49 protein-coding genes, 2 tRNA genes and 5 pseudogenes are annotated in these 57,671 nt (G+C 60.2%); 21 read left to right on the top strand and 35 right to left on the bottom strand.

Going from position 1 to position 57,671, the window contains the following annotated elements; translation table 11 throughout:
• Positions 1 to 366: 366 nt before the first annotated feature.
• The 3 genes and pseudogenes from GGR20_RS00285 to GGR20_RS00275 all read right to left on the bottom strand — a co-directional run.
• Positions 367 to 456: transfer RNA gene (locus GGR20_RS00285), tRNA-Ser, on the bottom strand.
• Between the two features lie 65 nt (positions 457 to 521).
• Positions 522 to 1,493, bottom strand: coding sequence for a quinone oxidoreductase family protein (locus tag GGR20_RS00280; RefSeq protein WP_183309260.1), 972 nt, complete (start codon positions 1,491 to 1,493; stop codon positions 522 to 524).
• A gap of 215 nt (positions 1,494 to 1,708) precedes the next feature.
• Positions 1,709 to 2,434: pseudogene (locus tag GGR20_RS00275) on the bottom strand (TerC family protein); the annotation flags it as partial.
• Between the two features lie 188 nt (positions 2,435 to 2,622).
• Between GGR20_RS00275 and GGR20_RS00270 the strand changes: the two are divergent.
• A complete protein-coding gene (locus tag GGR20_RS00270; protein WP_183309258.1) occupies positions 2,623 to 3,783 on the top strand; it encodes an FAD-dependent monooxygenase in 1,161 nt (386 codons plus the stop codon).
• A gap of 55 nt (positions 3,784 to 3,838) precedes the next feature.
• Here the strand turns inward: GGR20_RS00270 and GGR20_RS00265 are convergent, their stop codons facing one another.
• From GGR20_RS00265 to GGR20_RS00250, 4 genes are all read right to left on the bottom strand, one after another.
• Positions 3,839 to 4,567, bottom strand: coding sequence for an invasion associated locus B family protein (locus GGR20_RS00265; protein ID WP_183309257.1), 729 nt, complete (start codon positions 4,565 to 4,567; stop codon positions 3,839 to 3,841).
• A gap of 145 nt (positions 4,568 to 4,712) precedes the next feature.
• Positions 4,713 to 8,201, bottom strand: a complete 3,489-nt coding sequence (mfd, locus tag GGR20_RS00260; RefSeq protein WP_183309256.1) for a transcription-repair coupling factor — start codon at positions 8,199 to 8,201, stop codon at positions 4,713 to 4,715.
• Entirely contained in the window at positions 8,198 to 8,476 is a 279-nt protein-coding gene (locus GGR20_RS00255; RefSeq protein WP_183309255.1) for an FAD assembly factor SdhE, read from the bottom strand. Before GGR20_RS00255 ends, mfd begins: the two co-directional genes overlap by 4 nt.
• Before the next feature lie 67 nt (positions 8,477 to 8,543).
• Entirely contained in the window at positions 8,544 to 8,702 is a 159-nt protein-coding gene (locus GGR20_RS00250) for a hypothetical protein (RefSeq protein WP_183309254.1), read from the bottom strand.
• A 153-nt stretch (positions 8,703 to 8,855) separates the two neighbouring features.
• Here GGR20_RS00250 and recG point away from each other — a divergent pair, with 153 nt between their 5' ends.
• Entirely contained in the window at positions 8,856 to 10,964 is a 2,109-nt protein-coding gene (gene recG / locus GGR20_RS00245; protein WP_183309253.1) for an ATP-dependent DNA helicase RecG, read from the top strand.
• 6 nt (positions 10,965 to 10,970) lie between these two features.
• Here the strand turns inward: recG and glmS are convergent, their stop codons facing one another.
• On the bottom strand, positions 10,971 to 12,797 hold the full coding sequence (glmS, locus tag GGR20_RS00240) for a glutamine--fructose-6-phosphate transaminase (isomerizing) (RefSeq protein WP_183309252.1): 1,827 nt from the start codon (positions 12,795 to 12,797) through the stop codon (positions 10,971 to 10,973).
• A 1-nt stretch (position 12,798) separates the two neighbouring features.
• On the bottom strand, positions 12,799 to 14,148 hold the full coding sequence (glmU, locus tag GGR20_RS00235; protein ID WP_183309251.1) for a bifunctional UDP-N-acetylglucosamine diphosphorylase/glucosamine-1-phosphate N-acetyltransferase GlmU: 1,350 nt from the start codon (positions 14,146 to 14,148) through the stop codon (positions 12,799 to 12,801).
• Positions 14,149 to 14,285: 137 nt separating this feature from the next.
• Between glmU and GGR20_RS00230 the strand changes: the two genes are divergently transcribed.
• The 4 genes from GGR20_RS00230 to GGR20_RS00215 all read left to right on the top strand — a co-directional run bounded on the left by GGR20_RS00230 (position 14,286) and on the right by GGR20_RS00215 (position 16,129).
• Positions 14,286 to 15,086, top strand: coding sequence for a coiled-coil domain-containing protein (locus GGR20_RS00230; protein ID WP_183309250.1), 801 nt, complete (start codon positions 14,286 to 14,288; stop codon positions 15,084 to 15,086).
• 128 nt (positions 15,087 to 15,214) lie between these two features.
• Positions 15,215 to 15,289: transfer RNA gene (locus GGR20_RS00225), tRNA-Lys, on the top strand.
• An 84-nt stretch (positions 15,290 to 15,373) separates the two neighbouring features.
• Positions 15,374 to 15,547 (top strand): hypothetical protein, encoded by a 174-nt coding sequence (locus GGR20_RS00220; protein ID WP_183309249.1) that lies wholly within the window; start codon positions 15,374 to 15,376, stop codon positions 15,545 to 15,547.
• Positions 15,548 to 15,601: 54 nt separating this feature from the next.
• Positions 15,602 to 16,129: a hypothetical protein gene (locus tag GGR20_RS00215; protein ID WP_183309248.1), complete on the top strand. Its 528-nt coding sequence runs from the start codon at positions 15,602 to 15,604 to the stop codon at positions 16,127 to 16,129.
• Positions 16,130 to 16,187: 58 nt separating this feature from the next.
• Here GGR20_RS00215 and map read toward each other — a convergent pair whose 3' ends face one another.
• The 11 genes from map to GGR20_RS00160 form a co-directional block, all read right to left on the bottom strand.
• Positions 16,188 to 16,943 (bottom strand): type I methionyl aminopeptidase, encoded by a 756-nt coding sequence (map, locus tag GGR20_RS00210; protein WP_183309247.1) that lies wholly within the window; start codon positions 16,941 to 16,943, stop codon positions 16,188 to 16,190.
• 3 nt (positions 16,944 to 16,946) lie between these two features.
• Positions 16,947 to 18,578, bottom strand: coding sequence for a glucose-6-phosphate isomerase (gene pgi, locus GGR20_RS00205; protein ID WP_183309246.1), 1,632 nt, complete (start codon positions 18,576 to 18,578; stop codon positions 16,947 to 16,949).
• Positions 18,579 to 18,589: 11 nt separating this feature from the next.
• Positions 18,590 to 19,717 carry a tRNA guanosine(34) transglycosylase Tgt gene (gene tgt, locus GGR20_RS00200; protein WP_183309245.1) on the bottom strand — a complete coding sequence of 376 codons (1,128 nt, stop codon included), beginning with the start codon at positions 19,715 to 19,717 and terminating at the stop codon, positions 18,590 to 18,592.
• 45 nt (positions 19,718 to 19,762) lie between these two features.
• Positions 19,763 to 20,392 (bottom strand): exopolysaccharide biosynthesis protein, encoded by a 630-nt coding sequence (locus GGR20_RS00195; protein ID WP_183309244.1) that lies wholly within the window; start codon positions 20,390 to 20,392, stop codon positions 19,763 to 19,765.
• Positions 20,389 to 21,468: a tRNA preQ1(34) S-adenosylmethionine ribosyltransferase-isomerase QueA gene (gene queA, locus GGR20_RS00190; RefSeq protein ID WP_183309243.1), complete on the bottom strand. Its 1,080-nt coding sequence runs from the start codon at positions 21,466 to 21,468 to the stop codon at positions 20,389 to 20,391. The genes GGR20_RS00195 and queA overlap by 4 nt, the downstream gene beginning before the upstream one ends.
• Positions 21,469 to 21,559: 91 nt before the next feature.
• Positions 21,560 to 22,009: a DMT family transporter gene (locus GGR20_RS00185; protein ID WP_183309242.1), complete on the bottom strand. Its 450-nt coding sequence runs from the start codon at positions 22,007 to 22,009 to the stop codon at positions 21,560 to 21,562.
• Between the two features lie 129 nt (positions 22,010 to 22,138).
• Entirely contained in the window at positions 22,139 to 22,651 is a 513-nt protein-coding gene (locus GGR20_RS00180) for a peptidylprolyl isomerase (RefSeq protein ID WP_183309241.1), read from the bottom strand.
• Between the two features lie 96 nt (positions 22,652 to 22,747).
• A complete protein-coding gene (locus tag GGR20_RS00175; protein WP_420827419.1) occupies positions 22,748 to 23,329 on the bottom strand; it encodes a peptidylprolyl isomerase in 582 nt (193 codons plus the stop codon).
• On the bottom strand, positions 23,329 to 23,823 hold the full coding sequence (gene coaD / locus GGR20_RS00170; RefSeq protein WP_183309239.1) for a pantetheine-phosphate adenylyltransferase: 495 nt from the start codon (positions 23,821 to 23,823) through the stop codon (positions 23,329 to 23,331). The genes GGR20_RS00175 and coaD overlap by 1 nt, the downstream gene beginning before the upstream one ends.
• A gap of 309 nt (positions 23,824 to 24,132) precedes the next feature.
• Entirely contained in the window at positions 24,133 to 26,937 is a 2,805-nt protein-coding gene (gyrA, locus tag GGR20_RS00165) for a DNA gyrase subunit A (protein WP_338084714.1), read from the bottom strand.
• Positions 26,938 to 27,131: 194 nt separating this feature from the next.
• Positions 27,132 to 27,515 carry an MFS transporter gene (locus GGR20_RS00160; RefSeq protein ID WP_183309238.1) on the bottom strand — a complete coding sequence of 128 codons (384 nt, stop codon included), beginning with the start codon at positions 27,513 to 27,515 and terminating at the stop codon, positions 27,132 to 27,134.
• Positions 27,516 to 27,935: 420 nt separating this feature from the next.
• On the opposite strand from GGR20_RS00160, the gene GGR20_RS00155 reads away from it, so the two are divergent.
• The 9 genes from GGR20_RS00155 to GGR20_RS00115 all read left to right on the top strand — a co-directional run bounded on the left by GGR20_RS00155 (position 27,936) and on the right by GGR20_RS00115 (position 35,866).
• The gene (locus GGR20_RS00155) at positions 27,936 to 30,314 is read left to right on the top strand and encodes an efflux RND transporter permease subunit (RefSeq protein ID WP_183309237.1); all 2,379 of its coding nucleotides are present in this window, start codon (positions 27,936 to 27,938) and stop codon (positions 30,312 to 30,314) included.
• A gap of 181 nt (positions 30,315 to 30,495) precedes the next feature.
• The gene (locus tag GGR20_RS00150; RefSeq protein WP_183309236.1) at positions 30,496 to 31,023 is read left to right on the top strand and encodes a hypothetical protein; all 528 of its coding nucleotides are present in this window, start codon (positions 30,496 to 30,498) and stop codon (positions 31,021 to 31,023) included.
• Positions 31,024 to 31,284: 261 nt separating this feature from the next.
• A complete protein-coding gene (locus GGR20_RS00145; protein ID WP_183309235.1) occupies positions 31,285 to 31,551 on the top strand; it encodes a hypothetical protein in 267 nt (88 codons plus the stop codon).
• Between the two features lie 241 nt (positions 31,552 to 31,792).
• On the top strand, positions 31,793 to 32,497 hold the full coding sequence (locus GGR20_RS00140) for a zinc-binding dehydrogenase (protein WP_338084715.1): 705 nt from the start codon (positions 31,793 to 31,795) through the stop codon (positions 32,495 to 32,497).
• 243 nt (positions 32,498 to 32,740) lie between these two features.
• A complete protein-coding gene (locus GGR20_RS00135) occupies positions 32,741 to 33,634 on the top strand; it encodes an SDR family oxidoreductase (RefSeq protein WP_183309234.1) in 894 nt (297 codons plus the stop codon).
• 10 nt (positions 33,635 to 33,644) lie between these two features.
• On the top strand, positions 33,645 to 33,911 hold the full coding sequence (locus GGR20_RS00130) for a hypothetical protein (protein WP_183310079.1): 267 nt from the start codon (positions 33,645 to 33,647) through the stop codon (positions 33,909 to 33,911).
• Positions 33,912 to 34,076: 165 nt separating this feature from the next.
• Positions 34,077 to 34,274: a hypothetical protein gene (locus GGR20_RS00125; protein ID WP_183309233.1), complete on the top strand. Its 198-nt coding sequence runs from the start codon at positions 34,077 to 34,079 to the stop codon at positions 34,272 to 34,274.
• Between the two features lie 28 nt (positions 34,275 to 34,302).
• Positions 34,303 to 34,890: a cysteine hydrolase family protein gene (locus GGR20_RS00120; RefSeq protein WP_183309232.1), complete on the top strand. Its 588-nt coding sequence runs from the start codon at positions 34,303 to 34,305 to the stop codon at positions 34,888 to 34,890.
• Between the two features lie 121 nt (positions 34,891 to 35,011).
• Positions 35,012 to 35,866, top strand: coding sequence for a Crp/Fnr family transcriptional regulator (locus GGR20_RS00115; protein WP_210283018.1), 855 nt, complete (start codon positions 35,012 to 35,014; stop codon positions 35,864 to 35,866).
• A 328-nt stretch (positions 35,867 to 36,194) separates the two neighbouring features.
• Here GGR20_RS00115 and GGR20_RS00110 read toward each other — a convergent pair.
• From GGR20_RS00110 to GGR20_RS00065, 9 genes and pseudogenes are all read right to left on the bottom strand, one after another.
• Positions 36,195 to 36,627 (bottom strand): annotated as a pseudogene (locus GGR20_RS00110) (tyrosine-type recombinase/integrase); the annotation flags it as partial.
• Between the two features lie 175 nt (positions 36,628 to 36,802).
• Positions 36,803 to 37,852: a sensor histidine kinase gene (locus GGR20_RS00105; protein ID WP_183309230.1), complete on the bottom strand. Its 1,050-nt coding sequence runs from the start codon at positions 37,850 to 37,852 to the stop codon at positions 36,803 to 36,805.
• Positions 37,849 to 39,287, bottom strand: a pseudogene (locus GGR20_RS00100) (DUF7125 family protein). Before GGR20_RS00100 ends, GGR20_RS00105 begins: the two are co-directional and overlap by 4 nt.
• A gap of 204 nt (positions 39,288 to 39,491) precedes the next feature.
• Positions 39,492 to 42,737, bottom strand: a pseudogene (locus tag GGR20_RS00095) (response regulator); the annotation flags it as partial.
• Between the two features lie 50 nt (positions 42,738 to 42,787).
• Positions 42,788 to 43,081, bottom strand: a pseudogene (locus GGR20_RS19190) (IS3 family transposase); the annotation flags it as partial.
• A gap of 255 nt (positions 43,082 to 43,336) precedes the next feature.
• A complete protein-coding gene (locus tag GGR20_RS00080) occupies positions 43,337 to 44,572 on the bottom strand; it encodes an MFS transporter (protein ID WP_246349344.1) in 1,236 nt (411 codons plus the stop codon).
• A gap of 89 nt (positions 44,573 to 44,661) precedes the next feature.
• Complete coding sequence (locus GGR20_RS00075) at positions 44,662 to 46,869, bottom strand: TRAP transporter permease (protein ID WP_183309227.1); 2,208 nt, start codon at positions 46,867 to 46,869, stop codon at positions 44,662 to 44,664.
• A gap of 87 nt (positions 46,870 to 46,956) precedes the next feature.
• Positions 46,957 to 47,925 (bottom strand): TAXI family TRAP transporter solute-binding subunit, encoded by a 969-nt coding sequence (locus GGR20_RS00070; protein ID WP_183309226.1) that lies wholly within the window; start codon positions 47,923 to 47,925, stop codon positions 46,957 to 46,959.
• 122 nt (positions 47,926 to 48,047) lie between these two features.
• Positions 48,048 to 48,962, bottom strand: coding sequence for a LysR substrate-binding domain-containing protein (locus tag GGR20_RS00065; protein ID WP_183309225.1), 915 nt, complete (start codon positions 48,960 to 48,962; stop codon positions 48,048 to 48,050).
• A gap of 130 nt (positions 48,963 to 49,092) precedes the next feature.
• On the opposite strand from GGR20_RS00065, the gene GGR20_RS00060 reads away from it, so the two are divergent.
• Complete coding sequence (locus tag GGR20_RS00060) at positions 49,093 to 50,172, top strand: tartrate dehydrogenase (protein ID WP_183309224.1); 1,080 nt, start codon at positions 49,093 to 49,095, stop codon at positions 50,170 to 50,172.
• 3 nt (positions 50,173 to 50,175) lie between these two features.
• Positions 50,176 to 51,465, top strand: a complete 1,290-nt coding sequence (locus GGR20_RS00055) for a DUF4147 domain-containing protein (protein ID WP_183309223.1) — start codon at positions 50,176 to 50,178, stop codon at positions 51,463 to 51,465.
• Between the two features lie 556 nt (positions 51,466 to 52,021).
• Here the strand turns inward: GGR20_RS00055 and GGR20_RS00050 are convergent.
• The 3 genes from GGR20_RS00050 to GGR20_RS19185 all read right to left on the bottom strand — a co-directional run bounded on the left by GGR20_RS00050 (position 52,022) and on the right by GGR20_RS19185 (position 54,319).
• Complete coding sequence (locus GGR20_RS00050; RefSeq protein ID WP_183309222.1) at positions 52,022 to 52,522, bottom strand: ferritin-like domain-containing protein; 501 nt, start codon at positions 52,520 to 52,522, stop codon at positions 52,022 to 52,024.
• A 250-nt stretch (positions 52,523 to 52,772) separates the two neighbouring features.
• Positions 52,773 to 53,117 (bottom strand): ATP-binding cassette domain-containing protein, encoded by a 345-nt coding sequence (locus tag GGR20_RS00045; RefSeq protein ID WP_253560443.1) that lies wholly within the window; start codon positions 53,115 to 53,117, stop codon positions 52,773 to 52,775.
• Positions 53,118 to 54,055: 938 nt separating this feature from the next.
• Positions 54,056 to 54,319 carry a helix-turn-helix domain-containing protein gene (locus GGR20_RS19185; RefSeq protein WP_420827418.1) on the bottom strand — a complete coding sequence of 88 codons (264 nt, stop codon included), beginning with the start codon at positions 54,317 to 54,319 and terminating at the stop codon, positions 54,056 to 54,058.
• Positions 54,320 to 54,499: 180 nt separating this feature from the next.
• On the opposite strand from GGR20_RS19185, the gene GGR20_RS00035 reads away from it, so the two are divergent.
• The 3 genes from GGR20_RS00035 to GGR20_RS00025 are packed head-to-tail and all read left to right on the top strand — an operon-like array spanning position 54,500 to position 55,946.
• Positions 54,500 to 54,832: a hypothetical protein gene (locus GGR20_RS00035; protein ID WP_183309220.1), complete on the top strand. Its 333-nt coding sequence runs from the start codon at positions 54,500 to 54,502 to the stop codon at positions 54,830 to 54,832.
• A 42-nt stretch (positions 54,833 to 54,874) separates the two neighbouring features.
• The gene (locus GGR20_RS00030) at positions 54,875 to 55,180 is read left to right on the top strand and encodes a hypothetical protein (RefSeq protein ID WP_183309219.1); all 306 of its coding nucleotides are present in this window, start codon (positions 54,875 to 54,877) and stop codon (positions 55,178 to 55,180) included.
• Between the two features lie 10 nt (positions 55,181 to 55,190).
• On the top strand, positions 55,191 to 55,946 hold the full coding sequence (locus tag GGR20_RS00025; protein ID WP_183309218.1) for a metallophosphoesterase: 756 nt from the start codon (positions 55,191 to 55,193) through the stop codon (positions 55,944 to 55,946).
• A 301-nt stretch (positions 55,947 to 56,247) separates the two neighbouring features.
• Here GGR20_RS00025 and GGR20_RS00020 read toward each other — a convergent pair whose 3' ends face one another.
• Both GGR20_RS00020 and GGR20_RS00015 read right to left on the bottom strand, forming a co-directional pair.
• Positions 56,248 to 56,445 (bottom strand): hypothetical protein, encoded by a 198-nt coding sequence (locus GGR20_RS00020; RefSeq protein WP_183309217.1) that lies wholly within the window; start codon positions 56,443 to 56,445, stop codon positions 56,248 to 56,250.
• Positions 56,446 to 56,487: 42 nt separating this feature from the next.
• Entirely contained in the window at positions 56,488 to 56,754 is a 267-nt protein-coding gene (locus GGR20_RS00015) for an EAL domain-containing protein (RefSeq protein WP_183309216.1), read from the bottom strand.
• Positions 56,755 to 56,793: 39 nt separating this feature from the next.
• On the opposite strand from GGR20_RS00015, the gene GGR20_RS19180 reads away from it, so the two are divergent.
• Positions 56,794 to 57,228 (top strand): CBS domain-containing protein, encoded by a 435-nt coding sequence (locus tag GGR20_RS19180; RefSeq protein WP_183309215.1) that lies wholly within the window; start codon positions 56,794 to 56,796, stop codon positions 57,226 to 57,228.
• Positions 57,229 to 57,422: 194 nt separating this feature from the next.
• On the opposite strand, the gene GGR20_RS18420 is transcribed toward GGR20_RS19180, so the two are convergent.
• The coding region (locus tag GGR20_RS18420; RefSeq protein WP_210283017.1) for a c-type cytochrome at positions 57,423 to 57,671 on the bottom strand (249 nt) is incomplete at its 5' end.

The following is a 57,671-nucleotide window of genomic DNA, read 5'->3' as shown; positions in this document are numbered from 1 at the left end:
CAACCTCTGTGATCCGCCATGCATCTGAACCATGACCATCAATCTCGGCCCGAGTCGCGAGGGGGAATAGCCCGAGGCTCAGGAGTGCGAACCACAATCCCGACCGCGCAACGCATAACTGAGTGTCTTCTGATGACCATTGATCCTCCATAGGGCCGCGGCCGGAGATTATGCACCTCTGGTCTCTACCGTCAGGTTCACTGTTATAGACTGCCAGATATCGGGCGCGCACCGTCCGTTTGAAGGGGAGCAAATAGAAGCCGCAAGGGCACCCAGCATTACACGCTGTACATAGTGCGTGGAGCGCTCAAGGGCGGACAGGGGTGGAAAGCGGGACACCGGCTTATTGTCGTAAGCGACTGCGGTTGGCGGGCAGGGAGGGATTCGAACCCCCGGAAGGCTTGCACCCTCGCCGGTTTTCAAGACCGGAGCAATCGACCACTCTGCCACCTGCCCATGGCCTGTGCGTTTAGCGGCGGCGGCGCGGCCTGTCTAGAGGCTTGCGCCGCCCTTTTATCGTCTTATGGCAGCAACACCACCGAACCAGTGGTTTCCCGCCCCTCCAGAGCCCGGTGCGCCTGGGCCACATCGGCCAGTTGATAGGTCCGGCCAATATCCACTTTGATGTGCCCGGCCAGCACCGCATCGAACAGCGTCTGGGCGCCCTCGAGCAGGTTCTCGCGTTGCGGGAAATAGTGCGTACCAGTCGGACGAGTCACGAACAGCGAGCCCTTGCGCGCCAGAATGCCCAGATCAGGCACGCTGACCACGCCTGAAGCATTGCCGAAACTTGCCAACAGGCCACGCGGCCTCAGGCAATCGAGCGATCCTTCGAAGGTCGCCTTTCCAACGCCGTCATAGACGACATCGACGCCCCTGCCCCCGGTGAATTCCTTCACCAAACGCGGAAAGTCCTCGATGCTATAATCGATCACGTGATGACAGCCGTGATCGAGGGCCTTTTGCACCTTGTCCGGTCCACCCGCGGTGCCGATAACGGTTGCCCCCAGGGCCCGCGCCCACTGGGTCGCGATCAGCCCGGTGCCGCCTGCCGCCGCATGCCAGAGGATGGTTTCCCCTGCCTGCACCGGCCAGGTCTTGAACAGCAGGTAGTAGGCCGTCAGTCCCTTGAGCAGAACCGCTGCCGCCGTCTGGTCGTCGACACCATCGGGAATGGGCACAAGCTTTTCCACCGGCATCAGTCGCTCATCAGCATACGCGCCGGGCGAGCCCTGATAGCAGACGCGGTCACCAACTTTGACCTCCGTCACGTCGTCACCGACCGCCACCACCTCGCCAGCCGCTTCATTGCCGGCCACGAACGGCAACGGCAGTGGATACAGACCGGAACGCTGATAGGTGTCGATGAAATTGAGGCCAATAGCCGTCTGGCGCAGACGCACCTGACCCGGTCCCGGTGCTCCTACATCCCAGTCTTCAATGGACAGCATCTCGGGTCCACCGACTGTGTTGACGGCGACTACTCTGGTCATTTCGGCGTCCTTGGCTTGCGCGGTGCCGATTTCGGCCGCGACTTCGATCGATTGCTACTGCTGGATTTGCTCCGCGGTCGGGCTGTCGCGGTTTGCACACTTGGCGTTACCGTCACGGGCGCGGCGCCGTCAATCGCCGCAATGGCGACTTGAGCCGAGACCGATCCGGTATCGCCGGTAAATGGCGTGAATTCCACCTTGCCAACCGCGTCACCGCCCGCCCGAAGCTTGCGCCCCTTGGCAAAGATATTGATAGCCTCGACCAGCACCGAGAACGCCATGGCCGAATAGATGTAGCCCTTGGGAATATGGAATCCGAGCCCGTCAGCCACCAGCGTCACGCCAATCAGCAGCAGGAAGGCCAGGGCCAGCATTTTGGTGGTTGGATGGTCGGCCACGAATTTGGCGATTGGTCCGGAAGCGAAGAACATCACTGCCACGGCCACGAGCACCGCCGCAATCATCACGATCACCTGGTCGGCCGGGACCATGCCCACAGCGGTAATGATGGAGTCGATGGAAAACACCATGTCGATGACGACAATTTGCACCAGGATCGCCTGCAGGCTCGCCTTTGCGGCATCGGCCAGTCCCACCTCATGGGGCTCTTCAATGGCCGCATGCATTTCGTGGGTTGCCTTGTAAATCAGGAAGCCACCACCCGCGATCAGGATGATGTCCTTCCAGGAAAAGCCATGGCCGAACGCTTCGAAAACCGGCTCCTTGAGCTGCACAATCAGGGTGATCAGGAAGAGCAGGATGATCCGGAACACCAGCGCCAGCCCGATGCCGAGCTTGCGGGCGAATTCCGCCTGCTCGCGCGGCAGGCGCGATACCAAAACCGAGATAAACACGATATTGTCGATGCCCAGCACGATCTCCATCACGGTGAGCGTGGCAAAGGCAATCCAGACATTTGGGTCAGCAAGCAGTTCAAGCATCATGGGCTCCGCAATTACGAGTCGTCGCGCTACATCAATCTATGGACCGCGTGGCTTGCAGTGAAGGGCGCAAATGCAGATTGTAGCGGCCTGCGGAATGAAACCGAGTGCCCCTTTCGCCTACCCCTGCTATGGCGATACGCATCCAGCCCTGGACAGATGGCATGCCGCAAGGTTTGGAGACGAGTTTGAAACAGGACGCAGACATCATCGTGGTGGGCGGTGGCCTCACCGGCTCCGCTGCGGCAATTGCACTGGCTCGAAACGGCCTGCAGGTCATCCACCTCGCGCCAACGGCGCCACCGGATCGCCGCACGTCTGCCCTGATGATGCCCAGCGTGGATTTCATGCGCGAGTCCGGCCTCATCGATGACCCGGAAGAAATCGGGCACCCGCTGACAGCGATCCGGATCATCGATGCAACGCCCCGCCTGATCCGCGCTCCCGAAATTCTGTTCAAGGCCAGTGAAGCCGGGTTTTCTGCCTTCGGCTGGAATTTTTCTAATGCCGCCTTGCTCACCCGCTTTCAGGCAGCGGTGCCAGAGAACGGCCCCGACATCCGCAACGCCACCGTTACCAGTTATCGCCGCGACGGCGACCTCGGCGTCGTCACGCTGACGGACGAGACGGAGCTCAAGGCCCCACTTGTCGTGGGGGCCGATGGCAAGAACTCACTGCTCCGCGCCGCCGCAAAAATTGCCACCCGCGAACGCCGCTTTGCCGAGGCCGCCCTGGTTTGCGACCTGGAGTTGGGCCGTCCCATCGGTGGAACCTCCATTGAGTTTCACCGTCCCCACGGCCCCTTCACACTGGTTCCCGCCGGTGGGTCGAAGGCCAATTTGGTCTGGATCGATGAAGAACCCCTCCTGCGACAAGTTCAATCGAAAGGGCCCGATGCGCTGCTGTCTGCAATATCTCAGCGCGCTCAAAATCTGTTCGGCGCGATGAAGCTCTCGTCCCCCAGCTTCGTCTTTCCGCTCTCGACATTGACCGTCGAATTCGCCGGCAGCGACGGCCTCGTCCTCGTCGGGGAATCGGCCCACGCCTTCCCGCCGATTGGCGCCCAGGGGCTCAATCTCGGCTTGCGAGATGTCACCGACCTGCTCGCATCCGTCCACGCCGCCGATCGCACCCGGTCCAGTTGGGGCTTGGAAGCAAGCCAGGACTATGCCTGCAGGCGTGCACCCGATCTGGCCCGCACCGGGGGCCTGGTCGACACGCTCTTCCGCTCGCTGCTGGCCGACATGCTACCCAGCCAGGCCATGCGCGCCAGCGGACTCTGGGCACTGAAACTGCTACCGGCGCTACGGCGGCAAGCCTTCGCGCTGGGCATGGGCGCGCGAAACTGAGCCCAACAAAAAAGGCGCGGTCACCCGCGCCCTCTCGAAACTGATCCCGGCTGGCTTATTGCGCCGGGGTTTCTTCGGCGGCGGCGTCCTCGCCGGCGGGGGTTTCGGCACCCTCGCCCGACAACTGCTGACGAAGCTGCTCGGCACGATCCTGCAGCACCTGCTCTAGCGCGTTCTGACCCGATTCCTGCTGCTGCAGCTGCTCGAAGGTCAGCGCGGCATCGCCATCATAGGTGGCGGTGAAACCGGACAGGTCGATCTCCACGGAAAGGTCCTGGTTCTGTCGGTTCTTCGCGGTCAGCGTCAGAGTGGCCCCGCGCTTGAGCGAATTAACGTACTGTTCATTGATAACGAGCTGGGTTGAGCACGACTGCACGTCGCACAGCATATAGGGCACGCGAACCGGCTTGGCATTGTCGATCTGCCAGGTCAGGCCAAAGGGCAGCAGCACGCCAAGCGGCACTGCAGCCACGGCCAGCAGGCGGCTTTCCTGGCCGGGATCGTCGCGCAGCAGGAACGAGCCGAGGAACTGGCCATTTGCCAGCACCACCTGGCGCATCAGACAGGCCTTCTGCCCGTCGGGCAGCGGATCACAGACCTTGAGCCAGTTCTGCGAGGCCAGGTCATCAACGGCGGCGGCAACATCTTCGGTAGCGGAGCCTTCGGCGGGCGCTGCTTCGGCGGCCGGCGCCTCGGTCGTCGTCTCCTGTGCTGTCGAAGCAATCGGGGAGAGCATCAGTGCAGCTACCGCAACACTGGCGACGAGGGGTTTCCTGAAAGTCATAGAATGTCCTTGCCTTCCTTGGCGGTCCCGGCGGCGCAAAACCGCCCGTAAATTCGAACTGCCCTTCAAGGGCTCAAATCGGGCAATAACATGACCGATCACCCTTGCCAAAACATTATGAGTTATATCGTTGGCACCGTGGCCCTCAAGCCTCGGTTTCCGCCAGTTTTGCGAGCTTTGACAAGATTGCCGCAGCCCCCTTTAGTCGCTGCTCGGCACTGGGCCAATTGCGCGCGAACACGAGTTTCTGATCGGGCTTGATCCGAACCTGATTACCCGGATCGCTGACCAGCTTCACCAGACCGGCGGGATTGGGGAACTCATTATTGCGCAAGCTGATGACCGCGCCTTTCGGCCCTGCATCGACCTTTTCAACATTAGCCTGGCGGCACAGCGACTTCACCAGGATCACTTTGAGCAAGGCCTCGACTTCCTCTGGAAGTGGACCGAAACGGTCGATCAGTTCTGCGCCGGCCGCATCGATATCGCGCATCTCGTTCAGGTCGCCCAGCTTGCGATAAAGCTGCATGCGCAATTGCAGGTCTGGAACGTAGCTCTCCGGAATCATGACCGGCATGCCCAGCGAGATTTGCGGGCTCCATTCGTTGCGGTCCTCGTATTCATCCTCGCCGCTCTTGAGATTGGCGACGGCCTCTTCCAGCATCGCCTGGTAGAGTTCGAAACCGACCTCCCGGATATGACCGGACTGCTCGTCACCAAGCAGGTTCCCTGCCCCGCGAATATCCAGATCGTGGCTGGCAAGCTGGAAACCGGCGCCAAGGCTTTCGAGCGACTGCAACACGCCCAGCCGGCGCTCTGCCGTATCGGTCAGTTTTCGGTCGGGCGGCACGGTGAACAGTGCATAGGCGCGCTGCTTGGCCCGGCCGATGCGGCCCCGAATTTGATAGAGCTGCGCCAACCCGAACTGGTCGGCACGATGTACAATCAGCGTATTGGCATTGGGAATATCGAGCCCCGACTCTACGATCGTCGTCGCCAGCAGCACATCGAATTTGTTGTCGTAGAACGCATTCATGATGTCGTCGAGTTCACCCGGCGGCATCTGACCGTTGGCCACCACGAAGCTAACTTCCGGCACCTGTTGGCGCAGGAACTCGGCAATGTCGGGTTGGTCCTTGATCCGGGGCACGACGTAGAAGCTCTGCCCCCCGCGATACTTTTCGCGCAGCAGTGCTTCCCGGATCGACAGTGGATCGAACGGCGAAATGAAGGTGCGGATCGCGAGCCGATCCACCGGCGGCGTGGCCAACAGGCTCAAATCGCGCACGCCGGTCAATGCAAGCTGTAGAGTACGCGGAATCGGCGTCGCGGTGAGTGTCAGCACATGCACATTGGCCTTGAGCTCTTTCAGGCGCTCCTTGTGGCCCACACCGAAATGCTGCTCCTCATCGATAATGAGAAGCCCCAGATCGTTGAACTTGATCGATTTCGACAAAAGCGCATGCGTACCCACCACGATATCGACCTGGCCGTCCGCCAATCCCTCCCTGGTGGCCTTCAACTCGGCAGAAGGCACCATGCGCGAGGCCTGGCGCACCCGCACCGGCAGGCCGTTGAACCGTTCCGAGAAGGTCTTGAAATGTTGTCGCGCCAACAATGTCGTTGGCACCACCACGGCCACCTGCTTGCCGCTCAGGGCCACTGCAAAGGCTGCCCGAAGCGCCACCTCGGTCTTGCCGAAGCCCACATCGCCGCACACCAGCCGGTCCATGACCTTGCCCGAGGAAATGTCGTCAAACACCGCCTCGATGGCATTGAGCTGGTCTTCGGTTTCCTCATAAGGGAAACGCGCCGCAAACTCGTCATAGGCGCCAGTGTTGAGATCGACCACATCGGCCTTGGTGAGTAGCCGCTGCGCCGCCAGCTTGATCAGTTGCTCCGCCATTTCGCGGATGCGTTTCTTGAGTTTGCCCTTCTTGGCCTGCCAGGCGACGCCGCCCAGCTTGTCAAGAGTTACCGAAGCATCATCGGAGCCATAGCGGGTCAGCAGCTCAATATTCTCGACCGGCAGGTATAGCTTGGTATCACCGGCATATTGTAGTTCGACGCATTCATGCGGCGCCCCACCTGCCTCAATCACCTTGAGCCCCAGGAACCGCCCGATACCATGGTCCACATGCACTACGAGATCGCCTGCGCTCAGGCTCGCCGCCTCGGTCAGGGCATCCGACGCCTTCTTCCGCCGCTGCGGCCGGAGAATGCGTTCGCCCAGGATGTCCTGCTCGGAAAGGACCAGCAGATCCCGGGTCTCGAATCCTGTTTCAAGCGGCAGCACTACCAGCGACGTAGTCGCTGCGCTCGTGGTCTCTGCATCACGCCAGTTTTCGGCCAGCCGTGGATTGGTCAGCCCGTGATCCTTGAGCACCTGGGCCATGCGATCACGGGTGCCCGCACTCCAGCACGCGATGACCGCCCTGCGCCCTTCGCGCCGTTCGGCCAGCAACCGGTCAACAACCGCCTGGAACAGATTGACGTCGGATGCCGCCCGTTCCGCCGCAAAGCTCGGCGCAATATGCCCGCCAGCATCGTCGCCCCGTGCCGTGTCCGGTGAAAGGAACGGCGAGAGCCGCACCACCGAAGCGCCTGCCAACTGGGTCGGCACAGCATCAAGATCATAGAGCAGCTCTGGCTTGATCGGTTTATAGGGTGCGCCACCCCCGGCGACCTTGGGTTCCTGCCGAGCGGTTTCACGCGCATCGTAATAGTCGCGGATCTGCTCGGCGCGTTCGACAAAGGCCTCGGCCACCTGATCGTCGAACACAAATGGCGCATCTCCGACATAGTCTGCGAGGCGATCCATGTGGTCGTAGAAGAATGGCAACCAATGCTCGGTGCCCGAATAGCGCGCGCCGCCACTAACTGACGCATAGAGCGCATCATCCACGGTATTGCCGCCAAAGGCTGCGGTATAGTTCTGCCGGAAACGCCGAATAGTCTCTTCATTGAGCACAACTTCACTCATCGGCGTCAGGTCGATGCGCTTGAGTGTGCCTGTCGTGCGTTGGCTGTCGGGATCGAATGTCCGGATCGATTCAAGCTGGCTGCCGAAGAAATCGAAGCGCAAAGGCGCGTTTGACCCGGCCGGAAAAAGGTCAACCAGTCCACCCCGCACGGCGAACTCACCACTTTCGCGCACGGTAGGCACGCGCAGATATCCATTGTTGGCGGCCCAGGCGATCAGCTTGTCGCTGTCGACCATACGGCCGACTGCGGCCGAAAAGCTCATCGTTTCGACCAGATCGCGCGGCGGCAATTTCTGAATCAACGCATTGACTGCGGTGAGCACAATTGCCCCGCTTGCACCGCTGGTGAGGGCCGCGAGCGCGTTCATGCGCGCCGCAATGGTCACCGTATTGGGCGAGACACGGTCATAGGGTAGACAGTCCCAGGCCGGCAGCGTGAGAATGGTGTGCCCCGGCAATATGGCGCTCAGAATTTCCGCCATGCGCAGCATGCGCCGGCCATCGCGCGCCACAAAGACCAAGCTCGCAGCATCCTGCGGCGCATCCTTCAGGCGCTGTTCGACCAGTTGCGCCAGCACCATTGGCTGCATGCCGTCAGGCACATTGGAGATGGTGCGCACTAGTGGTGCCACCCCGGTCAGTTCATTCATTTTTCGATCCGGGACTGGTGGTCGGCAATCACCAGATTGAGAAAGTCTGTGTCGATATGGGCGGGCGGGTCCTCCTGCCGCATCACCCATTTGAGCAGCGGCGGGTCTTCCTCATTCATCAGCGTTTCGAGCCGGTCCAGGGCCGGGCCGTCGAAGGCCTCGACATTGGCATCGGCAAACGGCCCCAGAATCAGGTCCATTTCCTTGGTGCCACGATGCCACGCCCTGTAACGTAGGCGTTTGCGGCGGATAGCAATGTCCTCACCGGCTGTCATCTGGACACCCATGATTGAAAAATGTTCGCGATTTGGACAGGTTCTTTACGCGCAAAGTACCAGCTTGTCAGCCCAGCAAGCGCAGGAACAGCCAGACCAGCACGATCACGGGCACCCAGGCCAGAGCGCCAATCAACACGATCGCCAGAAGGGGGCGTCGGCGCAGCCCGTCTACCAGGCGGCGTGGCATACCAATGTTAAGCAAGAAGGATAATACGCGATCCATGCGGCCTCCTGACCGGCATTGACCATGCATCACACTAACTGACCCTTGTCTGGATAGGGGCAATCTTATTTTTCCCCCTTTCCTCCACACTATTCTTGATCCCACAACGCCGACGACTGCCCCATTGCCCGGAATCGAGGCAAGATAAGCGCCATGTCCCGCCCACAGAACCTTCTGCCGCTATTCCGGTCGCTGCACACCATCAAAGGTGTCGGCGACAAGCTGGCTGCGCTATTGACCCGCTATTTCGGCGCGCCGGATGGACAGGAGGCCATCGTTCTCGACGTGCTCATGCACATGCCGTCCGGCGTGGTCGACCGCCGGCGGCAGGTTGGAATTGCTGAAGCCTATCTCAACCAGATCGTCACCTTGCGTCTTCATATCGACCGGCACCAGCCACCCCCACGCGGTAAGCCGCATGTCCCGCATCGGGTTTTCGCCCATGACAACACCGGGGACGTGCAGCTGGTCTTTTTCCGCGCCCAGGGCGGGTGGGTTGAGCGCTCATTGCCTGTCGGCGAGGAGCGCTATGTCTCCGGCCAGATTGGGTTCTTCAACGGCGAAAAGCAGATCACGCACCCCGATTACGTGGTCGAGCCGGACAAATTGGAAACCCTCCCGCTCGTCGAGCCCGTCTATCCGCTGACCAATGGTCTCAGTTCGAAAGCCCTGGCCAAGCTGGTGCGGCAGGCCGTTGACACCGTGCCCGACCTGCCCGAATGGATTGCGCCTGAAACCATGGCAAAGCGGAACTGGCCAGGCTTTGTCCAGGCCATCCGCATGGTGCACCTGCCCGAAAACCCCGAACAGGCCGAGCTCTGGTCCCCTGCCCGTCAACGCCTGGCCTATGACGAATATCTGGCCGGCCAGATCACACTGCAATTGGTACGCTCGAGCATGGTCTCGGCCCGCGGCGTCGCTCGCAGCTTCACCGGCGCAATCTCGGAGAAGATCGCCGCCGCCCTGCCCTTCTCCCTCACGGATGGCCAGCAACAAGCCTTGGTGGAAATCCGTACCGACCTCGCCGCGCCTGATCGCATGTCGCGCCTCTTGCAGGGTGATGTCGGCTCCGGCAAGACTGTCGTCGCTCTCATGGCCATGGCCGCGATGGCCGAGAGCGGCGCACAGTCCGCCCTCATGGCCCCTACTGAACTCCTGGCCTCACAGCACTTCCGGACCATCCAGCCACTTTGCGAAGCCGCAGGCCTCACCTGCGCCTTGCTGACCGGCAAGATGCCAGCAGCCGAACGGCGCGCCATCCTGGCCGGGCTCGCGGATGGCACAATATCCATTGCCGTTGGCACCCACGCCCTGTTCCAGTCCGATATTGCCTTTCACGATCTGGGCCTGACAGTCGTCGATGAACAGCATCGCTTCGGCGTGCACCAACGTCTGGCTTTGTCCGACAAGGGCCGCCACACCGATCTGCTGGTGATGACGGCCACGCCCATTCCCCGCACGCTGGTGCTGACCCATTTCGGCGACATGGCTGTCAGCGTGCTGCGCGAAAAACCGCGCGGCCGCCAGCCTATCGACACCGCCGTCCTGTCCATTGGTGACTATGATCGCGTTGTCTCTCGGCTCCAGTCGCGCCTGGCCGAAGGCGCGCAGGCATACTGGGTCTGTCCGCTGGTCGAAGAAAGCGAAACGCTGGAGGTGGTCTCAGCCGAGGATCGTTTCGCCGAGCTTAAAGAGGTCTTCAACGACCAGGTGGCTCTGGTCCATGGTCGCATGTCTGCCGCCGCCAAGCAGGACATCATGCAACGCTTCAAGGACAATGAAATCAAGCTGTTGGTGGCCACCACGGTTATCGAAGTCGGTGTCGATGTCCCAAACGCTACCATTGTGATCATCGAACACGCCGAACGATTTGGCCTGGCCCAATTGCACCAGTTGCGTGGCCGTGTTGGTCGTGGCTCCCAGCGCTCGGCCTGCCTGCTGCTCTACAAGGACCCGCTTTCGGAAACCGCCAAGGCTCGGCTCGAAACCATAAAATCCACCGAGGATGGCTTCCTGATCGCCGAGCGCGACCTTGAACTGCGCGGCCAGGGTGATGTGCTGGGCACCCGCCAGTCCGGCATGCCCGGCTATCGCCTGGCGGTACCGGACGTGCATCGGCACCTGCTCGAATTCGCTCATGACGATGCAAAAGAGCTTATGCAGCGCAACCCTGCGCTCACGGGTCCCGAAGGCGAAGCCGCACGCACTCTGCTCTATCTGTTCCGCAAGGACCTTGCGATCCCGCTGATCCGGGCGGGCTAGCCTGCCCTACTCAACCGTCACCGACTTGGCCAGATTGCGGGGCTGATCCACATCGGTGCCCATGAACACGGCAGTATGATAGGCCAGCAATTGCACCGGAATGGTCGCCAGGATCGGCGCGACAAAGTTATGCACATGCGGGATTTCGATGATATCGGCAACGCCGTGCCCAACTGTCCGCGCCCCCTCGGGATCGGTGATCAGGATGATGTTCCCGCCGCGCGCCGCCACTTCCTGCATGTTTGACAAGGTCTTGTCGACCAACTCGTCCGAGGGCGCCACCACGATCACTGGCATGGCCTCGTCAACCAAGGCGATGGGTCCATGCTTGAGTTCACCCGCCGCATAACCTTCAGCATGGATATAGCTGATTTCCTTGAGCTTTAGCGCCCCCTCCATTGCGACCGGGAACATTGCCCCACGCCCCAGGTACAGCACATCCTTGGCCTTGGAGAGCCGCTTGGAAATGTCCATTATCTGCTCTTCGGCAGCCAGAGCCGCCGATACGGCAGAGGGCAGCGCGGTCATCGCCCGCACCAGATCGGTCTCCTGCTCGGCAGACACCACCCCCCGTGCCCGTCCGGCTGCAATGGCCAAGCTGGCCAGTGCCGTAAGCTGGGCCGTCAACGCCTTGGTCGAGGCCACGCCGATTTCCGGTCCGCACAGGATCGGAAAAACCACGCCGGATTCGCGCGCAATGGTCGATTCCACGGTATTGACCAAACTGGCGACATGCTGCCCCTGTCCGGCGCAATAGCGCAGCGCCGCCAGAGTATCGGCCGTCTCACCCGATTGCGAGATGAATAGCGACAGCCCGCCCTTTTCCAGCGGCGGTTCGCGGTAGCGGAATTCGGAGGCAACATCGATATCCACCGGCAGTCGCGCATAGCGCTCAAACCAGTATTTGGCGATGGCCCCGGCATAATAGGCCGTGCCGCAAGCGCTTATGGTCAGGCGTGACAGATCGGCAAAATCAAACGGCAGTGTTTCGCGAATGGCGATCTTCTCAGCGCCCATGTCCACATAATGGCTCAGCGTATGGCTGATCGTTTCGGGCTGCTCATAGATCTCCTTGGCCATGAAGTGTCGGTGATTGCCCTTGTCGACCAGCAAGGCCGACGCTTGGGAAACCATCTGCTCGCGCTCCACCAGCACGTCCTTGCCGTCGCGAATGGTCACTCCCGCCGGCGTGATCACCGCCCAGTCGCCATCCTCGAGATAGGTCAGGCGCGAGGTGAATGGCGCCAAGGCCATCGCGTCGGAGCCCAGGTACATTTCGGTCGTGCCATAGCCAACGGCCAGCGGCGCACCATGGCGCGCGGCAATCAGCAACCCGTTTTGCCCCTTGAACAGGAAAGCCAGGGCGAAAGCGCCCTTGAGCTTTTTGAGCGTCCGCGCCACGGCCAGCTCCGGCTCCGCGCCATTGTCCAGTTCGCGCGTGATCCAAAGCGCGACTGATTCAGTGTCGGTCTGGGTCTGCGGTCGATAGCCATCCCTGGCGAGGTCTTCCAGCAATTCGCGGAAATTCTCGATAATGCCGTTATGCACAATGGCGACGCGCTCGGTGGCATGCGGATGGGCATTGGTTTCGGTCGGTGCGCCATGGGTCGCCCAGCGCGTATGGCCGATGCCAATATGCCCCTCGAGCGGTTCCATGCCCAGCTTGCTGGCCAGATTCCCCAGCTTGCCCTCGGCCCGGCGGCGAGCAATCGCGCCGTTCTCCAACGTCGCCACGCCAGCGCTGTCATAACCGCGATATTCAAGCCGCTTCAGCGCATCCACGAGGCGACCGGCCACCGGGGCATCGCCGACAATTCCAACGATTCCGCACATGCTATTTTCCTTTCGCCGCCTTCTTGGCCAGAGCCCGTTGCTTGAGTTTTGGCGCATAGCCCGGCTTGTTTTCCTGCCGCGCCCGTCCCAGCGCCAGCGCATCGGCGGGCACATCCTCGGTTATCACGCTTCCCGAAGCGGTGTAGGCGCCATCGCCAATGCTGACCGGGGCGACGAGCGAAGCATTGGAGCCAATGAACACATTGTCCCCAATAATCGTCCTGTCCTTGTTCACGCCATCATAATTGCAGGTGATGGTTCCAGCGCCGATATTGGTCTTGGCCCCGATTTCAGCATCTCCGAGATAGCTCAGATGCCCCGCCTTGGTCCCGGCGCCAATCTTGCTTTTTTTGACTTCGACAAAATTGCCCAGGTGCACGTTCGGCCCCAACTCGGCCCCGCCCCGGATACGGGCAAACGGACCAATGCTTGCCCCCTCGCCAATCACCGCATCCTCGACATCGCAAAAGGCGCGGATTTCGACATTATCGGCAATTTTCACGCCCGGCCCGAAAACCACATTGGGGAAAATCGTCACGTCACGTCCGATTTCGGTATCCCATGAAAACCACACGCTGTTCGGATCGCGCAGGGTGACACCGGCAGCCATGATTTCCTTGCGCTTGAACTGCTGAAACGTCGCTTCGGCCTCGGCCAGTTTTTCGCGGTTATCCACGCCCACCAACTCGGCCGCGTCAGCTTCGATGAAATCGACCCGCTGACCATCCCCCGTCGCTAACTCCACCGCATCGGTCAGATAGTATTCGCCCTTGGCATTTTCATTGCCGATACGGTCAATCACGCCTCGTAGCGCGTCACTGCGGAAACCAATAATCCCCGAATTGCAGAGACCAATTTGCCGTTCAGCGTCCGTTGCGTCCTTGTGCTCCCGAATGGCGCGCACCTGACTTCCTTCTGTCAGCAGCCGGCCATAGCCCGTGGGATTGCCCGGCCGGAATCCAACGACGACCATGTCAGCGCCGTCGTCCAGCTTGGAAACGATATTGCCAATCGTCCGTGCCGTCACCAAAGGCGTATCGGCGTAAAGCACCAGCACGTGGCCCGACGCTGCCTCCAAGGCCGCCCTCGCTTGCTGCACCGCATGAGCGGTTCCCAGACGTTGCTCTTGTCGTGCGATCTGGCAACTGGGATCAAATCGGGTGACCGCAGCCTCGACGGCTTCATGATTGGGACCGACGACAACCGCGACTTTCGAGCCAAAACCCTGAGCCGTCCGCAGCACGTGGCTGACCACGGGCAGCCCCCCGACCGGGTGCAACACTTTGGGCAGGGCGGACTTCATCCGCGTGCCTTCGCCAGCTGCAAGAATGATCGAAAGCAGTTCGGCCATCACGCTCTCCCCGACCCACCGGCTTTCTCCCGGCATTTACACAAATTTATGGCAGCCAACAGTTGGCGAACCGATAACATTGGGACCAATCTCACTACGACACTCCCGGCGATTCGGGCGTCTCAGAGGATCCTCGCTTGGCTAAAGCATCCGAACAGTTCCGGCAATCCGACGTGACGGTCTGGGGCATCGTTGCACTTGTTTGTGTCGCTCTGGCCGTCTTTGGCTCAAATATCTCACTGCTGGTGCCGCAATCCATCATTGGCGGCCTGCATCAGCCACGTGTGGCGGGCGCTTCGATCGAAACCCTGCGCCTGCAGGTATCTGACCTTCGCGACGAAACCAGGCGGCTAAAACGCGAAAACGAACTTCTGGTGACGCGCTTCTCCATGCAGGAGCGCTCAGGCAATGACATTATCCGCCGGGTCGGTGCCCTTGAGACCACCGTGCCGCAAATTCTCGAAAACCTGCCTAACAGCACCTCGGTCGACCGTTCCAACGTAACCGCCTCCATCGGCAGCAATCAGACGTTGACCTTTGAGGCTGAAGGCGGCACGGTCGCCGTCCGGCAGTCCGCCTTGCCCCAGGCCACAGTGCCAGAACCAGTCAATCAGCCCTTGCCGGCACCGGTGGCGACAGAACCGACGACTGCCATGGCGATGCCCAACGAGAACGCCTATGGCATCGCTGTCGGTGCTGCCGTGCCCTTCGAGCAGACACCCGCCCTCTGGAGCGACCTGACCCTCAAGCTTGGCCCGCTGCTGTTCGGCCTGTCCCCTCTGGTGACGGATGAGGCCAATGGTGAGGGCAAGCGGATTGTTGTCGGTCCCATTGAGGAACTAGCCGAAGCGCGCGCCCTCTGCCAGCGCTTCGAACGTGTTTCGATTGCCTGCATTCCCATGCCGTTTTCCGGTACTCCCCTGGACATGTCGCGTTAAGAACCAAATACGGTTGACAGGCCGACAACTCTGGCTATGTTCCGCCGCAACGCCGAGCGGCGTTCACGGAGCGTTTCCGAATTTTGGGTTATCCCGCTTGAACTGAAACGCGACATTCAAAAATGTAGGCGCCGGTAGCTCAGTGGTAGAGCATTCGACTTTTAATCGAATGGTCGTGGGTTCGACCCCCACCCGGCGTACCACTTCTCCAGAATGCATCACGCTATCGTCACGATGCCGCCCGGGTATGCGGGCACAATGATGCGCTCCTCAACCAGTGCGCGACCATGCCCCAGACCTGCATAGACCCGGACCCCTATGCCGAACTCGACAATCGGGCGGATGCCTTCGAGTTGTCTGAGGATTTTCGCAAACCCACACGCATTCAGCGCGCCCGCCTACCCGCCTCCCGCACCACCCAGACGCGGCTGAGCGGTCCCGGACGCCGCATTCCAGTTTGAGAATCAGCACCATGCCGTACTATCGGCTACAGGCAATGCGTTTGGGGGATATCAATGTCACAGGAGACGACGGACCTGCTCAAGGTCCTGGCGGTCACTTTGCTGGTCTTTGCGGCCAGCACGCTTGTCATGCTCTATGGCATTCTACTGTTGGCCCAGTACGGCGCGGACCTGCCCATGGTCGGCTCCCTGCCGCTGAACGCCCCGCCTGAACTGGTCCCTGTCCTGACCGGCAGTGGCGTGTTTGCCACGCTGGCCGCCGTACACGTCACCGGCTCCGGCATCGCGCTAGTGCTCACCAGCACCACCATTGACATGGCTCTGCTGATCACGTCCAAGGCTGTCACCGTGGTCATCATGGCTCTGCTCGGCTTTGCAGGCGGGCACATGGTCTATCTGCAGCTAACCGAGAACGCCGCGCTCAACCTCAATCCGCTGCTGCCCGCATTGGTCGGCCTCATCGGTTTCCTGGTGCTGTCCACGATGCTCAGCGTGCCCGCCCTACGGCGCCTGGGCAATCTGCGTTACGCCGTGGGCATTGGCCTGATCATCCTCGGCCCGCTTCTGCTGGTCTGGCTCTAAGCCACGGCCGCAGCAGCGCCCTCTTGGCCCTCGCGGGATGGACAGGGCGGAGTGCCGCCTATCCCGCCAGCGTCACCACAACCGGCCCGCGCGGGGTTGCAACGATCGTATGTTCATACTGTACAGTTGGCGCCAGCGGCTCGGCTGTCAGCGTCCACTCGTCGTCGTCATACATCTGCTCGGCTATCTGCCCGCCCAACGAAAGGAACGGCTCGATGGTGAACACCAGCCCGTTCCCGATTCTCCGCCGCTCAGACTTATCCGGCCAGGTCGGCACTTCGCCCGGCTCGTCATGCAGGCTGTCGCCGACCCCGTGGCTGGCAAGGTTTCGGATCAACGTGTAGCCGCCCTTCTTGGCAACCTTGCCGATGGCGGTGCCGATTTCGGCCAGCGGCGCCCCGGCCTTGACCGCATTGATACCAGCCCACATCGCCTTCTTGCCGTCGCGGCACAGCTTTTCCAGCCGGGGATCACCCTTGCCCAGAATATAGGACGCGCCACAATCGGCATAAACGCCATCCTTGGCCGCCGACACGTCGATATTGACCAGGTCGCCATCCTTGAGCACCCGATCCCCGGGAATGCCGTGGGCGATCTCTTCATTGACCGAAATGCAGGTGGCCCCCGGAAACTCATAGGTGACGATCGGCGCGGACACTGCGCCATGGTCGGCGAGAAACTTCGCGCCGATTTCATCCAGCTCTAGCGTGGTCATGCCCGGCCGCATTGCCTCTGCCATGAGTTCGCGGGCCATGGCACAGATACGGCCGATTTCCTTGAGCTTACCAAGCTGCTCGTCTGTCGTGATAATCAAGCGTCAGGCCTTGTTGGCGAGGTAGTAGCCGAGAAGACCTTGGGTTGAGGCATCATGCCCCGCGCCGCCTTGTTCACCCTTGACCTTGGGCAACAGCGCCTTGGCCAATTGCTTGCCCAGTTCCACGCCCCACTGGTCGTAGGAATTGACGTTCCAGATCACCCCCTGCACGAACACCTTGTGCTCGTAGAGCGCAACCAGCGAACCCAGTGTCTCTGGGGTAAGCTGCTTGTAGAACAGCGTGTTGGAGGGTCGATTACCCGGGAACACCTTGTGTGGTGCCAGCGCCTTGATCTCAGCCTTTTCGAGACCCTGCGCCTTGAGTTCGGCCACGACCTCTTCCTTGGTCTTGCCCAGCATCAGTGCCTCGGACTGCGCCAGCACATTGGCCACCAGCTTGTCATGATGCGGCGGCAGGCTCTCATGTGGCCGCGCAGCGATCAGGAAATCGCACGGAATGACATCGGTGCCCTGATGGATAAGCTGGTAAAAGGCATGCTGACCGTTGGTCCCCGGCTCGCCCCAGACAATAGGCCCGGTCGGCCAGTCGACCTTTTTGCCATCCAGCGTCACCGACTTACCGTTCGATTCCATGTCCTGCTGCTGCAGATAGGCGGCAAAGCGGCTCATCCGCTGGTCGTAGGGCAGCACGGCATGGGTCGAGAACCCCCACGCGTTGCGATACCAGACCCCGAGCAGCGCCATGATCACCGGCAGGTTGCGCTCGAGCGGCGTCTCCAGGAAGTGCCGATCCATCGCATCGGCACCGGCCAGAAACTTGGCGAAGTTGTCGTAGCCAACTGCCAATGCAATGGGCAGGCCGATGGCCGACCACACTGAATAGCGGCCGCCCACCCAGTCCCAGAACCCGAAAATCCGGTCTTCGCGGATGCCGAAATTTGCGCAAGCCTCGAGATTGGTGGAGACCGCCGCAAAATGGTTCGGCACCGCCTCTTCACCCAGCGCTTCGGCGATCCACGCCCGCGCCGAATTGGCGTTGGTCATGGTTTCGTCGGTGGTGAAAGTCTTCGAAGCAACGATGAACAGCGTTTTTTTAGGATCGAGGCGCTTGAGCACGTCATGGACGTGCGCGCCATCGACATTGGAGACGTAGTGCGCGCGCAAGTCGGCGCGAGTATAAGGCTCCAGTGCCAGTGTGACCATGGCGGGGCCAAGGTCGGAACCGCCAATGCCGATATTGACCACATCCGTGAACTGCTCGCCGCCCTGACCACGGACTTCGCCGGACCGCACGGCGTTCGAATAGGCTTCGATGGCTTTGAGCACGGATCGCACATCCGGCATCACGTCTTTACCGTCGACTTCGACCGGGTGCTCACCCTGATACCGCAATGCCATGTGCATCACGGCGCGGTCTTCGGTGATATTGATGTGCTCGCCCTCGCACATCTGCATGCGGCGCTCTTCCACGCCGGCGGCGCGCGCCAGCTCGAACAGCGCGCCCATCACCTCTTCATCGATCCGGTTCTTGGAATAGTCGAGCAGAATATCCGCACCAGTCGCCGAGAACCGCTGGAAACGATTGGGGTCGATCGCAAACATTTCGCGCATATCGGTTTGTGCAATGCGCTTGCGATGCTTGCTCAGCGCGTTGAAGCCCGCGTCCTTGGCCATTCCTTGTCCCCTTACAAAACCGGCAGGTCGCCAGCGGCCCATGCCGCGCGCGTCTCTGCCGCAAAATCATTCATCCGACCCGCTTCGATGGCAGCGCGGCACCCGGCCGTCAGCTCCTGATAATAGGCCAGGTTAATCTGCGAAAGCACCATGGCGCCCAAAATCTCTTCGGTACGAACCAGATGGTGCAGATAGGCTCGGCTCCAGCGGCGGCAATTGGGATTGGGCGATGCCTCGTCCAAGGGCCGGTGATCGTCCTTATGCCGGGCGTTCTTCAGGTTGATGACGCCAAACCGCGTATAAGCATGACCATGGCGGCCCGCGCGCGTCGGATGCACACAATCGAACATGTCGATGCCACGCTCGATCCCGCCAAGAATGTCGTCCGGCTTGCCCACGCCCATCAGATAGCGCGGTCGATCTGTCGGCAACTCCGGGGTGACCTCGTTGAGCACCCGGAACATCACCTCCTGCGGCTCCCCCACCGCCAGGCCGCCGACGGCATAGCCATCGAACCCGATGGATTTCAGCCCCGCCGCCGAGCGACCCCGTAGCTCCGCATCGTCTCCACCCTGAACGATCCCGAAGAGAGCCCGGTTCTGCTGATTGTCGAACGCCGCTTTGGAACGATCCGCCCAGCGGATGGACAACTCCATCGCCCGCTCCATCTCCTTGCGCTCTGCCGGCAGTGCAATGCACTCATCGAGCTGCATGATGATGTCGCTATCGAGCAGCGTCTGGATCTCGATAGAGCGCTCCGGCGTCAGCTCATGGCTCGAGCCATCGATATGCGACTTGAAGGTCACGCCCTTCTCTGTGAGCTTGCGCAGCTTGGCCAACGACATCACCTGGAAGCCGCCGCTATCGGTCAGGATCGGGCGCTGCCAATCCATGAAGTCATGCAGACCACCGAGCGAAGCGACGCGTTCCGCTCCCGGCCGCAGCATCAGATGATAGGTATTGCCCAGCAGGATATCGGCGCCGGTTTCGCGCACCTGCTCGGGATACATCGCCTTGACCGTACCGGCCGTGCCGACAGGCATGAAGGCAGGCGTATTGATTTCACCACGTGGCGTATCGATGCGGCCGTGGCGAGCCATGCCATCAGTGGCAAGGAGGGAGAAAGTGACTTGTTTCATGCCGCGGGTTCTAGCCGGTTGTGGTCGCTTGCGAAAGTGGCGCGGTCAGGCTGCCATCGAATTGACTGCGGCCATGCCCAGATGGAACGCGCCGATAAAGATCGCGACCGCGATAGCCAACCCGATTGCCGTGGCCACCAGTCCCACGATCACCCCGGCCCCATCCCGGTTCAGCATCGAGAAAGCAATGATGCACAGCCCCACATTGGGAATGGCATTGATGAAAGGGACGGGCAACGCCATAACCACGCTGACGCAAATGACAAGAATGGCATAGGGCGTGTTGGCGCCCATACCGGTCAGCCAGCGCAGTCTCGGCTTGGAGAACCGCGCCAGGACACCAGCGACCTTCACCACCTGATTGCTGGCCCTGACCATCAGATCCAGCGGCAGTTTGCGCTTGCCGATAATGCGCGGCAGGCGGATCGGGCGCCGCATCAGCATGCCTACCGCAACGGCGCAGGTCGTCCAGGCAATGGTACCGCCATAGCCCGGCGGACCGGGGATCATGTTGAACAGCGACACCACGAGCAACAGCAACCGATGTGCCCGCGGCCCCAATATTTCGACCAGCCGCGAGAGCGTCAGATGGGACTGATCCTGTTCAGCCGCTCGCCTTAGCGAAACGGCAATGCGGCGCGTATAGCGGGTGATCGGCGCCTCACGCGCGCTCACGCATCATCCTCAGGATGTGGGGCCCGGTGAAGGAGCGATGAATCTCCGTAAGAATAGAAGCGGTAGCCATTGGCGATGGCATGCGCGTAGGCCGCTTTCATCGTATCGAGCCCCGAGAAAGCGCTGACTAGCATGAACAGCGTCGATTTGGGCAGATGAAAATTGGTCATCAGCACATCGACAGTACGGAACCGGAAACCGGGCGTAATGAAGATGTCGGTATCCCCCATAAAGGGCTTCAACTCGCCGGTCGCCCGCGAGGCCGTTTCCAGCAGCCGCAAGCTGGTCGTGCCGACCGCAATCACCCTGCCACCGGCTTTGCGCCGCGCGTTGATACGTTCGACCGTCGCCTGGTCGATCTCGCCCCACTCCGAGTGCATCACATGGTCGTCGGTATCGTCTGCCTTCATCGGCAGGAACGTACCGGCCCCGACATGCAGCGTCACGCGCTCCATGGCGACATCCATATTGGCCAGTTCCTGCAACAGCTTCTCGGTGAAATGCAGTCCAGCAGTCGGTGCAGCAACGGCCCCGTCCTCGGCTGCATAGACGGTCTGGTAATCGACCTTGTCGCGCTCTTCGACCGGCCGCTTGGCCCCGATATAGGGCGGCAAGGGCATGGCGCCATGCGATTTGATCGCTTCGTCCAGTTGCGCCCCGCCCAGTTCGAACTCCAGCGTCACTTCGCCGGTGTCGCCCTTGCCGGCCACCCGGGCTACCAAAGGTTCGGCTTCGCCATTGCCCAGCTCCAACCGATCGAGCAGGTGAAGCTTTTTTGCTGGCCGCGCAAAGGCCCGCCAGGTCTTGGCATCGACGCGCTTGTGTAGGTTGAATGAGACATTGGCACGCACGTCGCCGCGCAGCCGCACGCCCTTCAGCTCCGCCGGCAGAACCCGCGTATCATTGACTACCAGCACGTCGCCCGGCCGCAAAAGGGTCTTGAGATCGGGGATATGCTGATCGGCAAAGGGCTCGCCGGGACGCACCACCAGCAGGCGCGCGCTGTCGCGCGGCTCTGCGGGGTGCAGGGCAATCAGATCTTCGGGCAGGTCAAAATCAAATTCTGTAACGCGCATGGCCGCTCGTTAGCATGGGTCTGCGCTCGCGGGAACGGGCCAAAATGCAAACCAGTTGCCCCATCTGGCAAGAACGCAGCTCCAGTGTGCCCTAAAGGACGCGGATCATCACCGCACCGGCCACCAGCAGCACGGCGCCGGCAATCCGCCCAACTGAAATCTCCCTCACGGCCATGCCCATGAACCCGATCTTGTCGAGAAACAATCCGCCGATCAATTGCCCTGTCACCGACAGCGCCATCACTGCAGCTGCGCCCATTAGCGGGGTGAGAGTGATATTGGAGAACACATAGAACGCGCCGAGCAATCCGCCGGCGACAAAGGTCCAGGGGGCAGGCGCCCCGTAATTGATCGGCGTGCTGGTGAGGTGGCTGAACAGGAATGCCAGCGCCCACAACACCACGCCACCCGCCAGGAAGGAGACCGCCGCCGCCGCGATCGGCACCTCAAGCGCGCGTCCTAGGCTGGCATTGATCGGCGCTTGCGCAGCAATGCAGGCGCCGGCGATGACGCCCATCAGCGCCCAGAGAAGACTATCCATTTTCAAAGCAACGACCCGAATGAGGACTCGGCTGAGCCCAGGAAAAGGGTTGAAATCATCCCATCCCGGGCCCCGTCGTCAACCGGAGGCCAAAAGAAAACCGGCGGTCGATGCCGCCGGTTTGAAGTCTTATTCGGTGATGTCAGCGGCCACCTTGACCGACACCATCTTGTCCGGATCGGTCACCGGCTCGCCGCGCTTGATCTGGTCGACATTTTCCATGCCTTCGATCACTTCACCCCAAACCGTGTACTGACGGTTAAGGAACGGCGCGTCGGCAAAACAGATGAAGAACTGCGAATTGGCGCTGTTAGGGTCCTGAGCACGGGCCATCGAGGCCGTACCGCGCTTGTGCGGCTCGGCGTTGAACTCGGCCTTGATGTTCGGATACTTCGAACCGCCGGTGCCGGCACGCGACGGGTTGAACTCGGGCAGATTGGAATTGCCGAACTTGACGTCACCAGTCTGGGCCATGAAGCCATCGATCACGCGATGGAACACCACGCCGTCGTAAGCACCTTCGCGGGCCAGCTTCTTGATGTGATCGACATGGCCCGGTGCCACGTCGGGCTTCATGGCGATCACAACCTTGCCCTTGGAGGTTTCGATGACGAGGGTGTTTTCGGGATCTGCATAGGCCATGAGAAATCTCTTTCGGTTCAGAATGTGGCCGGGGTGTAGGGCGAATGCGCGCGAGGCGCAAGCCTCGCAGCAACCCTAGCCCGCCCAGAAAACCCGCTAGCGATATTCGATTGTCGCCGAGACGATCTTGTCTGGATTGGCCACGGCGCCGTTCTTCTCCTGCGGGCCTTTCTCCAGGGCGTCGACCGCCTCCATGCCGGAAACCACCTTGCCGAACACTGTGTACTGCCCATCAAGGAAGCTGGCATCGGCCGTGGTGATGAAGAATTGCGAGTTGAACGAATTGGGATCCTGCGAGCGCGCCGCGCCGACTATGCCACGCTGGAAGCTCTCTGAATTGAATTCTGCTTCCACGTCTGGCAGGTCCGAACCACCGGTACCGGCCATGGCCAGATTGTAACTGTCATCTGTGGAGTCGCCATTGGCCACGTCACCAGTCTGAGCCATGAATCCGTCGATTACGCGATGGAACACCACCCCGTCATATTCCCCAGCCTGGGTCAGAGTCACCACCCGCTCCACGTGCTTGGGCGCGATTTCGGGCAGCAGTTCAATTTCGACCGCGCCACCCTCGAGCGTCAGGATCAGATGCGGCGTGCCCGATTGGGCAAAGGCCGGAGCGGCAACAAGGGTCGCGCTCAGGGCAAGCGCGGCGAAATGGCGGCGGGTCAGCTTGATCATTTGTTGTGAAGAGCCTTGAGAACGATTTGCGGGACGAAGGCGGAAATATCGCCGCCCATTTCAGCGATCTGCCGCACCAATGTGGCCGAGATATGCCGCACCGGTGGGCTGGAGGGGAGAAAAACGGTCTGCAGGTCCGGCGCCATCTGAGCATTCATGCCCACCATCTGCATCTCATAATTGTAATCGGTGGTGTCGCGCAGGCCGCGAATAATCAGCTTGGCGCCATTTATCCGCGCCGCATTGACCATCAGGCCGGAGAAGTCGACGATCCGGAACTCGGTATTGGTCCGCGTGCCGACGGCTGGCAAAACCTGCTTGAGAATTTCGATCCGGTCCTCATGTGTAAATAGGGGATTCTTCTTGGTGGCGCTGATGCCCACCGCCACGACCAGCGTGTCCACAAGCTTGCAGGCCCGCTCGATCACATCGAGATGCCCATTGGTTAACGGGTCGAACGACCCTGGATAAAATCCAACCAGTTGCGTCATGGCATCCCCTTCCCCTTGTAGTTGCAAAGCTTTTGTCACGCGCGCCGCCTTGAAGCAAGGTCAGGCCAAGTGAAAGCCTTGCAGCTTCCCGAGCGAATCCAGTCTCACCGGCTCATCCCGCAAAAAGGTCGCTGCTGTCCGTTCCGGGGGCGATGAAGGAGGTATTGGAGCACGATTTAGCGGCGGCGATTCTTCTGGTGGCCCTCGCCAGCGCATTTCGCTGGTCGTGCCAGGCAATTCTCCCGCTGACCGCAGCGCCGCCCCGACAGTGCCAGACGGTAAGGGGCGCCTAAGCGCCCCTTCCTACTATCATTCGCCGCTCGGCTCGCTCGGGCTTCCGCCCTCATCGCCATCAGGTGGCGTTCCGGGAGCTCCATCCGCCGACGCTTCAGGCGGCAGGTCATCCTCGTCGGCTTCCGGTTCGCTGATGCGCTCCACCGACACCACCTTCTCGTCTGCGGCCGTATCGAACACGATGACGCCCTGGCTGGACCGGCCAACGATACGGATCGGCTTGTCGCCGCCAACTGGTAAGCGAATGGTCTGCCCGCCATCGCTGATCATCATGATCTGGTCATCGTCTTCCACCGGGAAGCTGGCCACCAGATTGCCGTTGCGCTTGTTGACCGCCATGGCGACGATGCCTTTGCCGCCGCGCCCGGTAATCCGGTATTCGTGACTGGAGGTCCGCTTGCCATAGCCGTTCTCGGAAATGGTCAGGATGAACTGCTCGGTGGCGCTCATCTGCGCGTAAAGTTCCGGGCTCAATTCGCCGGCGACCACATCGGCCTCGTCCGAACCAGTGTCCTCGCCCTCGGCCTCCCCGCGCACCGCACGGCTCATCTTGAGATAGGCGGCGCGTTGCTCGGCATTGGCATCGGAGTGGTTGATAATGGCCATGGAGATGACCGTATCGCCGTCGGCAAGCTGGATGCCGCGCACACCCATCGAATCGCGGCCCTTGAACAGGCGCACATCATCGGCCCGGAAGCGGATTGCCTGCCCTAGTGCAGTGGTCATCAGCACGTCCGAGTTCACCGTGCAGGTGTCCACGCCAACGATCGCATCGCCCTCATCGAGCTTCATGGCGATCTTACCGTTCTGGCGCACCTCAACGAAGTCGGCCAGTGAATTGCGGCGCACCGTGCCGCGCGTCGTGGCGAACATGATGTCGAGATTGCCCCAGGAGGTTTCGTCCTCCGGCAGCGGCATGATCGAGGTAATGCGTTCGCCCTGTTCGAGCGGCAGGATATTGATCAGCGCCTTGCCACGGGCATTGGCGGCCGCAAGCGGCAGGCGCCACACCTTGAGCTTGTAGGCGATACCGCGGCTGGTAAAGAACAGCACCGGCGTATGCGTGTTGGCCACGAAGAGCCGCGCCACGAAATCCTCGTCGCGCGTTGCCATGCCCGAGCGGCCCTTGCCGCCGCGGTTCTGTGCCCGATAGGTGGAGAGCGGCACTCGCTTGATGTAGCCGCCATGACTGACGGTCACCACCATGTCCTCGCGGGCAATCAGGTCCTCATCATCAAAATCGGCGGCGTGATCGGAAATCTCGGTCCGGCGCGGCGTGCCGAACTGCTCGCGTATCGCTTCGAGCTCCTCGCGAATGATCGCCCGGACACGCTCACGGCTGCGCAGGATATCGAGATAGTCCTCGATCTCGGCGCCAAGGCCATTGAGCTCGTCGCCGATTTCGTCCCGGCCCAGTGCAGTCAGGCGCGCCAGACGCAATTCGAGAATGGCGCGGGCCTGCTCTTCCGAAAGGTTGAACGTGCCATCGTCATTGATACGGTGGCGCGGATCGTCGATCAACGCGATCAGCGGTGCCACATCGGCCGCCGGCCAGCGACGGGTCATCAATTGTCCGCGCGCCGTCGCCGGATCGGGCGCGGTTCGGATCAGCGCAATGACTTCGTCAATATTGGCCACGGCCACGGCCAGGCCCACCAGTACGTGAGCGCGATCCCGCGCCTTGTTGAGCAGGAATCGCGCGCGACGCGTAACCACCTGCTCACGGAAGTCGATAAAGGCGTCCAGAATCTGCTTGAGATTCATCAGTTCCGGCTTGCCGCCGTTGAGCGCCACGAAATTGCAGCCGAACGAACTCTGCAATTGCGTGAAGCGATAAAGCTGGTTCAGCACCACTTCGGGCAGCGCATCGCGCTTGACCTCGACCACGATGCGCATGCCTTCGCGGCTGGATTCGTCGCGCAGATCGGCCACGCCCTCGATACGCTTGTCGCGCACCAGTTCGGCGATCTTTTCCACCAGCGAGGCCTTGTTCACCTGATAAGGAATCTCGGTGATGATGATGGCTTCGCGTTCCTTGCGCACTTCCTCGACGCTCGAACGCCCGCGCACCATGATCGAGCCGCGGCCCGTCTCATAGGCCTGACGGATGCCGGCGCGCCCCAGGATGATGCCGCCTGTCGGGAAATCCGGTCCCGGCAGATGCTCCAGCAGTTCCTCGGTCGTCGCAAACGGATTGTCCAGCACCGCCAATGCAGCGTTGATGGTTTCGCTCAGGTTGTGGGTCGGGATATTGGTGGCCATGCCCACGGCAATACCGCCACCGCCATTGACCAGCATGTTCGGGAATCGCGCCGGCAACACTGTCGGCTCATGCTCCGAGCCGTCATAGTTGTCGCGGAAATCGACCGTGTCCTTGTCCAGATCATCCAGCAACGAATTGGTGATCCGCTGCATGCGCACTTCGGTGTAACGCATGGCAGCCGGCATATCGCCATCCACCGAGCCGAAATTGCCCTGGCCTTCCACCAGCATCTGTCCCATCGAGAAGGACTGGGCCATGCGCACCAACGCCATATAGACGGCGCTGTCACCATGCGGGTGGTATTTACCGATAACGTCACCGACGACACGCGCCGATTTGCGATAAGGCTTGTTGTATTCGTAGCCATTCTCGCTCATCGAGAACAGGATGCGCCGGTGCACCGGCTTCAACCCGTCCCGCACGTCGGGCAGCGCACGGCTCACGATCACGCTCATGGCGTAATCGAGGTAACTCTTGCGCATTTCCTCGGTAATGAAGATCGGGGCGATGTCGGAGGACGAGGGTCCACCGCTCACATCATCAGGCGTATCTGTCACGGGGTGATTCTACGTTGGTTCTTGATGCCTCATAGATAGGCGATTCCGCGCCCGAATGCCAATTTTCAGAGGCTTTGAGCTGTGGAGAGAGAACTGGCCCCTATTCAGGCTCAGATGCAGCAGCCCGCGGCGTTGCGAATGGTTGGTTTCGCTCGGCCGCAACAGGTTTTCGGTTCATCTGCCGAATCTCCGGATCAATGCTGGCGACAGCGTCGCCACCATATAGAACGCGCCCGTGAGGCCCAGCGCAGGATAAACCCCGCCCACTCGACCAAGACGCCCCCGTAGAGCCCGCCAAACGGCATCAGGACCCAGGCCAGTGCCCCGACCAGAGCGATCACGCGGCCGACCATTGCGGGCGCAATGCGTTCGAACAGGATAGCCCCAATGATGGGATTGAGAAATCCTGCTGCGAAGCCGCTGAGCAGAAATATCGGAATGATGACTTCCAGCGGTGCATTGAGCGCCAGCGTGACATGGGCGACCGGTCCGGCACAGATGAATCCCGCCGGCATGAGTACCCAGATCGGCAACAAGCCCACCCAGAACAGTACGGGTATGACCGCGATCGCCAGCATGGACGGCATATCGCACCAGACGGCAATTCGCCGCGCCCGATGCGGTCGATCAGCGGCCCACCCAGTGCCTTGGCCAGCACATAGGGCATGTTTGCGAAGACTTGTGCAACCCGAGGGCAGCGCCGTCAAACGTCGCCCTGGCCTCTTTGATGCAAGGGGGCCTCCGGGCCCAGTCGAACAGATAACCGAATCGCACGATCAGCGATCGGTGCTCCGCCCGGCCAGCCGATACTCCACCGGTGGAGGCTTGGTGTCGAAGGCACAAGGCCGCGCTGGTCGCTCGAAATAGCGCCGGATCCGGTTCGCGCCGGACCCGGTATTTACCGCCTGAACAGTTTGCGAGGCCCCTAAGCTGGACGCGTTACCCACAAACCCGTAGAAAATTGAGACAATTGCCGCCCAAGGGGGAGTCGGGTTCTGGTGTCTTCGGGTTCTGTCGTGTCGCGTTTCGTCGACTGGTTCATCAACCGGCGATCCATTGGTTTCGGCTTTGAATATCTGGGCGTGGCAACCCTGCGCTATCCGCGCGTCATGTCCGTGATCGTCCTGCTGTTCACGATCCTCTGCTTCTGGCAGATCCCCAAAGCAAATGTCGACGGCGACCTGCTGCGCGTTTACGCCCATTCCGGGCACTATTACGACGCCTATGACAATCTCTCGAAGACCTTTGGCACCTTTGAGAACGACATCTACGTCATGGTCAATTCGCCAAATCTGGTCGATCCGGACGTTCTCGAAGAAATCCGCAATCTGGCGTTCGATCTCGAACTCAATGAATACGCCGTGGGCACCATGTCGCCCTTTACCCTGCGCAAGCCCGACGGCAGCGGCGGGTCCGTGCCGGCCGTGCCCGAGGGGATGCTGAACGCCGACGAAGTTGCCATGGCGCTGATGGATCTGCAGCAGAACGATCCGATGATGCGCAACCTCATCACGCCCGATCTGACCGGCGTGGTGCTTATCATGTTCCCCAACCAGGAACTGGTGAACCAGGACGGCACCAAGGCGATGATCGCCAGCCTGCGCGAAACCCTCGCATTCTACGACGATTCCGGGCTTGAGATCGAGCTGACCGGCCCACCGGTCTGGACCTCCGAAATGCTCAACGCGGCCGTCGACGACCAGATCAAGTTCACCGTCTATGGCTTTGGCCTGGGCGCCTTCATCGCCCTGTTTGCCCTGCGCTCCTTCTGGGGTGCCATCATCGTTGCCGCCACCCCGTTCGTGGCCGTCATGTGGTCCATCGGTACAGTGCTGTTGCTGTTCGGCTCTTTCTCCTTTCTCACCATAATCGTCACCACCTTGGTGCTGGTCATGGCGTTCGCGGAGTCGATGTTCTTCATCTTCAACTGGCTGGCCTATTGGCGAGACGGTATGGAACCCAACAAGGCCGTTGATACCACGCTCAAGCTGGTGGGGCCTGCTACCGCGCTGACGACTCTGACAACGCTCGTCGCCTTTGCCTCGCTCTACTTCTCGCCGGGCCAGGGCGTTCAGGAATTCGCACTGGCCGGGGCCGCCGGCAGCACCATCATGTTCGTTTGCCTGATGACTGTGATGCCACTCCTGCTCAAAACGGCACTTCGGCTCGGCTTCAAGCTGCCCAAAGCGCCGAATTTTGCGCTCAACGCCCCCGTGCCCGCCGCGCTTGGGCTGGCAATGAAGTTCGGCCGCCCGGTCAGTGTGCTGGCGATCCTGCTTACTATCCTGCTGATTATTCCCTTCTTCCTCATCCAGCCGCGCTTCTCTTTTGAAGATTTCATGGCCAAGGATTCCACGGCGCTGTCCACGGCCGAAAGCATCGATGAGGGCGTGGGTGGCGTCGCTCCGCTCTACGTGCGCGTGCCGCTTACCCAGATGGACCCCAATGTTGGCGCTGAGGATTTCGAGACCATCCGCACCATCCACGAGATCGTCGAGTCCGAGCTGGGGGAAAACAAGGTCATTTCAGCCGCCAGCCTGACCAACTACACCGAGACCGGTTTCACCCGCGAAGAGGTGTTCGACGCTGTCGGTCCCTTCATGCGCAAGCGCTTCATCACCGAAGACGGCAGCCAGGCCCTGGTCACCGGCTTCATGCCGACCATCCTGGAGAGCCAGGCCCTCAAGGACATGGTGGCGCGCATTGAGACCCGCATGTCCGAGGCTGGCTTCCCCCAGGCAGAGTTGGGCGGTTTCCGCATCCTGACGACCTTCGCCACCGACGATATCGTCCGCTCGCTGCAGATTTCACTGGCGGCCAGCGTCGTGCTCAACCTGGTCTTGATCGGCATCGCCTTCGGCTCGCTGCGCATGGCGCTGGTCTCCGCCATCCCCAACATGTTTCCCATCTTGGGCACCCAGGCCTGGCTCTGGGCCACCGGGGCGGGCCTGCAATTGACCACCGTCATGGCACTGACAATTGCCTTCGGCATTGCCGTCAACGACACCATCCATATGCTCTCGCACTATATGCATGGGCGGCGGGAGGAGCAGCGCAGCCACATCGAATCCGTGCACCACACGCTGCGGCGTATTGGTGGCGCTATTGTCGCGACAACCGTCATCCTCTGTGCGGGCACCATCATCGTCGCCTTCTCTGAATTGCCGCAGGTGGCCCTGTTCGGCTCGCTTTTTGTGCTGTCCCTGTCGCTGGCGTTGGTAGGCGATCTGTTTATGCTGCCTTCGCTGCTGGTGGCCGCATCGCGCATGCTGGAGAACCTCACCGGAATTCACGTCCAGACTGCCGATCATGTCGCAACCCCGGACGATCCCGCCGGCAATACCGATACCCGCGTCGGCGCCAGCCGCACGTCCTGAGAGAGAGCCGCTTGCCGCAAATGGGTCGCCAAAGCTACGATGAGTGCAGTGATTCCGGCCGGACCGCTTGTGGCGCGATCACTTTCGCGAGAACCGGCCACATCCCTGGCCGACAATCGGTAATCTTGGCCTGCGAAGACTTGCCGGGGGGGCTTGTTTTGCTTGTTGGAGGCATAGCGCCATGACCAGTTTCGGAACCCTGACCCGTGCAGCCGCACTGGCAGGTCTTCTGTTTTCTTCGTTGGCCGGGTTCACGCCAGTTCTGGCCGCACCGGCAGAGGTTGCCCTGCTCAAATCCTATATCGGCGAATGGCGTGGGCGCGGCACGCTCTACGGCGCAAGCGAAGAATCCGTGGTCTGCCGCCTGTCCCTGAGCCAAGGCAATCAGGACAAGGTCAACTATAGCGGCCGGTGCGCCATGGCCGGAACCAATCTGTCCGTAGCCGGTACGCTGGCCTATGTTGACGCCAGCCGGCGCTTCGAAGCGGCCATGACTTCCAATGCCACCTTCACCGGCATCGCCGTCGGCCAGAAGCGTGGCTCCGGCCTCGTTTTCAACCTGCGCGAACGCGACCAGGACGAAGAAGGCAAGGATCTCAACATCTCGGCACAGATTCAGCTAAATGGCGACGCCATTCAGGTGGTCTTCGAAGTCGTCTATATCGAGTCCGGTGACAGCCTGCGCGCCGAAGTGCCGTTTTCGCGCTAGTTCAATCGTTATCGTCGCGCGAAGCCGTAGTCGGACCGGTCGGCGTCGCAACTCCTTGCAAGAGAACATTGTTTTAAGGACGCGCTGCTAGGGTTCGCCCATGTTTGTGCAGCCCCTCACCGAAAGCTGGCCAAGTGCAGAGCAACCTATGGTTCCGCTCGGCACCGGACCGTCGCCGAGCGGGTCTGTCACGATTGCGCCGATTAACCGGCATGGTGGGCGCCGGCCTCGTCACCAGCGGCATGCGTTGGGTCGACATGGATGGCCCCCCCACCCCCCACGGGGATCGACACCGACTTGCTCGGCTCGGACGGCCGCGCCAGCGTCAATGACGATCCCATCGCCCGCTTCGTCTTGACCGTGCCGGTGCCTGACATAGATGCAGCCAGACTGCAGTGGCTCGTGCTCTGGGATCGTGCTCAGAGAAGTGAGGCCGACGCCAATTTTCTGCTCGCCGGGTGTCCGAACTGGTCGGTCACGCCGCGATGGACCGCCGTCGCGCTGCTGAACTGCATCGGCAATATCTGATCGAGCGGGCGTCGGCGACAGCGCGCATCGGCATCTGGTCCTGCTCCTTGCCCGATGAGCAACCATCCTGGTCCGAGGGTGTCTATGATCTGTTTGAACTACCCCACCTTGGCCACGTAGTTCTGGTGCTCTATGGCCACGCGACGAGCGGACTGTTCGGCTATTCGCACATGACCGGCGGCTATCCCGGTGGACAGGCAGAGTATTACGGGTGCCATACTCGGACGTGGGTCCTATTGTCGTGCCGGACCACCTTGATGATGAGCAGGTGCTGTTTCTCTCGGACATCCTGCCCACCGGCTGGATGGCTGCCGAGAACGCGCAGATCGAGCAGGGCGACATTGTTGCCGTTTGGGGCTGCGGGCCTGTAGGCCTGTTCGCGGTTCAGGGCGCCCTGATAATGGGCGCCGCCCGCGTCATTGCCATCGATCATCACCCCCACCGGCTGGACCTGGCAAGAAAGCTTGGCGCGGACGTGATCGATTTCGACCGCAGCTCCGTGGGCGAAGCGCTGATGGAAATGACGGGCGGCCTGGGGCCGGATGCGGTGATTGATGCGGTGGGCATGGAGGCGCGCGGGTTTGCGCCCGACAACATACTCGAGGTCGCAAAGCAGAAGGTCGGCGTGCGCGTGGACCGTGCCCACGCCCTGCGAGAGGCGCTAGTCTGCGTGCGCAAGGGTGGCCGTATGTCCATCCCGGGTGTCTATGGTGGCTTTGCCGATAAATTCCCCCTGGGCGCGATGATGGAGAAAGGTCTGCAGATCAGAACGGGACAAACCCATGTCCAGCGCTATACCAAGGATCTTCTGGAGCGCATCGAGCGGGGCGAGATCGACACCACCTGCCTGATCAGCCACCGCCTGCCGCTTGAACGGGGGCCAGACGGGTACCGAAATTTCCACGACAACCAGAACGAGTGGACCAAGGTGATCCTGAAACCGTGAACCGGCGTCCTGGGCACCGACACAGGTCATGCAGACGAAGGTCGCCCGGCGCGGAAGGCTGCCTGAGGCTCTTTGTCTGTTGGCGTACGCACCCAGGGGCGGGAAGGCTCTGGCCTAGCTGTCGGAACGACTTCTCCGCAATGGACACCCACTATCCGCTGATAGCGGCAGACCATCATAAGCACTGAAAGGAACGCGATCCGTGGCTAGCGCATTGCCCCTGCGACAAAACAGGAGGCAGCAATGCCCGATCGCTTCACCCTTCAGGACCCCAGATACCAGTATCCCGCGCCGCCTTTTCCAAGGCAGCCACAGTCGCCGCCCGGCTTGGCCGGCGACATGCAGCCAGCGCCGGACCACGGCGAGGAAAGCTATGCGGGCTTTGGCCGCCTGAGCGGCCGCAAGGCGCTGATCACCGGAGGGGATTCGGGCATTGGGCGCGCCGTGGCCATCGCCTTTGCACGTGAAGGCGCTGACGTCGCCATCAATTTCCTGCCAAGCGAGCAGGAAGACGCCCAGGACGTCATCAGCCTGATCGAGGCCGCGGGGACACAGGGCTTTGCCCTTCCCGGCGATGTGACCGATGAAGGTTTCTGCCGCGAGCTCATTGCAGCAGCCGTTGATAAGCTCGGCGGTCTGGATATCCTCGTCATCAATGCCGGACGCCAGCAAACGCGCCCATCAATAGCCGAGGTCAGCTCGGAAGACTTCGACAAGACGATGAAGACCAATCTCTACGCGCTGCACTGGCTCGCTCAAGCTGCTGTGCCGCACCTGCCGCCCGGCGCCTCGGTCATCACCACCGCCTCCATCCAGGCGTTCGAGCCTTCAGCGCACCTGCTCGACTATGCCACCACCAAGGCCGGCATCGTGGCCTATACCAAGGCGCTGGCCGAACAGTTGATCGAGAAGGGCATCAGGGCAAATACCGTAGCCCCCGGCCCGTTCTGGACCCCGTTGCAGCCCAGCGGTGGCCAGACACAGGACAAGGTCGAAAGCTTTGGCCAGCAGAGTGCCTTCGGCCGGCCCGGGCAGCCAGTGGAACTGGCGCCGGTCTATGTGCTGCTGGCATCGCAGGAAGGTAGCTACATCACCGGCGAAGTCTTTGGCGTCACCGGCGGCAAGGGCGTCACCTAGGAGGCATCGGATGACCCGGAAAATCAATGGCGAGCAGCTGCGGGCTGACATCGACTCCGGTCGCACGGGCGACAAGGTCGATTTTCCCGACCCTGCGGCCGCGCCCCTGCCCACCGATGCCGAGGCTGGCGGACAGGGGACGGTCTTCTCCTCGGAGAGGCGACCGGAACAGCACAAGCGATCGGCACCCGTGGGTGTGTGGATCTATGCTGGCGTCGTGCTGGCGATTGGTCTGGCGGCGATGGTCCTGACCTGGCTGGCCCTGCAGTCGCGCTGACGTAGAAAACAACTTGTTGCGTAGGGCGACGCGCACCTGCCCACACGGTTCTGCATCCTGGACCAGCTCCTGGCCATGGGCGGTCATGAGTGTCCGCCGACTAGAAAACAGGCGCAACCGTTTCGGGCGTGGACCGTTCGACCCACAGTCGAAAGGGAACCCAAAATGACCGACGGCCCAGAAGAACTCGCTAGAATTCTCGTTGACCAGCATTATGCTGCCGGCCCCGCTCAGTTGAAAGCTGCACTCGCTCAGGCTTTCGCCGAACGCGACCGTCAGGAGCCCCGTGGGGACGACGCAAGGAAGGCGTTGCTGAAGGAAGTTTCCGAGCTGGAAAAGACCTCGACCCGGGGGTCAGAATGACCCGCAGCTCGGGTCAAAAGCCCAGCTCATGATGCGAAACGGGGTTCATATCTGCGTCGACATGCAGAGCATGTTCGCCGAGGGGACGGAATGGCAGGCGCCGTGGATGCTGCGCGTCGTGCCCGCCGTCAGCGCGATTGTCGACCGTTTCGCTGACAGGACGATCTTCACGCGTTTTGTGCCGGCTGAAACCAACCAGTCAGCCCCCGGGGCGTGGCAGCGCGTCTATGACCGCTGGCCGAACATGACGCGAGAACGGCTCAATCCTGACCTCATCGACATTATTCCCCCGTTCCGCCGGTACGTTCCACCCGCCAGACTCTTCGACAAACCTACCTATTCGCCTTGGTACGATGGTCGACTCCACCGATTGTTGCAGGAGCGCGCGGTGGATTGTTTGCTCATCAGCGGCGGCGAGACCGATGTCTGCGTGCTGGCAACAATGCTAGGGGCGATCGACCTGGGTTATCGGGTCATCCTGCCGCAGGACGCGCTGTTCGGCTCGGCGGACGAAACACACGACGCCATCCTGACCGTCTATCGGAGCCGCTTTCAGCAGCAATTGACGGTCTGCTCCGCTGACGATGCGGTGAATTACTGGGAGGATTTGGCATGATTCTTCCCGGCCATCGCGCCCGTCACACCCAGTTCGAGAGATCGCGTGTAACGGTCCGGCGGAAGCCGGCAGTTTCGGCGCGGACGCCGAAGACTGGCCTGCCAGCCCATTGGGTGAACCCATGACTGGGTCAGGTGTCACCAACTGGCTGGGAGCGAACACGCCAGAGACAAACCGGAGAGCGTCCACCGAGGCAGCAACCTCCTCACGCGCTGATATCCCGCTACGAGACAGCAATATCTCAAGCTTGATCAAGCCGCAGATCTTTTCGCGGTTCTGGAGCACCGGTCTGCTGGACCGCGAGGATCTGCAGACACTGCAGGCCCAGGAGTGGACCCGCCGTACGGTCGAGGCCAGAACCCGCTTCCAGATGGGCCGTGGCTTCTGTGTTCTGGCCAGCGGCCTTGCTGCACGCTACGGGGTGTCCGATGCGGAAGAGGCGCAATCGACGGCGCTGATTGTGCCGGGCGATATCTGCGATTATTCGGTGGCTACAGGCACCGAGCCGCGCGCCAGATTGGTGGCGCTGACGAAAAGCAGCTATCTGTGGATTTCAGCCGAGCAGGCCATCGCGCTCGCGGAAAACGCGCCCAATGTGCTCGCGGCAATTCTGGCGCAACTGGTGATCGACCGGGCCGTGTCGGAGGAGCTGCTGTTCTCGATTGCCCGACGGACGGCTCTTGAGCGAACCGCTCATTTCCTGTGCGAGCTGGAATATCGCCTGCGGCGCATGGGTCTGGCCCATGGGGGGCGTTTCCGGCTTCCCATGACCCAGGCGGAAATTGGCCGCCATCTCGGGCTGACACCGGTTCACGTGAACCGGACGATGCAGGAGTTGCGCCGACGACACTTCGTCCGCTCCAATGGCTCAGGTGTCGAGCTGTGCGATCAACAGAACCTGCAGCAGCTGGCCGCATTCTCTCCGCACTATCTGAACCTGTCCGCTGGCCCGTCTGATCAGGCTTTCGACGCATAACCGGCTACGGCTTGGTCCAGACGGCCTCCGCATGAGGTCTTGCTGGCGTGCCCCGCGGAGCAGACCTGTCCGCCAGCTCTGCACTCCTGCTCACTCGGCTACGCACCCAAGCCCCTGTTCCGCAATCCCCGTTGCCGACTCCTGAACTGAGCATGCAGATGGACAGCTCTTAGCAAATTGCGATTGTCGCTTGACCAGCGGGAATGGGGCGCGCACCAACGATGGTCCGGATGTTAATGATGGTCAGGACGCGATCACGGAATTGCTGACAGTCCGGTTATCGTTTTCGAACCGGGATCGTGGCCGCCGGCGTCATCTCGTGTGGCCTCACCTGCGGTTCGACCAACCGGGCAAATTGCCTGGTGCTCAGATGATCGTTCGGATCAGCTCGACTGGGAAACGCGAAATCCTCTACCGAGCCCCTCGCTTTTCGAGCCACGCCAGCAAACTAGTTCTGGCGTCTGTTGTGATCTCGACTGCACCGGTCGACCGGTCTTCTGCTGGATCACCATCGCCCGATCGCGAATGTCGTGACCGGTAATCAGTGTCCCGATCTTGAGCTTGACGAGGTCGCAGCCACGCAACTTACTGTCGATGGCCAGATCAAACAGCGCTCGGTCGCGCATGCGGCCTTCCCGATCCAGAAAGAACCGGATTGCCCAGATCTGCCGGTCCTTGAGCGCCCCTTTTGCGCCGACCTGCCGACCGGCGTTCCACACCGGCCGACCTCTGGCGGCGGGGTCATATTGCGAGATACCCATTTTCATTCTCCTTTGGCCAAAATCGGCAATCAGAGAACGATTAAGGCTAGCGGTTTGTCAGCCAGCGCCGTGCCGCCTCGCGAGAATGCTCCCCCTACCCCACGATCCTCCTCGAGAGCACCTCCAGCGGGGCCGACTCCGGTAATGGCGGAGTTTCTGCACAAGCGGACGCCTGCTATCTACCTGCCTGAAGGCCTTCTAGCGGCCCGCTGACCCCGCATACCAGGCCCGAGGAGGAATAAACGAAACTTGGCGGTCTCCCAAACAACGAGCCTAGCGCGGACCGGATATATCGCGTGCCGTAGCCCTGCCTTGAGGGCTCAACCACGGTTGGCCCATCCTTTTCCCGCCATTCCAGCGCCAGGGAGGGCTTCGAACCTGTGGTAACGGTCCATTCCAGGGCGACAGTGCCGCGAGGCTCGGATAAGGCACCGTATTTGAGAGCATTGGTCGCCAACTCATGCAGACAGAGGGCCAGGGTTGTGCCGGCCTCGCGGCCGACCAGCAGGTCAGGGCCCCGGACCTGGATGCGTCGATGGCCCTCCTGTTGGTAGGGCGACACTGTCAGGTCAACGATCTCGATCAGCGAGACGCTTTCGCCGCCAGCTTCGAACACGGCGGCATGAACTCTGCTCAGCGCGTTAAGTCTGTCCGAAAATTCGTCGGCGAACGCCTCCAGGGACGTAGCGCCGCGCCGGGACATCTGGAACATCGAGGACACGCTTGCCAGAACATTTTTCACGCGGTGATTGAGTTCGAGGCGAAGAATGGTTTCCCGCTCGATATGGTCGCGAACATCACGTTGCCGCAGTCGTGCCAACATCGCTGCCTGTACGCCGCTCACCAGTTCAAGCGCCGAAATCGGTCGCTGATAGAAGATAATCCTGGCTCGCGCCCACGCGGATGCCAATTGTCGGCGGATGGTCGCCTGCTGCGATTTTCTGTCCAGAAGCACGACAATTGACATTTCGGACCAAGCGGGCTGATTTTCGCTGTGATAGGCGATGGTCTGGATGGCCGCCGGAGAAAGCGCTTCATGCGTGGCGATGACGACGCCAGGGATTTTTTCAAGCAGGTCGCCCAGATCTGCATCGTCAACACAGCGACGAACCCGCAGTCCATGCCCACCAAGCAAGGCTTCAACATGTGCCGCGTCTTGCCGATAAGGCGCGATCACGAGTACCCAGTCGAATTCGTCGATGGCGTGGAGAGTTGGTTCAGTCATACCTCGGGCAGCGGATTATAGGGAACGACTGTAACACCAGAACTCTCAATGAGAAGTTCGCGGACATCCATATCATGCGGTCCATGGCGTTTCTTGACGACGGTGATATTTCGCCGTAGCCGCCCCTCATGCTCGCTCATGCGCAGCAGTAGCACGGTGTCGCCCAGAAAACTGACGTCCACGTCGATTCCAACATTGTGCCCCAGCAGCCCATGCTGCGCGACGATCAGCATGGTCAGCACGCCGGATCGAGCAAGGAATTTGAGCAGGGTCTGAATATCTCTCACGGCTTTGTCGCGATGCGGCAGGGCGTTGAGATAGCCGGTGAAGCTGTCGATCACGACGACCCGGATATTTTTTCGCTTACCACTTTCTGCACGATCTGCCCGAACTCGCCTGGAGAAATCTCGTTCGGATTGAAATCGTGGATGATGAGTTGGCCGTCTTTGTGGAGCTTGCGCAAGTTCATGCCAAGACCTTCCGACCTCCGGAAAAACGTCTCGAGGCGCTCCTCGAACAGGAATAGCGCGACGCTTTCTCCACGATTGAGTGCTGCGGTCGCATACAGCGAGGACATTGTCGATTTGCCAGTGCCTGACTGCCCGATGACCAGGGTCGTCGTGCCCGATTCCTGTCCACCGCCGAACATCTCGTCGAGCGCCTCGACGCCGGACTTGATCAGTTGCGGCTGCCCGGGCTCGCTGGCATTTCCCGGAACAATGCGGGGAAACAGGACAATCCCGTCACCCTCTCGAATCGCCATGTCGTGATAGCCGTCAGCAACCGGAACACCGCGCATCTTGCTGATCTCAACGCGCCGCCGCACGCTGCCGTACTCCTCGAGTGCCTTGTCGAAACGGATGACGCCATGGGCGATCCCCTCGATTTCCTCACCATTGCGGTCGCCACCCGAGGTTTGGGTGTCAAGCAACAATCCGATGACGTTGTGCTCCGCCAGAAAGGACTTGAAAGCGATCAGTTCCCGCCGGAAGCGGGGCGAGTCGCCGGTAATTAGGCGAACTTCGAGCAGGGAGTCATAGACCAGCCTAGCGGGCTTATGTTCGTTGATAGCCGCCTCGATAGCCTTTCGCGTTTCGTCCAGTCGCAGTTCTGAGGTCTGGAAAATTGTCTGTTCGGCCGCCGCATTGAGGGCGTCGGAGGCGGAAAATTCCTCGACGCGAATGCCATCCAGCGTCCACCCGTGCGATCGGGTGATGGCTTCCAGCTCCCGGGCACTCTGGGAGAGGCTCACATACATGCAGTTCTGGCCAGCCGCGACACCCTCTCGCAGGAATTGCAGGCCCGCAGTTGTCTTGCCCGACCCCGGCGGCCCCTGAAGAATGTAGAGATTGGGCGATGGCAATCCTCCTCGAAGGATTTCGTCAAGTCCGGTAATCCCGGTACTAACGATCACGTCTTTTTTCCTACTGGCGATTTTATCCTCCCTCCGACCCGGTCCCGACAAGGCATGGCTCCCAGCACAATCCGTTCATCCCAGTGTTCCGACATATAGCCGGCTCACCCATCCTGGGCTCCACGAACGGTTTCGGTCAAAGACGCCAGGCATGAGCGCGGCGCGCTGGTGTCATATGGCTTTGCAAGCACTATAGCGCCGTTCTGAATATGTTCATCATGGTTTCGGCAGCGTGCTGTTGCCGGTCGCAAAGATGACGCCCATGTCTGGATATGTGTCGCGCATCTGCGCGGCCAGTTCGATGCCGGACATGCCGGGAAGCTGCACGTCCGTGATCAATACGTCGGGCGTCGGCTGACCCTCAAGCACCACTGATGCCTCCGCGGCACTGCCGGCTTCGAGCACTGAGTGACCCATGTCCGTCAGCATATCGGCGGTGTTCATGCGAATGAGAACATCATCTTCAACGAGCAAGATACTCAGTGGTTTGTCGGCAGGCGTGGAATCCTGCGTTTGAACAGGCACCTCTGTTCGCGGGGCAACTGGCGTGGCGACGGCATTGATCTGCTGCTGATTGGACAAGACATGGCGCACTTTGCGGGCCAGTGCTTCGCGCGTATAGGGCTTAGCCAGCAACTGAACGCCTTCGTCTAGCCTCCCGCCATGGACAATAGCATTCTCGGTATATCCGGATGTGAACAGCACAGCGAGTTGTGGCAATCGCTCCTTAGCCTTGCGGGCAAGCTCTGGACTACGCAAATGCCCTGGCATGACGACGTCGGTGAATAATAGGTCAATCGGTAGCCCGCTTTCGACAACTGCCAGTCCACTGTCGGCGTTGGGCGCCTTGAGGACACGGTAGCCAAGATCCGTCAGCATTTCCACGACCGTGGCCCGAACCTGCTCATCATCCTCCACAACGAGAATGGTTTCACTGCCACCTTCGACTGCCTGCTGATCAAGATCGACCAGCACGTCTTCGCTGCCCTTCGTCCGGGGTAGGTAGAGCTTCACCGTGGTTCCGTGTCCTATTTCAGAATAAATATTGGCGTGCCCGCCCGATTGCTTTGCAAAGCCATAGACCATCGACAGTCCCAATCCGGTGCCTTTGCCTTCAGGCTTGGTGGTATAGAAGGGCTCGAAGACCTTTTCGACGACCTCAGCAGGCATTCCCGAACCGGTATCAGTCACGGAGAGAACGACATACTGGCCGGGATCGACGTCTACATGGTTGCGCGCATAGTCGTCATCCAGGAAAGCATTTCCCACCTCAATGGTCAGTTGTCCTTGGCCATCCATGGCATCGCGTGCATTGATGGCGAGATTGAGCAGCGCGTTCTCCACCTGGCCAGGGTCGGCGAAAGTATTCCAGAGCCCGCCCGTTATCGTTGTTTCAATCTGGATTTCTTCGCCCAGGGCCCGTCGAAGCATGTCGTCAAGCCCACGAACCAGCCGACCGACGTTTATGACCTTTGGCTCAAGCGCCTGGCGCCGCCCAAACGCGAGAAGTTGCTGAGCCAGTTTGGCGCCGCGGGATACGCCCATCAAGGCATTCTGCACGCGTTGCTCGGAACGAGCGTTCCCCGCGATGTCTTTTGCGAGCAGGTGCAGATTACCCGAGACCACTTGAAGCAGATTGTTGAAATCGTGGGCGACGCCGCCCGTCAATTGTCCCAAGGACTCCATCCGTTGGGCTTGCTGCAGCGCAATCTCGGTTTTGCGGCGCACTTCGATCTCCTCGATCACCCGTGTTTCCAACTGCTCGTTGAGTCGCGTCAAGGCGGCTTCGGCCTCTGTTCGTTGCGCAATTTCCCGCTGTGCCGACTGGAAAAGCCGCGCATTGTCCACCGCCACCGACGCCTGTCCGGCAATGCCGCCCATCAGGTCTTCATGCCTTTGGGTAAATTGTCCGGGTTCGGGGTGCCCAAAGAAAAGGCCCCCGATGATCTCTCCGCTGCGAGAAGCAACCGGAACAGCCAGATAGCTGCGCACCGGCAGGTGTCCCTCCGGCATGCCCTTGTAGGGGTCGTTATGGCCATAACGCGGATCGGCCAAAATGTCGTCGGATCGGACGATGCCCAGTCCGTCGAAGGTAGGAGCGAATACCCTGGTCTTTTGGGGCATGGGAAATTGCGCGAAGGCAGACCTGTCGACGCCGGACAGCGTATAGAGCATGTAGCTCTCGCCTTTTTTGTCCTCGACATTATAGAAAAAGGCTCCGAACTTTGCGCCGGTCAGCTCAACGCCGGCATCGGTGACCCCTTGCACCAAACGCTCCAGATCCAGTTCTCCTGCCAGGGCAGCCCCGGTTTTGTTCAGGGTCTGCAGGACCTTGGACTCTTCGTGCAGAGCTGTTTGCGCCTGCTTCCGCTCGATGACGAGAGCGGCGGTATTCGTAACAAGGTTCACCATATCCAGATCGGCTGGAGCTGGCACGCGCGGAACCCGATAATACATGGCGAAAGTGCCCAGTACCGCGCCTTCGGCTGACATGATTGGCGTCGACCAGCATGCCCGCAAACCATGTTCACGGGCGAGGGCACGAAAGTTGTCCCACAGCGGATCCGTTTCGATTTCGCTGACATAGACTGGTTCACCGCGCAGAGCCGCCGTTCCGCAGGAGCCGACATCGGGCCCGATTTCAATGCCATCGATGGCGTTATTGTAGGCCGTTGGCAGGCTGGGGGCAGCCCCGTGCCGCAAATGGCTGCCATCGAGCAGCAGTATGGAGCCAAGCATTTCCGACCCGGCATGTTGTTCCACTGCGAGAATGAGATGCTCGAGAATATCCGGCAGGGGTTGGTCCGCGATGGCCAGTTCGAGGAGCCGGTTCTGCATCTGCCGCAGTGCTTCGGCGCGCTTTCGGGCATCGATATCCAGCACGGATCCGATATAGCCCAGGAATTTTCCGGAAGTGCTGAAGCGCGGGGAGGCCGCATCGATGGCCCAGTGGTAGGTGCCGTCCTTGTGGAGGAGGCGATACTCCAGCTGGAAACTCTCCTGGCGCGCATTTGCCTGCCTGAACGTTTCGCCAGACCAGCCCCGATCGTCGGGATGTACTGCTTCCAGCCACCCGAAGCCGAGCGCCATGTCTTCGGTCTGGCCGGTAAACTCATACCAGCCGCGATTGAGATAGGTGCATCGGGCATCGGCGTCGGTGACCCACATCATCACGGGCGCATGATCGGCCATGTTGCGGAATCGAATTTCGCTTTCTCTCAATGCGATGTTCGCTTCGCGCCGCACCACCGACATGTTGAGGTGAGACTCCACACGGGCAATGAGCTCGCGTGCCGAAAAAGGCTTGGTGAGATAATCGTCCGCACCCGCGTCCAGTCCTTCGACCCGAGCATCTTCGCCCGAGCGCGCGGACAGCATGATCACGGAGATGTCGCGCAGCTGGTTATCGCTCCTGATGGCATCGAGCAGCGCAAAGCCATCCATCTTCGGCATCATAACGTCTGTGATCACCAGGTCGGGCCGCAGGCTGCGAATGGCCGCCAGTGCAGCCTCTCCATCGGCCCCTCCATGGTCTTGATATGGGTGATGTCGGTCACCCAGGCGGTGTCCGGTGCATCGACGTCAAACTGCCTGGCCAGGGTGTTGTCGACCACGACCGATGGCTTGCCACCATAGGAGCCAGGCCGGCGCCGATAGCCGATCTGGGCCTTGATCCCGGCCAAGCGCGCAATACGGTTGGCGCAACTGGTCTCGCCTTGGTCCAGCAGATCATCATGCAGCGTGCGATAGCCATAGACCTTGCCGCTCTGCTTCCAGGCCTCCTCGATGAGCTGGGTCTGGCGAATGTCTTCCTGGAAGACGCTTATCTCGCTGTGTTGGACCGGACGCGAACAAAGCCGCACTTCCTCGCCTTCCCTCAGATCCATTTGCCCGCCCTGAATTTCTCCGATGCGGAGTTTGGGGCCCTGAACATCCACGAGAGCGGCCAAGTGCCGGCCCTGCGCACTGCTTACGTTGCGAACCTTGGTTAAAAGCTCTCGCAACGTACCATGATGTGGATGGGCCCAAGGTCGCCACGATTTTGGTGCGTCTGCGCTGCATGAATTTCCTCATCTCTCGGGGGCGGAACTGGAAAGTGGCGCCAAGCCCCCTGAGGCGGCCAATGGCGGTATGACGGCCAGCCTGAAGGTGACGGCGAGGCCGGTGAGCGCAAAGACCAGGCATGAGGCCACCACACCGGGCCATTGCCAGTAGGACCACCCCAAGCCAGCGGCGGTCCCCAACAGGCTCGATCCGGCATAATAGGCCAGAAGGTAAAGAGCTGAACCTTGAGCCCGTGCCGGTCCGGACCGCCGCGCCACCCATGCGCTCGCAGTCGAATGCGCGCCGAAAAACCCGAACGTGGTAATCGCCAATCCCACGATTACGGCCCAAAGCGGCGGCGCAAGCGTGACCAGCAATCCTGCAATAATCACCAGCATCATGGGCCACAGGACCTTTCGACGGCCGACCAGGCCTGCGACCGACCCGATCGTCGCCGATGCGATGGTGCCAACCAGATAGACAGCAAAAATGGGCGCCACCGCTGCCGGGCTGAGGCTATAGGGTGGCGCAAGCAGGTGAAACGCAACGTAGTTGTAGATCGCGACGAACAAGCCCATCAGCAGGAACGAGCACAGCAACAAAAGCCGCAATGCTTTGTCCGAAACGACATGGTGCAGGTTGGACAGAAATTCCGGAAAGCTCAGAACGCCCGTGGCCGAGTTTCGAGGCTTGGGAAGCAAAAGCGCGAAGCCGATCGCATTCACAAGTATTGCTACGCCCAGCATCAGTAGCGCTTCCCGCCATGTAACGACTTCCAGCAGCAACCCCATCAGCAAGCGCCCGCTCATGCCACCGATGGCCGATCCACCCACGAACATGCCCATGCCGAAGCCTAAAGCAGCAGTGTCCATTTCCTCCCCGAGGTAAACCATCGCGATTGCCGGCACCCCGCAAACGGCGACTCCAATCAACGCGCGAACGAGAATGAAGGCTGCCCAATCGCTTGCCAACGCCATCGCAATGACGAGGGCGCTGGTGGCAAGCAGACTGATGGTCATCAATCGCTTTCGGTCAAAACGATTTCCCAGCCAACTGACCAGCAAAAGTGAAACGGAAAGCGTTCCGGTCGCCGCAGATATCGCGACCGAACTCTCGGTGGCAGTGAGATTGAACTCCGACGCGAAAATGGGAAGGAGCGGCTGCACGCAGTAGATTGCCGCGAACACCGAGAACGCAGCCAGAAAGAGCGCGATTGACGCCCGCCAGTACGTTCGCGAACCACGCAGAATGGTCCCGCTCATAGTCTGCACCGCTTTCTGGGGTTATACCGCGAAAGGCAATGAAGCATCCGGGCTTGGGGACGCCCCTCGGCCCGGATGCCCCGGGAGGATTAGGCGCGCATGGGCACCGGTTCTTTGCTTCCGAACTTCGCCTGATATGCGGTCGTAAGACCTGCCAACACAATCCCGAACATGTCGGTCTGCCAGCCGCCCGATATCAGCGATAGGGCCGCCACGATCAGGGCTATCCGGACCGGCCAAATCGCCTGGCCGAAGAACCACCCTTGAACAGCACCCGACAGCAGGAACACGCCAAGGGTCGCAGTCACACCCACACGCAATATCTCGTACCATTCTCCCTGCATAAGCAGTGCGTCTGAATAAAAGAACATGTAAGGCACGATAAATGCTGCGAGACCGATCTTGAAGCTTTCCACACTGGTCTTGATAGGGTCGGACCCCGCCAATGCGGAACCTGCATAGGCCGCAAGAGCCACCGGAGGCGTGATCGCCGACATCACGGCAAAATAGAAAATGAAGAAGTGGGCGATGAGCGGTTCGACGCCCAGATTGATAATGCCAGGTGCAATCACACTGGCGGCAACGGCATAGGCTGCCGTAGTGGGCATGCCCATGCCAAGCACGATCGAGACGCACATGGCGAAAAACAGGGCAAGCAACTGGCTTTGATCGGCCAGCCCCAAAAGCACGGACGAGAACCGCGATCCAATGCCGGTCAATGCAATGACGCCGACGATGATGCCTGCGGTTGCGCACACAGCGATAAGCTGCAGTACCATCCGGGCACCAAGTTCCAGCGCGAAGAAAAGCTGGCGGGGGCCCATGCGGTGCGGCGTCAGCCAGGAGACAACCGCCGCTGTAGCCATGGCCAGAGTGCCGGACCGAATGACCGAGTATCCCGAGAACAAAGAGAAGATCAGCACGACGATCGGGGTGAAAAGATAAATCTGACGCAGCAATGCGCCGAGCTTGGGCAGTTGGTCCTTCGGAAGGCCCACCATACCATATTTCTTCGCAGCGAAATCGACCATGAAGAAGACCGAGGCGAAGTAGACGATCGCGGGAATGATCGCCGCCCAGACGATCTCCATATAGGAGATGCCGGTGATTTCAGCCATGATGAAGGCGCCGGCGCCCATGATGGGCGGCATGATCTGTCCGCCAGAGGAGGCTGCTGCTTCCACGGCCGCCGAAGTCTGCGGCCGATAGCCGACCTTTTTCATCAGCGGGATCGTAAGGCTACCTGTGGCGACCACGTTGCCTGCCGATGTGCCATTGATCATGCCCATCAGCCCCGACGCGAAGATCGCGACCTTGGCAGGCCCGCCCCGCCGGTGTCCGGCAGCGGCAAAGGCGATATTGACAAAGTACTCACCCACCCGCGTCGCCTGCAGAAAGGCCGCAAAGATCACGAAGAGGATGATGTATGTCGATGATATCGCGATGGGTGCTGAGAGCACCCCGTTGTCGGTGAAGATGTAACTGAAGAAGCGCTTTGGATCATAGCCACGATGTTCGAGAATCCCCGGAAGCCATGGTCCCAGGAATGAATAGGCGACAAAGACACCGGCGATGATGACAAGCGCAAGGCCGGCAACGCGTCGCGTGAGTTCAAGAATGAGGATCACGCCCGTGACCGCCGCCCACATATCGGCTGGCAGTGCCATCGGCATGCCTGCACGCAACTGGAGCTGTGGAGCGAACTTGATGAGGTAGGCAACCGCTGCAATTGTCGCAACGCCAAGAAGGGCATCGCCCAGTGGTATTGCGTTGCGCCGTTGATCGGGGAAGAGCCAGCTATTGACGACAAGCAGGGCTGTACCGGCAGCGAGCGGAATGCCCAGTGTATCCATTGCCCATGCGGGCGGTATGGGCGATCCGGAAGTGGCGTCATGCACCCACACCACAAAGACAAGTGCCGCACCGTACACGACCCCTGCCCCACCGAGGGCGAGGAATAATTTGGAGACTGGCGATGCCGGCGCTTCCGCGCCATCCGCTAGTGATCTTGCGCTGAAGATCAGGTAGCCGAGCAACAAGCCGCCACCCACGTGCGAAAGCCGGAAAGTCCAGGTTTCCAGAGGCCAGACGTTCAGGACGAGCAGGTGGAATGCCGAAAACGCGACGCACATGATCGCAATGGCCCAATGCCGAGCGCCGAAAAACAGCCTTTCGTTGTCGACCTTGGGTTCCTGATCAACCGACGCCTCCGCGGTTTGACGCTCGATCAGCGAAATCTCGTCTTTGGTATCATCATTTTGGGCTGCAACGCCCTGGCTCCGATTGTCGTCAGACATCGAAAATCACTCCACCCTGAAGTAGACATGCGGCGCTGCGTATTGGCAACGCCGCATGCAACGCATCTGCTGAGTTGCTAATAGAACCTACTTGAGGTTCTCTGCGATCTCGTAGCCGTTCTCTTCGAACCAGCGCACTGCGCCAGGATGGAAGGGAACAACGGAGTTCTTGGTCACGTTCTCAGGCAGAGTTTCAGCCGCGGCAGCATGATTCTGAACCATGCGTTCATGGTTCTCCATGGCCAGGGCCGTGATCTCGTAAGCGAGATCCTCGGGCATGGATTCGTTGGCGATGGCGAAATTCCAGAGCGAAGTCGTCTGAAGATCTTCTGGCTGATCCTCATAGGTGTCAGCCGGAATGGTGAAGGGCGACATCGCAGGAACGATCTCGAGCATCGTATTGAGCGTCTCGTCGTCCATGGAAATGAAGCGCACGTCGTTTTCGACAGCCAGCTGTGCGTAGGCGCCCGTGGGCAGGCCGGCTGCGTAAACGAAGGCATCGATCAACCCATCCTTGAGCTGACCGGCCGTGTCCGAGCCGCCAGCATTGGATATGCTGACATCCTCGTAGCCTTCGGCGTTTTCGAAAAAGCGCGTCCAGTAGGTCGCTGACGTTCCGCCGGCAGGGCCGACACCGATACGCTTACCGGCCATGTCCTGGAAGGTCTCAATGTCGGAGCTTGCCAGTACCGCGGCCTGAAGCGGCGTCTGATACATCGGGAACAACGCGCGCACATTCTCGTGCGGCACACCCGGCATCAGGGGGCTTTCACCCTTGATGGCTTCGTGAGCCGGCCCGAGGGTCACAAAGCCCATCAGGTGGTCGCCGGTTTCCACCAGCGTCACATTCTGGACGGGCCCACCTGTGATTTCCACACTCGCATTCACGCCGAGCTCTTCAGAAATCATGGACGCAAAACCACTTCCGTATACGAAGTAGGTGCCGCCCTGGCTGCCTGTCCCCACGTTAAAGCTGCTTGGCCAATCGTCCTGCGCCATAACCGGCTGGGCGACAAAGGCTGCAAGCGAAGCCAGCAGTGCCAGTTTTAGTTTCATGTTCTTTCCTCCCATATAATCTGAAATCTCCCTCGGCAATCAGAGCGATCACCTCGACCTACACGCTAGGACCCTCCCTACCCGGCAACAATGCGCGTGATATTATATAATATTTTTTTATATTAAGCTGATGCGGCGATTTGCTTTTGATGCCGGGACAGCGTGTCTAGAAGTGCTTCACGAAGAGGGTCATTGGTCCCACGTACCCACGTGACAGCAAGAGCAAGCTTGTCGCGCACGGAGCTTCCAGACAAATCTATCGGAACAAACGTCACCCCCTGAACCTGCAAGCGCATCGTCCAGCGCGGCACAATGGCCAATCCCAGACCCGCGCTGACAATGTTCACGATCGTCTGCTTCTCCTCTGCGACCTGCGCGACGCGCGCACTCAGACCCGCTTCGAGAAACAGCTTGATCGTGAGATCGTGACTATGCGGTCTGGACCTGCGATCCGGTACGATAAGCGGTTGATCGACGAGTTCGCCGATTTGCAGCATGTCCCTTTTGGCGAGAGGATGATCCGATGGCATCGCCACGACCGCCGTTTCGGAGAACAGAGGGCGAAAGACGAGTCTGGAGTTACGCGTCTCGGGAGGACGCACAAACGCCACGTCAAGCCGACCTGAAAGCAGACGCGGCAGAAGCCTTATGGTCTTCTGCTCCATCAGGGTAATCTCGATATCGGGGTGCTCCAGACCAAAATAATGAAGCAATTCCGGCATCATGCCGGCTGCAACGCTGTCGATTGCGCCCACTCTGAGGACCTGGGCGTCGGATGATCGGCTCAAACGCGCCTTCTCTTCGAATGCATCGGAACGATCTATGAGATTCTTTGCATCCTCGAGCAGCATCAAGCCCGCCGCAGTAAGAGAAACATGCCGCGTTGTGCGCGCAATCAACGCCGTCCCGAGACTGTCCTCCAGCAGCTTGATGTGTCGGCTTAAGCTGGCCGGCAGCATATCAAGCTGTTGAGCGGCTTTTCCGAAATGCAACGTCTCGGCGACAGCGAGATAGCATCGTAGCTGGAGCAGCTCCACAAGCACCCTCTTTATATCAATTTTTTATATGATAAATGGAGCATTGCCCAATCCGGGTCAAGACGGGAAAAGTCGCGGCTCAGGGAGAGCTGCCTTCGACGGGCAGCCAGATTTTAAGGATTCAATGTCAATGCGCGAATATAAGATTGCCGCCATTCCGGCTGACGGAATTGGCCCTGAAGTCATTGAAGCCGGTCGCGCCGTTCTGTCCGCACTGTCGGAGCGCAGGGGCGATCTGCGGTTCACCTTCACGCAGTTCGACTGGGGCTCTGATTGGTATAAAAAGCACGGCAAGATGATGCCGGACGACGGCCTCGATCAGTTGCGCGATTTCGATGCAATCTATTTCGGCGCCGTTGGCGCGCCCGACGTTCCGGACCACATCACGCTCTGGGGCCTGCGCCTGCCCATCTGTCAGGGGTTCGACCAATATGCCAATGTGCGTCCCACTCGCATCATTCCAGGCATCACGTCGCCATTGCGGGGCGTCGGCGTCGGTGATCTGGACTGGGTCATCGTCCGGGAAAACTCCGAAGGCGAGTATTCCGGACACGGGGGGCGCGCGCACCGCGGACTTCCGGAGGAGGTCGGCACCGAGACGGCCATTTTCACGCGAGTCGGCGTGACCCGTATCATGCGGTATGCGTTCAAGATGGCGCAATCCCGCCCGCGTAAGCTGCTTACCGTTGTGACAAAATCCAATGCCCAGCGGCACGGCATGGTGATGTGGGACGAGATTGCGGCCGAGGTGTCACAGGAGTTCCCGGACGTCACCTGGGACAAGATGCTCGTCGATGCGATGACCGTGCGCATGGTCAAGAATCCCAAGAGCCTCGACACCATCGTCGCGACAAATCTGCACGCCGATATTCTTTCGGATCTTGCAGGTGCATTGTCAGGAAGCCTGGGCGTGGCACCGACCGGGAACATCGACCCTGAACGGCGCTTCCCCTCAATGTTCGAGCCCATCCACGGCTCGGCGTTCGACATTACCGGCAAGGGCATTGCGAACCCGGTCGCGACGTTCTGGACTGCGGCGCAGATGCTCGAGCATCTGGGCGAAGCTTCGGCCGCCGCGAGCTTGATGCGAGCGGTTGATCGGGTCTGCGAAGAAGGCATTCTGACCCCGGATGTCGGTGGTAAAGCGACAACACGGGAAGTGACGGATGCTGTAGTGTCGGCTATCTCAGGCTCGAACAGCCTAGATTAGCCAATGGCCTGGACCGATGCCGATGCGCGCAAGGTGTTGCGCGAGATGTTCGACGCTGCAATCGCCAGCGCCGAGGCCGGACGAGCAGTCCAGGACAACCTCCCCAGCAAGCCAGGGGGCAGATGCATAGTTGTCGGGGCCGGAAAGGCCTCGGCAGCCATGGCAGCGGGTTTGGAAGCAGCCTGGCCCGACGTTGAAATGTCGGGCGTTGTGGTCACGCGCTACGGGCATGGCGCGCCGACCAAGCGCATCAAGGTACTCGAAGCGTCGCATCCGGTTCCCGATGCGAGCAGCCTTGACGCCGCCAGCGCTATTCTTGAAGCGGTGCAAAACCTGACCCCCGATGATCTGGTCATAGCGCTCATTTCGGGTGGCGGGTCCGCCCTCTTGGTTCAGCCCGCGAATGGTTTGACGCTCGAGGACAAGCAATCAATAAACGCAGAACTGCTCAAGTCCGGAGCAGCCATCGGCGAGATCAAGTGCGTTCGGGCTGCGCTATCCAACATCAAGGGTGGCAAACTTGCCCTTGCGGCGGCTCCCGCGCGCATTGAAACGCTGGTCATCAGCGATGTGCCCGGGGACACTCCTTCAGAAGTTGCATCGGGACCGACGATTCCTGTTCCAGATCTCAACACCAGAGCCAGGGCCGTCATAGAACGGTATGACATCCCCCTGCCCCCAGCCGCGAAGTCTCTTCTTGATGGCCCCGATCAACCTCAGCTTACAAACACCGGCAAGGTTCGGCTCATTGCTTCGCCGCGTCAGGCCATTGCCGCCGCACAATCGGTTGCTCACAGCTATGGGCTTGCGACCTTGTCACTTGGCGACGCTCTCGAAGGAGAAAGCCGCGAGTTGGGCAAGATCCTAGCCGGCATTGCCGCCAGCATCCGAAGCTCGGGCGCGCCGGCCGCCGCTCCATGCGTAGTGCTATCGGGTGGAGAAACCACGGTTACAATCGCAGGTGCCGCGCCAGGAAAAGGTGGGCGCAACACTGAATTTCTGCTCAGCCTCGCCATCGCATTAAAGGGCACCGCCAATGTTTGGGCGATCGCAGGCGATACCGATGGTATCGATGGGGTTGAGGACGCTGCAGGCGCCATCGTGGCTCCAGATACGCTCCAACGCGCGCGACTTCAGGACCTTCCCGCCGACGCGTTTCTCAAGCGCCACGGGAACCTTTGGGACCCCGTTCTGGTGACGGGCCAGCTTTCGGCAAACGCACGCCGGACCGAAGTAGCCGAGGTCGGCTACCAGATCGACGATGCCTCAGTTGAGATTTTCCAGCGCAACTGAATGGGTTCTGGTTCTTAGGTCACTGTCTAGAGGGCGTGAGATCGAACACCGGCTATTTGCCGCTTGGCAGCGCCAACCAAATGCGGTTGCCAATACCCAAGACCAACCGCGCACGCACTGAGCGGTATCGCGGGCCGATACATGATGGACGAGCGACCAGCCAAGCCGCCGATCACGATAGTGCCCACCATTTTCGGCAGAGGAACATAGCGCCTCTGGACGCGTGCATTGTGTCGAGTTCATGTGCGTTCCGACATCAAATAGCAGTCAGCGAAGGTCGGGTTCCGGGAGACCACCAGCGTCAGCTGAACGGCAGGAATGGGGCGCATCTGCCCGGCGGGTATGGAAGCCCCCTGCCCTATAATCCTTCGCGCCAGTGCCTTAGGAGGGCGCGGAGGACAAGCAGGTTTCCGAATAACCAAACAGTAAACACTTGGCTGGCAGGCTAATCGAGAGCTCGGTGCCGCCGCACAAAAGTCCACTCTACGAATGTCGGCGCCATGAAAGGGGCCGTACGAGTTTTCGTGCAGCCCAGTTTGATCATTGCGGACAGAATTCAGGAGGCGGCGTCCTTGTTGACCCCGCCCTTCATGGCGATCGCTGTCATGCGGCGGTCGCCGTCATAAGTCTGATCGAGGCATTTTTTCAACACCGCCGCGTCACCGTCCAAACCGAGGCGGTTGGCAAAGGCGGCCAGGGTCCCGTAACCTGCAAGTGCGTAATGTACCATGCGCTGATACTGCGGGATGATGGCTGCGTCACGCACGTCAGCGTCCGTGATCTCCTCGGACAAGCCATGCGCGCGCGCTTCCTTCACGAGGCCTTCCATACCCTTGCAATGCTCCGCGTTCGGCTTGATGCCGTGGTCGTTGCACAGCTTTTCTATTTCGGCGATGCCATCGGCAATACCGTTGCCGCCATCGATCAGCGCCTCGGACAATTCCTCGTCTTGGGCGGCGCGGCCGAGTTCGGTCACGACTGCCAGGGACTGGGTGTTGGCGCTCCAGATATCCTGCAGCTGCTCGAGGTAAACGTCTTTGAGCGAGTTCATCGCCATGCCGGTCTCCTTAAGATTGTTAGCTACCCAACGATTAGCCCCATGGAGAGTTCCTCTGGTCGATACGGCTTGCCTGTATCCTGTGGCCCGCCCTAGGCGCCGCATTGACCGTCAGATTACTACGATTGGTTGCGTTCACAGTCCTTGCGGCTACGTCACCTATGCGCGCTGATCCGAAGGGGCTAAACGCCCGCATTGGGGCGCGTTGCCGAAGAGCCCCATATTGCAACCACCTCTTGGACCGGCAGGGTTACTGTGCGCTCAGCCCGGTGATCATCGAGACGATCTCGTTCTTGTCGGTGTCCGCAGTTTTGCGGATGCCGATCTGCTTGCCCCGCCGTAGCACGCAGATGCGGTCCGACAGGCGGAACACCTGATCCAGGCTATGGCTGATGATCAGCACCCCGATATTGCGCGCCTTGAGCCCGGCCACGATCTTTTCCACCTTGGCCGTTTCCGCGAGGCCCAGCGCTGCCGTGGGTTCATCGAGCAGGATCAGCTTCTTGGCCCAGCGCGTGGCGCGGGCAATGGCGATACCCTGCCTCTGCCCACCCGACAGATCGCGGATAGTAGCGTGCGGTGAGGGAATGCGCACGTCCAGCTAAATGCTTTCGTCGACGTCTGCAGGAGGGCGACACCAGATCTAACCCCGAAGGTGTCTACAGAACGCGGGGCTATTCACACACATAGAGGAAGATCAGAGAGCGAAGTCGGCTTTTTTAGGGTATCCGCCTGGAGGTTTCGCGCCCGCAGCAGGGCTAACGACCAAAAAGTGGGCGCCTCAATGAGAAGGCCAGTTGCAATCAAGAAAGGCAAACGTTCACCAGATGTCAGGCGAACTGAACTCTGTAAGCACTACGGGTCTTAGTTGACAAAAAGTAACGCTCCAGCCTAGCTCAGAATTAACGGTAGCAGACGGAGCGTTGCCCAAACCTCAAACTACAATGCCATCAGCGGCTTGCAGTTTACCAGTTTACAATTTTAACAGACTACCTGCTAAAACCGTAATGCGGAACACTTTTCTGCGAAAGAAACATCATGCTTCCCAGATGTTTGAGGGCCACACGACGCACACGCCATCAACTTATGTAAACTAAAGCGCGAATCTCGCTGGATCTCAAGTTTTTCCGTTTACAATCCGAAGCAAGAAAGAGGGGCTCATTGCCGCCCCTCGTCGGCCGATGGCCGCCTCACCCGCTAGGATATTTACCGTGAACGATGGGAATGGTATCGTGATCTCGCGGTACAGCTAGGGATGGCGATGATCGCGTGAACGATGGTGGGCTGGCCTAGGTCAGTCCACTACCGTCCAATCCGCAGCGAGATTTCCTGCATCAATAGGCTTGTGGCGACTTTATAGCACACACGAATGCGCTTGGTATTCTGAAAGAATTATCCGAACCTGTTCTCGTTTTACAGCAGTTTAGATCATCGCGCGATCGAGGAAGACGACCCTTAGATAGGCCTAATGACATCTTAAACTCGCTGCCTTGGGCCTTGTGCACGCTGGCCCTCTTTCTAACCTGCAGCATTCTAATCGCGATCGCTTTTTCGCATACCGCGACGGGTTTTCCTGGGCATTATCAAGTCATTCCCCGCCCATCCCTCCGGCAGGGTGAAACCAGGCCCTGCCCCGGGTAGCGCGTGCAAAAAGACTATACCAATCTCCTCCAAGGCTCGTCGCACCAGGAGGTAAGTCTCAACAGAGCTGCGGCGGCCGCCCTCTAGATCGGCTAATGTACGCTCGCCTACACCGGCCCGCCCCGCCAACTCACTGCGGGTCAATCCCAGCGCCATCCTCGCTGCCAGCAAAAGTTCGGGGTGCATTTCCATGCGACGGATTTGACATGGCCGCTAAACACTAGCCAGTCAAAGCGATTGAAGCGCACATAACGTAGCTCGAACTGTGTGAAAAAGCATATCATTTGCAGAATCAAGCAGTACCATTTACCTTTGAGGTCCTCCTGGAGTGCACTCATGACGCGAATCGATTCGCTTGTTTCCAGCTACAAAGATGAGATCAGGGGCAAAGCTAAAGACGCTGCCTTGCTGTCGCAAAACCTTCTCGCTCTGCTTCACTTCGAGGCACGGCTTCCTGAGGAGAAGCTGAAGGGTGCTCCCGTGTTCGTCAGGTCACTTTACATCCCGTCGCAAGTCTGCGTGTGCATGGGGACGCTCCGGAATGCCGACGGCACAATCAACGAAATGACGCATACGGGAGAGATCGTTGTCGACGGGCGGGATCAAGGCTGGGTTCTTACCAGAACAGGCCTGTTCAGATTGGAGCACCACATGGGCACTTACAAATAACTAGGTGCGCGAGGAGTGGGGCAACCGTGCTGGGACAATCGCATGTATGACAGCAATGATGTCGCAGCCATCCTCACCGCGGCCCGACGTGATAATGCACTGTCGCAGAGACAGTTGGCATTGCTCGTGTCCGCGCCACTTTCCGTCATAATGGATCTGGAACTTGGGAACCTGCACAACATCACAACAGAGCAATTTCTTAGTGCGCTCCACCAGGTTGGGTTGAATATAAAGATCCTTCCTGTCCCCGGTCCCAGACCAACGTACGATGACCTTGTAGCCAACAGATTTGAGAAGCAGAGGGCTGAACTGTTTGCCTCATGGCTCAATGCCGAGCCAGGGCCGTGAGGACCCGGTCGTGGTCAGCGTCTGGATTCCTTCCAAATTGGGCACTGATGCTGCTATCGAGCCCGGCGAAACGCCCTTCCACGACTTGATGGTGGTAGCTGGTGATGTCTCAGACGGACCAGACAATGTAGTCGCCAAGTTGGTTACCCTTTACGACCAGACAAAAAAACCAATTCTGTTCGTCCCGGGGAACCGAGACTTCTCCGGAGCAAGGCTGCAAGCCGGAGAGTTCCACCATCTTCCTGCTGAAATCATTGTTCTTGAAACTGGAAGCTCTGCCTTCTTCGGAGGAGTCCGGTTCATTGGCTCAACATTGTGGACGGATTTCGAGCTTACAGGCACCGAATACGCCTCTCAGAAGTGGGCAATAGCGGCAATGCCGGAGTACTTCTCCGTCCGTCACAGCTGCGAGGATCGCCTCATTCGGCCAATCGATACCGCCGATGAGCACATGCGCGATAAAGCGAAGGTGGCTCGGGCCTTAAGTCATCCACATCAGGGCGCGACTGTCGTTGTAACCCACCACGCTCCTTCCATCCGGTCGCTGCCGGAGGAAGTTCAGTATGACATCAGCTGCGCGGCCTTCGCGTCGAACTTGGAACCCTTGATTGAGCGATACCAACCAGCCTTGTGGATACACGCGCCCATCTACGCAGATGCAGATTATCGAATAGGTTCGACACGCGTTGTCTCGAGCGGCGGAGGGTGCTTTTCCAAAGCTGACCCGGCAGAGCCCGGTGAAGAGCTCGTTATCGCTTTGTCGTAAGCTCGGCGTGGGCAAAGGGGGCAACATGCCCAGCGAATCGCACCGGCAGAGTTATAACGGCGGAGTTGGGGCCGATAGTTGTCAGTCCGGTGCTGGTCAGCGCTTTGAGAAAGCTGACTATCGTCGCGTGCTTATGGGCGCCCTGGCAGGAAGATTTCGTAGAAGCGCGGCGAGGACTGCGAACCGTCCAGGAACTAACCCAACACGGGCGAATGCGATGAGGCGGCGCATAAGGAGATCTGCAAGCTCTCTAATCGCAACCAGCTATGTCCATGTGCTGGGAGCGCAAAACACCCCTTCATCATTCGGTTTGGCTACGCGCAGCGTGTTCGACTAGGCGGGCCACGGTCTCGGCGGTTTCCTTGACCGCGACGACGTTGTTGCCGCCCGTGACCCGAAGCTGACAGCCGCAAGCCTGGTCCGAAATGATATGGTCGACATTGACGTAGACGGTAGGGCGAGCCGATGCCACAGCGCTCGTCAGTTTGATGATCTGCATGAAGTGTGCTCCACTTTCTCAAGTCTTCTTGTAGAATTTGTCTTAGTTGCCCTGACTGTCTCTCTCCCGCAACCAGGATTGCAGGCTCTCTGCCGACATAGGCCTGGCAAACGCATAACCCTGGAGATAATAGCGACCCAACCGGCGCAGCAGATCGGCATGCGCCTTGGTCTCGACGCCTTCGGCCACGACTTTTAGCCCAAGGGTCTTGCCCGCGCCGATAATCGAGTCCTCGATCTCATCGCGGAGTTCCCAACACTCCTCATCGGTCTTCGGAACCAGCCGAAAAATGAGACGTTTGGGGTCCAAAGATAGGTCGTCCGGTGTCCAAACCTAAGGAGAACAGCGATGCAAGTTCAAGAAATCATGAGCCGTAACCCAACCTGCTGCGGCCGCGCCGATACCATTCGGGATGCTGCGCATATCATGGCAGAGAAATCGGTTGGGTCCGTACCGGTTGTCAATGATATGGGAGAGCCAGTGGGGATCGTCACCGATCGCGATATCTGCTGCGGCGCCGTAGCCCAGGGGAAGGGAGTCGATACCCCAGTCTCTGAGGTCATGTCCACAGACGTCTTGACGACGACGCCGGATGAGGACGTGGCGGCCTGCTGCGACAAGATGGAGGAGCGGCAGGTCAGGAGGGCAATCGTTACAGATGAAAACGGGAAGTGTTGCGGAATAGTCGCCCAGGCGGACGTTGCCCGCGGCGCCAGCGATCGGGAAACTGCGGATCTCGTCCAGGAGATTTCGAAGCCAGAGCGCAAATCGGGCTGCTGCTAGCAGAGCGAAAACCGGTGACAGCGGCATGTTTGACGGAATGATGGGTGGCGGAATGATGTTCGGCATGGGGATCTTTTGGATCCTCATCCTGTTGCTGCTTGTACTGGCCGTCTTTGCCTTGGTGAAGTACTTGCGCAAATAGGTGGGCGAAGTTCTCGCGCCGTCGATCAGTCGTCAGCGGCAACCAGTTGGCTCTACTCGCCTGACGTCCCATTGAGCGTCTCCTGGTAGCCACGCTCGCGCTCCGGCCATGTGCTCTTGATGTAGTCGATGATCGCCATGATCTCGGTGTCCGTGAGCACAGCTCCAAAGGCTGGCATGTCCGTCTCGTATCCGGGCGCCATGGTCTCGAGACCATCGCGTATTACGGCAAGGAGTTGCTTGTCGGAGTGGTGCCACGTGTGCCCGCTGGCATCATGCGGTGGGGCTGGCAACCGGCCGCT

Origin of the sequence: Devosia subaequoris (assembly GCF_014197055.1) — a bacterium.
Taxonomy (GTDB): Bacteria; Pseudomonadota; Alphaproteobacteria; order Rhizobiales; family Devosiaceae; genus Devosia; species Devosia subaequoris.
The sequence above is the reverse complement of the archived record's forward strand: the minus strand, read 5'-3'. Positions and strand labels throughout refer to the sequence as shown.

Bases quoted from the DNA above. Each gene is read 5' to 3' on its own strand.
- GGR20_RS00125 (WP_183309233.1), top strand. From the start codon at position 34,077: ATGACCGACGGCCCAGAAGAACTCGCTAGAATTCTCGTTGACCAGCAT.
- GGR20_RS00115 (WP_210283018.1), top strand. From the start codon at position 35,012: ATGACTGGGTCAGGTGTCACCAACTGGCTGGGAGCGAACACGCCAGAG.
- GGR20_RS00145 (WP_183309235.1), top strand. From the start codon at position 31,285: ATGGCCCCCCCACCCCCCACGGGGATCGACACCGACTTGCTCGGCTCG.
- recG (WP_183309253.1), top strand. From the start codon at position 8,856: ATGTCCCGCCCACAGAACCTTCTGCCGCTATTCCGGTCGCTGCACACC.
- mfd (WP_183309256.1), bottom strand. From the start codon at position 8,201: ATGAATGAACTGACCGGGGTGGCACCACTAGTGCGCACCATCTCCAAT.
- GGR20_RS00050 (WP_183309222.1), bottom strand. From the start codon at position 52,522: ATGGCGATGAACTCGCTCAAAGACGTTTACCTCGAGCAGCTGCAGGAT.
- GGR20_RS00060 (WP_183309224.1), top strand. From the start codon at position 49,093: ATGCGCGAATATAAGATTGCCGCCATTCCGGCTGACGGAATTGGCCCT.
- coaD (WP_183309239.1), bottom strand. From the start codon at position 23,823: ATGACGCAACTGGTTGGATTTTATCCAGGGTCGTTCGACCCGTTAACC.
- GGR20_RS00135 (WP_183309234.1), top strand. From the start codon at position 32,741: ATGCCCGATCGCTTCACCCTTCAGGACCCCAGATACCAGTATCCCGCG.
- GGR20_RS00250 (WP_183309254.1), bottom strand. From the start codon at position 8,702: ATGGATCGCGTATTATCCTTCTTGCTTAACATTGGTATGCCACGCCGC.
- GGR20_RS00055 (WP_183309223.1), top strand. From the start codon at position 50,176: ATGGCCTGGACCGATGCCGATGCGCGCAAGGTGTTGCGCGAGATGTTC.
- GGR20_RS19180 (WP_183309215.1), top strand. From the start codon at position 56,794: ATGCAAGTTCAAGAAATCATGAGCCGTAACCCAACCTGCTGCGGCCGC.
- GGR20_RS00120 (WP_183309232.1), top strand. From the start codon at position 34,303: ATGATGCGAAACGGGGTTCATATCTGCGTCGACATGCAGAGCATGTTC.
- GGR20_RS00160 (WP_183309238.1), bottom strand. From the start codon at position 27,515: ATGCTGGCGATCGCGGTCATACCCGTACTGTTCTGGGTGGGCTTGTTG.
- pgi (WP_183309246.1), bottom strand. From the start codon at position 18,578: ATGGCCAAGGACGCGGGCTTCAACGCGCTGAGCAAGCATCGCAAGCGC.
- tgt (WP_183309245.1), bottom strand. From the start codon at position 19,717: ATGAAACAAGTCACTTTCTCCCTCCTTGCCACTGATGGCATGGCTCGC.
- GGR20_RS00280 (WP_183309260.1), bottom strand. From the start codon at position 1,493: ATGACCAGAGTAGTCGCCGTCAACACAGTCGGTGGACCCGAGATGCTG.
- GGR20_RS00035 (WP_183309220.1), top strand. From the start codon at position 54,500: ATGACGCGAATCGATTCGCTTGTTTCCAGCTACAAAGATGAGATCAGG.
- glmS (WP_183309252.1), bottom strand. From the start codon at position 12,797: ATGTGCGGAATCGTTGGAATTGTCGGCGATGCCCCGGTGGCCGGTCGC.
- GGR20_RS00215 (WP_183309248.1), top strand. From the start codon at position 15,602: ATGTCACAGGAGACGACGGACCTGCTCAAGGTCCTGGCGGTCACTTTG.
- GGR20_RS00255 (WP_183309255.1), bottom strand. From the start codon at position 8,476: ATGACAGCCGGTGAGGACATTGCTATCCGCCGCAAACGCCTACGTTAC.
- GGR20_RS19185 (WP_420827418.1), bottom strand. From the start codon at position 54,319: ATGGCGCTGGGATTGACCCGCAGTGAGTTGGCGGGGCGGGCCGGTGTA.
- GGR20_RS00180 (WP_183309241.1), bottom strand. From the start codon at position 22,651: ATGGCCTATGCAGATCCCGAAAACACCCTCGTCATCGAAACCTCCAAG.
- GGR20_RS00105 (WP_183309230.1), bottom strand. From the start codon at position 37,852: ATGACTGAACCAACTCTCCACGCCATCGACGAATTCGACTGGGTACTC.
- GGR20_RS00220 (WP_183309249.1), top strand. From the start codon at position 15,374: ATGCCCCAGACCTGCATAGACCCGGACCCCTATGCCGAACTCGACAAT.
- GGR20_RS00030 (WP_183309219.1), top strand. From the start codon at position 54,875: ATGTATGACAGCAATGATGTCGCAGCCATCCTCACCGCGGCCCGACGT.
- GGR20_RS00150 (WP_183309236.1), top strand. From the start codon at position 30,496: ATGACCAGTTTCGGAACCCTGACCCGTGCAGCCGCACTGGCAGGTCTT.
- GGR20_RS00080 (WP_246349344.1), bottom strand. From the start codon at position 44,572: ATGAGCGGGACCATTCTGCGTGGTTCGCGAACGTACTGGCGGGCGTCA.
- glmU (WP_183309251.1), bottom strand. From the start codon at position 14,148: ATGGCCGAACTGCTTTCGATCATTCTTGCAGCTGGCGAAGGCACGCGG.
- GGR20_RS00070 (WP_183309226.1), bottom strand. From the start codon at position 47,925: ATGAAACTAAAACTGGCACTGCTGGCTTCGCTTGCAGCCTTTGTCGCC.
- GGR20_RS00265 (WP_183309257.1), bottom strand. From the start codon at position 4,567: ATGACTTTCAGGAAACCCCTCGTCGCCAGTGTTGCGGTAGCTGCACTG.
- queA (WP_183309243.1), bottom strand. From the start codon at position 21,468: ATGCGCGTTACAGAATTTGATTTTGACCTGCCCGAAGATCTGATTGCC.
- GGR20_RS00130 (WP_183310079.1), top strand. From the start codon at position 33,645: ATGACCCGGAAAATCAATGGCGAGCAGCTGCGGGCTGACATCGACTCC.
- GGR20_RS00185 (WP_183309242.1), bottom strand. From the start codon at position 22,009: ATGGATAGTCTTCTCTGGGCGCTGATGGGCGTCATCGCCGGCGCCTGC.
- GGR20_RS00020 (WP_183309217.1), bottom strand. From the start codon at position 56,445: ATGCAGATCATCAAACTGACGAGCGCTGTGGCATCGGCTCGCCCTACC.
- GGR20_RS00075 (WP_183309227.1), bottom strand. From the start codon at position 46,869: ATGTCTGACGACAATCGGAGCCAGGGCGTTGCAGCCCAAAATGATGAT.